Here is a 57,671-nt window from a genome sequence, read left to right as displayed (position 1 = left end):
AACACCAGTGGCACGGGCAACAATGCACAGGATCTGCAGAACCAGTTCCTGACCATGCTGGTGACGCAGTTAAAGAACCAGGATCCTACGAATCCTATGGATAACAGCCAGCTCACCACGCAGCTGGCACAGATCAATACCCTGAGCGGCATTGAAAAACTGAATACCACGCTGGGATCGATCTCCGGCCAGATCAACACCAGCCAGTCACTGCAGAGCTCCACGCTGATTGGGCATGGCGTAATGGTCAATGGCGGACAGATTCTGGTCGGCAAAGGCACCACGACGCCATTTGGCGTTGAACTGGCCTCTGCCTCAACCGGCGCAACCGCCACCATTACAGATGCCAATGGCTCGGTAATCAACACCGTCGATCTGGGCGCGCTGAGCGCGGGCGTGCACACCTTCTCGTGGGACGGCAAGCTCACCGATGGCTCCGTTGCGCCAGATGGTAAATACAGCGTTGCGATTGCCGCAAGCAATGGCAACACACAACTGGTGGCACAACCGCTTAACTACGCCTACGTCAATGGGGTGAGTACAGCGAACAACACCACAAAACTGGATCTCGGCACCATGGGCTCCGCCACCCTTGACGACGTACGTCAGATTCTCTGATTAACCTGTAGACAGGAAACAAACACATGTCATTTTCCCAAGCGGTCAGCGGCCTTGGTGCTGCTTCAAGTAACCTTGATGTCATCGGTAACAACATTGCTAACTCCGCCACTGCGGGCTTTAAATCGAGCACCATCGCGTTTGCCGATATGTTTGCCGGTTCTAACGTCGGCCTCGGCACCAAAGTCGCTGCGGTAATCCAGAACTTTAACGATGGCGCGACCACCACCACCAGCCGTGGCCTGGACGTTGCGCTGAGCGGTAACGGTTTCTTCCGTATGACCGACAGCAGCGGCGGCGTCTTCTATTCACGCAATGGCCAGTTAACGCTGGATGCCAACCGTAACCTGGTCAACACCCAGGGTCTGAACGTGACCGGCTATCCGACCAGCGGTTCACCGGCTACCATCCAGGCAGGTGCTAACCCGGTTGCACTGCGTATTCCTACTGAGCAGATGCCCGCCCGCGCGACTACCACCGCCGGTCTGGTTGCCAACCTGAACTCAACGGATACCACGCCATCCGTGCCTACCTTCTCGACGGCGAACGCAGACAGCTACAACAAGAAAACCACGGCCACCGTGTTTGACTCGCAGGGTAATGACCACGCGCTCGACATGTATTTCGCGAAAGACACCGCCAGCAACAGCTGGACCGTGCGCACCATTGATGCCAATACCGGCCTTTCAGCGGGCGATTTCAGAATGGCGTTTGACACCAGCGGTAAGCTGACCAGCGTCTCTAAACTGAATGCAAACGGTACGGTAGCGAGCACCACCACCGATGGCACGGTTGGCCTGACGTTGAACGTGGGCGGTGCCAATGGCGCGGTCGCCAATCAGCCCATCACTATGAGCATGCTGGGCAGCCTGCAGCAGAACACTGGCGCCACCAACTTTGGCAGCCCGACCCAGGATGGTTATGCCCCTGGCGATCTGACCAGCTACGCGATTAATAATGATGGCACCATCACTGGCAGCTACTCAAACCAGAAAACCCAGTTGCTGGGTCAGATCGTCCTGTCGAGCTTCTCGAACCCGGAAGGTCTACAGTCGAAAGGCGATAACGTCTGGCAGGCGTCAAGCGCATCCGGTCAGGCAGCCATTGGTCTGGCTAACACCGGCACCTTTGGTTCACTGACCGCCGGCGCACTGGAATCTTCCAACGTCGACATGAGTAAAGAGCTGGTGAACATGATCGTGGCGCAGCGTAACTATCAGGCGAATGCGCAGACCATCAAAACTCAGGACCAGATTCTCAACACGCTGGTTAACTTACGTTAATTCGCTAACAGGATTGCCATATGGATCACGCGATATATACCGCGATGGGCGCGGCCAGCCAGACGCTGGATCAGCAGGCGGTGACCGCCAGCAACCTCGCCAACGCCTCTACACCGGGTTTTCGTGCGCAGCTGAATGCGCTGCGCGCAGTGCCGGTGAGCGGCTGGTCGCTGCCGACCCGTACGCTGGTCGCCGCCTCTACACCCGGCGCCGACATGAGTCAGGGCGCGATGGATTACACCGAGCGTCCGCTCGATGTGGCGGTGCAGCAGGATGGCTGGCTGGCGGTACGCACCGCTGACGGCAGCGAAGCCTACACGCGTAACGGCAATATGCAAATCAGTCCGACCGGTACGCTGACGGTTCAGGGCAATCCTGTGATGGGCGATGGCGGTCCGATTGTGATCCCGCAGGGCACTGAAATCACCATTGCTGCTGACGGTTCGATCACCGGGCTGAATGCCGGTGATTCCCCGAACGCCACGGTCCAGCTGGGCAAGCTGAAGCTGGTCAGGGCAACCGGGCAGGAGCTGCAGCGCAGTGATGACGGCATGTTCCGTCCTACTGCGTCGACGCAGGCGACCCGCGGAGCCGCGTTACAGGCGGATCCCACCATGCAGGTTATGCCTGGCGTACTGGAAGGCAGCAACGTCAAACCGGTAGAAACCATGGTCGATATGATCGCCAACGCCCGACGTTTTGAGATGCAGATGAAAGTCATCACCAACGTCGACGAAAATGAACAAAAAGCCAACCAGCTCCTGAGCATGGGCTGAGGCACGAGGATAACAACATGATTCGTTCTTTATGGATCGCTAAGACCGGTCTTGATGCGCAGCAGATGAACATGGACGTCATTGCCAACAACCTGGCAAACGTCAGCACCAACGGCTTTAAGCGTTCACGTGCCGTGTTCGAAGACCTGATGTACCAGACCATGCGCCAGCCGGGCACCCAGTCATCAGAACAGACGACGCTGCCATCGGGTTTGCAGATTGGTACCGGTGTCCGTCCGGTGACGACGGAGCGTCTGCATACTCAGGGCAACCTGTCGCAGACCAGCAACTCGAAAGATATCGCCATTAATGGCCAGGGTTATTTCCAGATTCAGATGCCGGATGGCACCTCGGCTTATACCCGTGACGGCGCGTTTCAGGTTGATCAGAACGGCCAGCTGGTGACCAACTCCGGCTTCCCGGTGCAGCCAGGCATTACCATTCCCGCTAACGCCACCAGCATTACGGTGTCGCGTGACGGTGTGGTCAGCGTGACGCAGCAGGGTCAGGCTCAGGCCGCGCAGGTTGGTCAGTTAACCCTGAGCACCTTTATGAATGATGCCGGTCTCGATAGCGTGGGTGAAAACCTCTACAAAGAAACACAGGCATCGGGCGCACCGACAGACAGCACCCCAGGCCAGAACGGCGCGGGTCTGCTCTATCAGGGCTACACCGAAACCTCAAACGTTAACGTAGCGGAAGAGCTGGTCACCATGATCCAGACGCAGCGTGCCTACGAAATCAACAGCAAGGCGATCAGCACTTCCGATCAGATGCTGGCGAAATTAACGCAGCTTTAATCCCGAACAGGGCCAGCCCGTGCTGGCCTGAATGACAGACATTAATAAGGTCGTGACACCGTGGCGAAGCAACAGATTCTCAAGCCTGGACATTGGTTAGTCGCCTCGTTGCTGCTAACTCTTAACGGATGTGCTCTGGTCCCGCGTACCCCGCTGGTCGAAGGTGCAACCACAGCGCAACCTATGCCGTCCGCGCCACCGGTGGTCAACGGCTCCATATTCCAGGGCGTCGCGCCGCTTAACTACGGCTATCAGCCGCTGTTTGAAGATCGTCGTCCGCGTAACATCGGCGATACCCTGACCATTACGCTGCAGGAAAACGTCAGCGCCAGCAAAAGCTCCTCGGCCAGTGCCAGCCGCGATGGCAGCAACAGCCTGGGTATAACCGGGGTGCCGACAGGCCTCGCCGGTCTGGTCGGTGCAGGTGGCGAAAAAGCCAATCTCAGCGCCGAAGGCAAAAACGATTTCGCAGGTAAAGGCGGCGCATCTGCCAATAATACCTTTACCGGCACCATTACCGTCACCGTGGACCAGGTATTGTCAAACGGCAACCTACACGTGGTGGGCGAAAAACAGATCGCCATTAATCAGGGCACGGAGTTCATTCGCTTCTCGGGCGTGGTCAATCCGCGCACCATCAGCGCCAGTAACGCCGTGTTATCTACCGCTGTCGCCGATGCACGTATTGAGTACGTCGGAAATGGTTATATCAATGAGGCGCAGACCATGGGCTGGTTCCAGCGTTTCTTCCTGAACATCTCGCCGATGTAAGAGGTTTCAATGAAAAAGTTAACGCTGTTACGCGCCGGGCTGGCGCTGCTGCTGGGCGTCAGTCTGCTGGCCAAAGCCGATTTGATTCGTGATTTAACCACCGTACAGGGCGTGCGTGACAACCAGCTGCTGGGCTACGGCCTGGTGGTGGGTCTGGATGGCACGGGTGACCAGACCACCCAGACGCCATTTACTACGCAGACAGTGAGCAACATGCTGTCACAGCTGGGTATTACCGTGCCTGCCGGCACCAACATGCAGCTGAAAAACGTGGCGGCCGTCATGGTCACCGCCAAACTGCCTTCGTTTGCCCGTCAGGGACAGACGCTGGATGTGGTGGTCTCCTCGCTGGGTAACGCCAAAAGCCTGCGTGGTGGCACGCTGTTAATGACGCCGATGAAAGGGGTTGATAACCAGGTTTACGCGCTGGCGCAGGGTAATATTCTTGTCGGCGGTGCCGGTGCATCAGCAGGCGGCAGCAGTGTTCAGGTTAACCAGCTGAACGGTGGACGTATCACCGGCGGGGCAACCGTAGAGCGTGAACTGCAGAGCAACTTTGGTACGCAGAACACCATCAACCTGCAGCTTAACAGCGAAGATTTCTCAATGGCACAGCGTATTGCTGATGCAATCAACGCCCGTGGCGGTTACGGCGCGGCACAGCCGCTGGATGCCCGTACTGTGCAGATCCGCGTGTCACCTAATAATGGTGCGCAGGTGCGCCTGCTGGCTGAGATCCAGAACATTAATGTGTCGATTCCGGTAGAAGATGCCAAAGTGATCATCAACTCCCGTACCGGCTCAGTCGTTATGAACCGTGAAGTGACGCTGAATCAGTGTGCGGTAGCCCAGGGCAACCTGTCGGTGACGGTTAACCAGCAACAGAACGTGAGTCAGCCTGATACACCGTTGGCCGGTGGTCAGACGGTCGCGACGACGCAGACGCAGATCGATCTGCGCCAGACCGGCGGTGCGCTGCAACGTGTTAACGCCAGCGCCAACCTGAATAACGTGGTGCGTGCACTGAATGCGCTGGGTGCGTCACCAATCGAACTGATGTCGATTCTGCAGTCGATGCAGAGTGCCGGCTGTCTGCGTGCCAAACTGGAAATTATCTGATGGCTGACATGCAATCTCTGACAAGTTCGGCTTTTGACAGCCGCTCCCTGAATGAACTGAAACGCCAGGCCAGCAACGATCCGAAAGCACATGCGTTGCAGGTCGCGCGTCAGGTCGAAGGGATGTTTGTACAAATGATGCTGAAGAGTATGCGCGAGGCGTTGCCGCAGGACGGGATTATGGGCAACGAACAGACCAAACTTTTCACCTCAATGTATGATCAGCAGATTGCACAGGAGATGGGTAAGCGCGGCCTTGGCCTGGCGGAAACCATCGTCAAACAGATGCAGCCTGCCACCGCGCCGGATGAAAAAGCCGGTACGGTGCCGATGAAGCTGGATAACAGCTTTATTCTCAGCACCAGCGGGGCAAAACCCATGGCCGCGGAGCAGCTGGAGCAGATTGTGCGTAAGGCGATGCCGCGTCTGCCGCCGGTTGCGTCACCCACAGGCCTGCCCAGCGACAGCCGCGAGTTCATCGCTCAGCTGACGCAACCGGCGCAGGCTGCCAGTCAGCAGAGTGGCATTCCGCATCACCTGATTCTGGCGCAGGCTGCGCTGGAGTCGGGCTGGGGCCAGCGTCAGATCCTGACCCGCGACGGCAAACCGAGCTACAACGTGTTCGGGATTAAAGCCAGCGGCGACTGGAAAGGTGACACCACCGATATCATGACTACCGAATATGAGCAGGGTGAAGCGAAGAAAGTCCGTGCCAGCTTCCGTGTTTATAACTCCTACTTCGAGGCGCTGACAGACTACGTCAAACTTCTCACCAAAAACCCACGCTATGCGGCGGTGACCAATGCCACATCTGCAGAGCAGGGCGCGCAGGCATTACAGGCGGCAGGATATGCCACCGATCCGAAATATGCGCAAAAGCTGGTGGGAATGATTCAGCAATTCAAAAGTATGGGCGACAAAGTCGTCAAAGCGTACAGCCAGGATATGGGTGACCTGTTCTGATCATTGCGCCTCAAGTTTCACTTAAGCAAGCCGATAACATCCCTATAGCCAGATGCGTTTTCGCCTGCTGGCGCCCACTTTGATGTCTGCCAGCCCGGTTAACGGGGAACGTAAGGAACCGAGATGTCCAGCATAATTAACTCCGCGATGAGCGGACTGAGTGCCGCGCAGGCCGCTCTGAGCACCACCAGTAACAATATTTCCAATTACACCGTGGCTGGCTATTCACGTCAGACCACGGTCCTGGCGCAGGCAAACAGTACCCTGCAGGGCAACAGCTATTATGGTAACGGCGTGAATATCACCGGTGTACAACGTGAATATGATGCATTTATTGCCACGCAGTTACGCGGTTCCAGCGCGAACTACAGCGCGGTAAGCACCCAGCACAGCCAGATTTCAAACATTGACGATCTGCTGTCGACTTCGACGACCAGCCTGTCAACCTCGCTGCAGGGCTTCTTTACTAACCTGCAGAACGTGGTCAGCAATGCCAACGATCCGTCAGCACGTCAGTCAATGCTCAGCAATGCACAGGGTCTGGTCAGCCAGTTCCAGACCTCGGCGCAATACCTGAACAATATGCAGAACAGCGTCAATGCAGACGTCGGTTCCAGCATCAAGCAGGTCAACACCATTACCAGCCAGATCGCCGATCTGAACAAGCAGATTGGCAAACTGAGTACCGCTAACGGTGCCGCTCCTAACGATCTGCTTGATAAGCGTGATCAGCTGGTGAATACCCTGAATAACGTAGTTGGCGTCACAGTGTCGCAGCAGGATGGCGGCTACACGGTCTCCATGGCGAATGGCCTGACGCTGGTAAACGGCGACAAATCTCACGATCTGGTGGCGATGCCTTCCAGCAGCGATCCGACACGCACTACTATCGGCTATGTCGATAAACAGGCGGGCAACGTCGAGATTCCGGAAAAGCTGATCACCACCGGCTCGCTGGGCGGTCTGCTGGCATTCCGTAGTCAGGATTTGGATCTGGCGCAGAACCAGCTGGGTCAGTTAGCAGCTGCGTTTACGACCAGCTTTAACGATGTTCACAAGCAGGGCTTCGACAGTAACGGCGATCAGGGTGTTGATTTCTTTAATATCGGCAGCCCGCTGGTGGTAAGCAACAGTAAAAACAGCACCGCCGCCTCCGTTACCGCTGAATGGACCGATACCAGTGCGCTGAAAGCGACCAACTATAACGTCAGCTTTGATGGCACTAACTGGAGCGCCACGCGTGCCTCTGACAGCACCGCTGTGACCATTGCACAGGTTAAAGACGCCAGCGGCAAAACCACGCTGAGCTTTGATGGCCTGAAGCTGACCGTTCCCGGCACGCCTGCACCGGCTGCTAAAGACAGTTTTCTGGTGAAGCCGGTCCAGAACGTGATCAACGACATGTCCGTCGCGATCACCAATGAATCTCAGGTGGCCGCAGCAGGTGCCGTTGGCGGTGAAAGTGATAACCGTAATGCGCAAAAACTGCTGAGTCTGCAGGATGCGAAGCTGGTCGGTGGCAACGCCACGCTGTCGCAGGCTTACGCGGCTATCGTCAGTACCGTGGGTAACAAAACCAGTTCACTGCAGACCACCAGCGATACACAGAAAAGCGTGGTCAGTCAGCTGACCCAACGTCAGCAATCGGTCTCAGGCGTAAACCTTGATGAGGAGTACGCCAACCTGACTAAATATCAGCAATATTATATGGCTAATGCGCAGGTGCTGCAGACCGCCAGCACCGTGTTTAATGCATTGATCAATATTCGCTAAGGGCAGGAGATAACATGCGAATCAGTACAAATATGATTTTTGAGCAGCAGGTGCGTGGCATCACTGACTCACAGGCCTCCTGGCTGAAAGTGGGCGAGCAGCTCTCCAGCGGCCGCCGCGTAACTAACCCTTCGGACGATCCCATTGCGGCGTCACGCGCTGTGGTGTTGACCCAGACTCAGCAGCAGGGTAAACAGTTTGCGCTGGCGCGGACGTTTGCCGAACAGGGTTTGTCACTGGAAGATAATACGCTGAAAGGCGTAACCAATGGGATCATTGCGGCGCAGGGACTGATCGTTAACGGTTCAACCGGAACGCTGAGCGACGATGACCGTGGTTCGATTGCCACTCAGCTGGAGGGCATTCGCGCCCAGTTGCTGAACCAGGCAAACAGCAAAGATGCCAATGGACGCTATATTTTTGCCGGTTATAAAACCGACAGCGCGCCGTTTGTTGATACGGCAGGCACCGGCGTCAGCTACACAGGCGGTAACGAGGCAATCACCCAGAAGGTCGACACCAGTCGTACCATGACCGTGGCGCATACCGGTGACAGCATCTTTATGTCGATCACCGGCAATGCCACCAAAGAGCCGGATGGCAGCGCCAGCGAAACCAATGTGTTTACGATGCTGGACAGTGCCATTGCGGCACTGAAGGTGCCGCAGGATAACGCAGACGCCGCAACCAAACAGACCTTCCAGGATGCGATGGATAAAACTAACCGTGGTCTGGGTAATGCGCTGAATAATGTTTCAAAAGTGGTTTCTGAAATTGGTACTCAGCTTGGCGAGATTGATACGCTGAATGCCCAGGGCGATGACCGCAGTGTGATCTATAACTCGCAGATGAGTGACCTGGTTAACGTAGATTTAACCGAGGCGGCGTCCAGCTATACCATGCAGCAGACAGCCCTTCAGGCGTCGTACAAGACCTTTACTGATATGTCCAAGATGTCACTGTTCCAGATGAATTCGTAGTCTGACCTGAAATTTTAGGCGTACTTTAACCGGATGCGCTTACTTTTCCCCACTCTCCCGATAAAGGAGGGTGGGATTTTTTTTGCCTGCGATTCGGCTGCTGGCGGGCGGGAACATTAGCTTTTAAACCAGGTTCTGTGACAGCGGAAAATAATTCGCATGGTTATCCTGCTTTCACGTATTCACCGCACGGACTCCGGAATCACCCACCACAGCCCAATGGCCCAATAGCCCAACAGCCCAACAGCCCAACAGCCCAACAGCCTACCTGCCGAAATGCCGGAGTAAACCTTCGTTGTTGCCTGAAGAGACCCCTGCAGAGACTGTTTATCCGTAATCCGGCTGGCGGGCAGAATTGCAGCCATAAAAAAACCCCGGCTTCAAGGCCGGGGTTCGGTTCACAACAGCTTATGTGTTACGGCTTGGTTGCCGGTGCAGTGGCCTGATGGGTGGCGCTATGCGCTCCTGCAGAACCGCGACCGTCGAACTCATACGGTGCACGCACCCAATCACTGTGCGGAGCCGGTTCTGACTGCCAGACTGGCGCAGGCGCTTTGGTCATTGGCGAAGAAGCAAAATGCTTCCAGCGTGTACCGTCGTTCGGTACAGCTGCAGCTGCTGGCACAGATGCGTCGGCAGGCAATGACACTGCAGGTTCGGTCGCCTTCACAGGTTCCGCCGGCGCGATATCACGTGCAGCAACCGGAGCATGAGGTTCACGAACCGGTGCTGTTTCAGCCTCTGCTGCGACTGGTGCATTCAGCACTTCTTCAACCTCGGCTGCGATCTCTTCACTGACATCAGTGGCTGACTGCTCAGTAACGTCCGCAGGCTGTTCAACCTCTGATGATTGTGAAACCTCTGCAGGCTGTACCGTCTCAACAGCAGGTGTCATAACCGGCGCTTCAGTGATGGGTTCAGCAGGCACGGCTTCAGCCGCGACAGCGTCTGCTTTCACTTCATCGGCAGCCGGAACCACAGAAGGCTGTTCGTCAACCGGGGCGTCAATAGCACGGGTATCATCAGTGTTGACGACCGGCACTGGCGTTTCTGCCTGCGGCTCAGCATGCTGCACTGGCGCGTCCTGCACACCCGATTCCACAGCGGCAGCCACGGGCAGTGCATGGGTAGCCACTGCTGTTTCTTCCGCGCTGTACGCGGGTGTCTGGTGTGTCACATTCTGCACCTGCTCTTCGCTGGCCTGGCTCACCGGATAGCGAATCCAGACTTTACCAGAGGCCATCTCGGGAGACGCTGCTGCTGCGGCCAGAGGCATGGCTGACTGCGTCGGGTAACGCTCATCACGGTAACGACGACGACGCTGTCCGCTCACACGCAGATGGCGTGGCGAACGACGTGAGCGACGTGGCATATTGGCGTTATCACGGTTGTCGCTGTCATCCTGTTCGTCACTCTGCTGCGCCTGGAACTCAGGCTGCGGCTGTGCAACTTCAGCTGGCTGAGGCTGACGCACTTCGGCAGGCTGGACAAAGTCGCTGGCTTCGGCTGGCATAGGTTGACGATTATCATCAACACGCACCTTCTGGTTCAGCTGACGCGGCTTACGACGCGGCATAACCTGTACGCGCTCATCATCCTGCACCTCGGTCGCGTCCAGGGCTTCTGCGACCACTGCTGGCTGCTCAGCTACTTTGGCGGCTTCTTCACCGGCGCGTTTCTCTTCCTGACGACGACGCTGACGTTCAGCGCGCTGTTCACGGCGCTGTTGCTGCTGCTCATCACGCTGCTGGCGCGCTTCTTCGCTCAGTGCCGGACGCTCTTCGCGTACTTCACCTGACTGAGACTCACGCTTGTTGCGGCGGTTGTTATTATTGCCCTCGCGCGGCTCACGATTTTCACGTGGCTCGCGGCTTTCGCGCGGTTCACGGCTCTCACGCGGTTCACGACTTTCGCGAGGCTCACGGCCCTCACGCGACTGTGCGTTATCCCCGTTACGCGGCGTACGCTCACGACGATTGTTATTGCGACGGTTGTTATTGTTGCTGCGTCGTTCGCCACGACCGTTGTTGTTTTCCTGCTCACCTTCAGGCGCTTTTTGCGGTTCAGCAACCTCAGCGGTCACAGGTTTAGCAGCAGGCGCTTCTTCGCTGGCAAACATTTTTTTCAGGCCGCCAAGCAGACGCCCGAAGAAACCGGTGCTGGCCGTCGCAGGTGCAGCCACCGCAGGTTTAGCTTTTGCCGCTGGCTGAGCTTCAGCACGCTGCGCTTCCGGCTCAACTTCTACCGGAGCCGGCGGTGCATCAGGCATCACAAACGCGGCCAGAGCAGGCTGCTCAGGACGACGACGCTCTGCATGCTCTTCTTCCGACGGCATCGCCATTTCGGCTTCGTGCAGCTTCGGCAGATGATAGCTCAGGGTCTGGGTCTCTTCGCCTTTACGTACGCGCAGCACGGAGTAGTGCGGGGTCTGCATCTTGTCATCAGGAACGATGATTGCCCGCACGCCGCCCTGGCGTTTTTCAATCGCGTTGACCGCTTCACGTTTTTCGTTCAGCAGGTAGGAGGCAACCTGAACCGGAACAATAGCGTGAACTTCTTTGGTGTTGTCTTTCAGTGCTTCTTCTTCAATCAGACGCAGAATCGACAAAGCAAGTGACTCGTTATCACGGATGGTGCCGGTGCCGCTACAGCGTGGGCAAACGTGATGACTGGATTCACCTAATGATGGGCTCAGGCGCTGACGGGACATCTCCAGCAGGCCGAAACGCGAAATGTGGCTGATCTGAATACGGGCGCGGTCCTGACGAACAGCTTCGCGAAGACGGTTTTCAACTGCGCGCTGATGGCGTACCGGCGTCATATCGATATAGTCGATAACGATCAGGCCGCCCAGGTCACGCAGGCGCAGCTGACGGGCGATCTCGTCAGCGGCTTCAAGGTTAGTGTTGAACGCCGTCTCTTCGATGTCACCGCCGCGCGTTGCGCGTGCTGAGTTGATATCGATCGCGGTCAGCGCTTCAGTGCTGTCGATGACAATCGAGCCACCGGAAGGCAGGCGGACTTCACGCTGGAAAGCGGATTCGATTTGCGACTCAATCTGATAATGGCTGAACAGCGGGATTTCACCGGTGTAGAGCTTAATTTTGCTGCTGAAGTCCGGACGGCCCAGCGCAGCAATATGCTGACGCGCCAGTTCCAGAACCTTTGGATTATCGATAAGAATTTCACCGATGTCCTGACGCAGATAGTCGCGGAAAGCGCGGACAATCACGTTACTCTCCTGATGGATCAGGAACGGAGCAGGACGGTTTTCAGCGGCTTTCTTGATCGCTTCCCAATGCTTAAGACGGAAGCTTAAATCCCACTGCAGCGATTCGGCCGATTTGCCTACGCCGGCGGTGCGGACAATCAGTCCCATGCCTTCCGGCAGGTCAAGCGCCGACAGCGCTTCTTTTAATTCGGTACGGTCGTCACCTTCGATGCGGCGAGAGATACCGCCTGCACGTGGGTTATTCGGCATCAGGACCAGGTAGCTGCCCGCCAGAGAGATAAAGGTGGTCAGCGCAGCGCCTTTGTTGCCGCGTTCTTCTTTATCAATCTGAACAATAACTTCCTGGCCTTCACGCAGTACGTCTTTAATATTCGGACGACCATGCGCGTTATAGCTGGAGGGGAAGTATTCGCGGGAGATTTCTTTTAACGGGAGGAAACCGTGACGCTCTGCGCCGTAATCGACAAACGCAGCTTCAAGGCTGGGTTCAATGCGCGTGATTTTACCTTTGTAGATGTTGGCTTTTTTCTGTTCGTGTCCAGGACTTTCAATATCCAGATCGTACAGACGCTGACCGTCAACCAGGGCAACGCGCAACTCCTCCTGCTGAGTTGCGTTTATTAACATTCTTTTCATCGTGACTTACTCGTTATTCTTTCATGAGTGATTACAGCTGCGGGCATAATTACCCTGGACGAGTATCAACCGATGGCCCCGTGACTTAGTGCAATGTCGTCAACCTCACGGCTGTCGACCGCGCGAGGGGCGCAAATAACGTCGGTGGCCTGTTTTTCATAAGGGAAAACAGCACCAGATAGTGGAAATGCCTGAGAGAATAAAGAAAACCCGTGCATCCCATACTGCTGTCCAGGCCGCAACCCGCAGCCCGCTAAGTGCCTGATTTCGCATTACGTCTTACGCCATTGCTGCGTGTCTGCTCAATCCGGCAAAATGACAATTTCGCTCGGTTTCTGCCCTGAAATGCATCAGTTAGGAAACTCAGGCATTATTCCATTGCTAACCTTCATATAGCAAGGCGACTTTAGCCAGCTTGTGAAGTTTCTTTACATTTAACGCGTTAATGTGTCCGACAATGCAGCGCTTTGCTGAAAAAGCCAGCAGAGAGGCGACTTGTCGTCACACCAACTCCTGAGTTAAGCACAGAAAAAGGGGTGGCGCTATCAGGGGACACTATTTAGAATCGCCGCCATGAAAACAGAGAATCCCGGCGTACATTTTGTCGCCATCACGGCTGAAAATGCCGGACAACGCATTGATAACTTTTTGCGCACCCAGCTTAAGGGTGTGCCAAAGAGCATGATTTATCGCATCGTACGCAAAGGCGAGGTGCGGGTGAATAAAAAGCGCGTTAAGCCAGAGTACAAGCTGGAGGAGGGCGATGAGGTACGCATTCCGCCTGTTCGGGTAGCGGAACGCGATGAAGACGCTGTTTCCCCTAAACTGGCGAAGGTTGCCTCACTGGCTGATGCCATCCTGTTTGAGGATGAGTCGCTGCTGGTAATGAATAAGCCTTCCGGTACCGCCGTGCATGGGGGCAGCGGACTTAGCTTTGGCGTCATTGAAGGGTTACGCGCCCTGCGACCTGAAGCGCGCTTTCTGGAATTAGTTCATCGCCTCGATCGCGATACCTCAGGTATTCTGCTGGTTGCTAAAAAGCGCTCGGCGCTGCGTTCTCTGCATGAGCAACTGCGTGAAAAGGGCATGCAGAAAGATTACCTGGCTCTGGTGCGCGGTAACTGGCCCTCACATCTGAAGGTGGTTCAGGCACCGCTGCTGAAAAACATCCTGCAGAGCGGAGAGCGTGTTGTGCGCGTCAGCAGTGAAGGCAAGGCGTCGGAAACCCGCTTTAAAGTGGAAGAGCGGTTCGACTTTGCCACCCTGGTAAAAGCGAGTCCGGTCACCGGACGCACACATCAGATTCGCGTTCATACACTGCATGCAGGGCATCCCATCGCCTTTGACGATCGTTACGGCGAACGTGACTTTGACAGTCAGCTGGCCTCAACCGGATTAAAACGGCTGTTCCTGCACGCAGCGGCGCTGACCTTTACCCATCCTGGCACGGGCGAAGTAATGCGGGTCGAAGCGCCACTCGATGACGGGCTGAAGCAATGCCTGAATAAACTGCGTCAGATGAAGGCGTAACGGCTCTCCGGTATCAGTCCGTTAAAGGATTGATACCGGCCTGCTGCAACATCTCATTCAGCGCAATCAGCGGCAGCCCAATCAGCGTATTGGGATCGCGGCCCTCCAGTCGATCAAACAGACAAATTCCCAGTCCTTCACTTTTAAAACTGCCGGCACACTGCAGCGGCTGTTCTTTTTCCACGTATCCAGCGATTTCGGCGTCGGTTAAGGTGCGGAAATGCACCACAAAGGGCTCACAGCACTGCAGCAGTCTGCCACTGGCCGGATGAAAAAGGGCCAGACCGGTATAGAAGGTAATGGCTTTACCGCTGGCGGCATGCAGTTGCGCGCATGCATTCTCCGCCGTGTGAGGCTTTCCGGTGATCCTGCCATCCAGCACGCAGACCTGATCCGAGCCGATGATCCAGTGGCTGGGCCAGGTTTTTGCCAGCGCCTGCGCTTTTGCCACGGCCAGGCGTGTTACCAGCGCTTCGGCGGTTTCACCTGGCACGGGGGACTCATCAACCTCCGGCGCGGCGGTCATAAATGGCAAGCCAAGCTTATGCAGTAAAGCCTGCCGGAAGGGCGACGTTGAAGCTAAAAGAATCGATGGTGTCATTTTTTTTCAATAGTGATAGCGAATTGGTGGCAGTCATTTTAAACTGTGCGCCGCACTGGATGCGAATAGTGGTTGAAAGATGCTGTTTAACGGCCTTTTTCTTTGACTCTATGACATTACAAAGTTAATATGCGCGCCCTATGCAAAAGGTAAAATTACCCCTAACGCTGGACCCTGTCCGCACCGCTCAGAAGCGCCTTGATTATCAGGGTGTCTACACATCTGTACAGGTGGAGCGTGTGGCTGAGTCGGTCGTTAGTGTGGACAGTGATGTGGATTGTGCCATGTCGTTTGCGGTTGATAACCAGCGTCTGGCGGTACTGACGGGTACTGCTGAAGTACAGGTGACGTTGCGTTGTCAGCGCTGCAACCAGACCTTTCCCCATCACGTAAAAGTGAGTTACTGCTTCAGCCCTGTCTCTTCTGAAGAGCAGGCCGAAGCATTACCGGAAGCGTACGAGCCGGTCGATGTCAACGAGTTTGGTGAGATCGATTTGCTGGCGGTTGTCGAGGATGAACTGATTCTCGCGCTGCCGGTCGTTCCGGTGCACGATTCTGAACACTGTGAAGTGTCCGAGGCGGACATGGTCTTTGGTAAACTGCCTGCAGAGGCGGAGAAACCAAATCCATTTGCCGTATTAGCCAGTTTAAAGCGTAAGTAATAGGAGTAAGGTCCATGGCCGTACAACAGAATAAACCCACCCGTTCTAAGCGTGGTATGCGTCGTTCGCACGATGCGCTGACCACTGCTGCTCTGTCAGTAGATAAAGTTTCTGGCGAAACTCATCTGCGTCACCACATCACTGCGGATGGTTACTACCGCGGTCGCAAGGTTATCGTTAAGTAAGTTTCTTGCTTAGCAAGGCGATACCTTGACACGTTTGACCCTGGCGATTGATGCCATGGGCGGGGACTTCGGTCCCTGCGTGACAGTGCCTGCAGCATTGCAGGCACTGGCCTCTCATTCGGAACTTTTCCTTCTTCTGGTCGGCAATCCCGACACCCTCATGCCATTGCTTGCCAAAGCGGATTCCTCCCTGACGGGGCGTTTGCAGGTTATCCCTGCCGAATCGGTTATTGCAAGTGATGCGCGGCCTGCTCAGGCCATCCGGAACAGTCGCGGCAGTTCAATGCGTGTCGCGCTGGAGATGGTCAAAGAGGGACGTGCACAGGCCTGTATCAGCGCCGGTAATACCGGTGCACTGATGGGGCTATCAACACTCTTATTAAAACCGCTGGACGGTATCAAACGCCCGGCGCTGATGTCCGTTTTACCGCACCAGCAGCAGGGTAAAACGGTGGTACTGGATTTGGGCGCGAATGTTGACTCAGACAGTGCCATGCTGGTGCAGTTTGCTGTGATGGGGTCGGTAATGGCTGAGCATGTGCTTGGTATTTCACGGCCCCGTGTCGCGTTGCTCAATATTGGTCATGAAGAGACTAAAGGGCTGGAAACTATTCGCGATGCCGCAGTAGTACTGCGAGAATCACCGCAAATCAACTATATTGGTTACCTCGAAGGCAATGACCTGCTTACCGGTAAAACGGATGTGATGGTCTGTGACGGTTTTGTCGGAAACGTCACGCTGAAGACAATGGAAGGCGTGGTAAGAATGTTTCTTTCTCTGCTGAAGTCATCAGGGGAAGGTAAAAAACGGTCATGGTGGCTGACGTTGCTGGGACGCTTAATCCAGAAACGCCTGGCGAAGCGCTTCGGGCAACTCAACCCTGACCAGTACAATGGCGCTTGTCTGTTAGGATTGCGCGGAACAGTGATCAAGAGTCACGGCGCAGCAAATCAACACGCTTTCGCCGTGGCGATAGAACAGGCAGAGCAGGCGGTGAGGCAGCAAATTCCCGAGCGAATTGCTGCGCGCCTTGATGCTGTATTAGCCAGGAGTGACAAAGCCTAGATGTATACCAAAATTATCGGTACGGGCAGTTATCTGCCCAGCCAGGTTCGCACCAATGCCGATCTGGAAAAAATGGTGGAGACGTCGGACGAGTGGATTGTGACCCGTACGGGCATCCGTGAGCGCCGCATTGCTGCGCCTGACGAAACCGTCGCCACAATGGGATTCAGTGCGGCGCAACGCGCCCTTGAAATGGCCGGCGTTGACGCGAACGAGATTGGGCTGATTATTGTCGCCACAACCTCTTCCAGCCACGCCTTCCCAAGCTCCGCCTGCATGATCCAGCAAATGCTGGAGATCAAAGACTGTGCGGCATTTGACCTTGCTGCCGCCTGTGCAGGTTTTACCTATGCGCTGAGCGTGGCCGATCAATACATTAAAAATGGCGCGGTTAAACACGCTCTGGTGATTGGTGCTGATGTTCTGGCGCGCGCGCTGGATCCTGAAGATCGCGGTACCATCATCCTGTTCGGTGATGGTGCCGGTGCGGTCGTGCTGGGTCAGAGCGAAGAGCAGGGGATTATCTCAACTCATCTTCATGCTGATGGTCGCTATGCCCAGTTGCTGACGCTGCCTTATCAGGATCGCGCTCATCAGGATCAGCCTGCTTATGTCACAATGGCAGGCAACGAAGTCTTCAAAGTCGCGGTTACCGAGCTGGCTCACATCGTTGACGAAACGCTTCAGGCCAATAATCTCGATCGCGAAATGCTGGACTGGCTGGTGCCGCATCAGGCTAATCTGCGCATCATCAGTGCCACCGCGAAAAAACTCGGTATGACCATGGATAAAGTGGTCGTTACACTGGATCGTCACGGCAATACCTCTGCCGCATCGGTGCCAAGCGCACTGGATGAAGCGGTTCGTGATGGCCGCATCAAACCCGGACACCTTATTTTGCTGGAAGCCTTTGGTGGTGGATTCACCTGGGGTTCTGCGCTGGTTCGCTTTTGATTGACAGGAACGAAAGATGACGCAAATTGCATTTGTTTTTCCAGGTCAGGGTTCACAGACCGTGGGCATGCTGACTGAATTAGCCGCGACCTATCCGCTGGTTGAAGAGACCTTTCGTGAAGCCTCGGACGCGCTGGGATATGATCTGTGGCAGTTAGTGAGTCAGGGTCCGGCTGAAGAGCTGAATAAAACCTGGCAGACTCAGCCTGCATTGCTTGCCGCCTCGGTGGCTATCTATCGTGTCTGGCAGCAGCAGGGCGGTCAACAGCCAGTCCTGATGGCCGGTCACAGCCTGGGTGAATACTCTGCGCTGGTTTGCGCCGGTGTGCTCAGCTTTGCTGATGCCGTGAAGCTGGTTGAGCTGCGCGGCAAACTGATGCAGGAAGCCGTGCCAGAAGGTACTGGCGCGATGCAGGCGATTATTGGCCTGGATGACGCAGCTATTCGCAAAGCCTGCGAGGAGAGCGCGCAGGGACAGGTGGTTTCACCGGTTAACTTCAATTCGCCGGGCCAGGTGGTCATTGCGGGTAACAAAGAAGCCGTTGAGCGTGCAGGTGCTGCCTGTAAAGCCGCAGGCGCTAAACGTGCCCTGCCACTGCCCGTCAGCGTGCCTTCCCACTGCGCACTGATGAAGCCCGCAGCGGATAAACTGGCGGTCGCGCTGGAAAACATTACGTTTGCTGCGCCTGCGGTGCCAGTGATTAATAACGTCGATGTGAAAGCAGAAACCGATGCTGCGGCAATCCGGCATGCGCTGGTTCGTCAGCTTTACAGCCCGGTTCGCTGGACTGAGAGTGTGGAAGCGATGGCAGAACAGGGCGTTACGCAACTCCTGGAGATGGGTCCAGGTAAAGTCCTGACCGGTCTGACGAAACGTATTGTCGATAGTCTGACAGCGGCTGCCGTTAACGATACAGCATCCCTGACAGCTGCACTCGGTAAGGAATAAGAGGAAAATCATGAGCTTTGAAGGTAAAGTTGCGCTGGTTACCGGCGCGAGTCGCGGCATTGGTCGTGCGATTGCAGAAACCCTGGCGGCACGTGGTGCTAAAGTTGTGGGTACTGCAACCAGCCAGAATGGCGCCGACGCCATCAGTGCTTACCTTGGCGACAAGGGTAAAGGCCTGTTACTGAATGTGACAGATGCTGACTCCATCAGCAGCGTTTTAGAGAATATTCGCGCGGAATTTGGCGAAGTGGATATTTTAGTCAATAATGCAGGCATTACGCGTGATAATCTCCTCATGCGCATGAAGGACGATGAGTGGGAGGATATCTTAGATACTAACCTCACATCGGTATTCCGCCTTTCTAAGGCGGTCCTGCGTGCCATGATGAAAAAGCGCGTGGGCCGTATCATCACCATTGGTTCCGTTGTTGGAACCATGGGTAATGCGGGCCAGGCAAACTACGCGGCAGCTAAAGCGGGTTTGATTGGTTTTAGCAAATCACTGGCGCGCGAAATCGCGTCACGTGGCATTACCGTCAACGTCGTGGCTCCAGGCTTTATTGAGACTGACATGACGCGGGCACTGAACGAAGATCAACGTTCCGGTATTTTGGCGGAAGTCCCTGCGGGTCGCTTAGGCGATGCACAGGAAATCGCCAATGCTGTCGCATTTTTAGCCTCTGACGAAGCAGCCTACATCACAGGTGAAACGCTGCACGTCAATGGCGGAATGTACATGGTCTGATAAATCACGAAATCATTTGCTTTATTTGCGGTTAAAACCGCAAAATAACGCAAAATCGTGGTTCGACCAGCCGGGATTTTGTTGCATCTTTTTCACCATTTTATACACTACGAAAACCATCGCGAAAGCGAGTTTTGATAGGAAATTAAATAGTATGAGCGATATCGAACAACGCGTTAAGAAAATCATCAGTGAGCAGCTGGGTGTGAAAGAGGAAGAAGTCACCAACTCTGCATCTTTCGTAGAAGACCTGGGTGCCGATTCTCTTGATACCGTTGAGCTGGTGATGGCTCTGGAAGAAGAGTTTGATACTGAGATTCCAGACGAAGAAGCTGAGAAAATCACTACCGTTCAGGCAGCGATCGACTATATCAATAGCCATAAAGGCTAATGAATATCTTCAGGCGGTCGCTCGACCGCCTGATTTTTTTGTTTGTCCCACATAGTTCCCTATTTCCCCTCCCTGGAGGACGAACGTGTCTAAGCGTCGTGTAGTTGTGACTGGTCTTGGCATGTTGTCTCCTGTCGGCAATACCGTAGAGTCTACCTGGAGTGCTCTCCTTGCCGGTCAGAGCGGCATTACCCTGATCGACCATTTTGATACCAGTGCTTATGCAACGCGTTTTGCAGGTCTGGTAAGAGGTTTTAATTGTGATGACTACATCTCGCGCAAAGATCAGCGCAAGATGGATGCCTTCATCCAGTACGGCATTGTAGCCGGTATGCAGGCCATGCAGGACAGTGGTCTGGTTGTCACCGACGAAAATGCAGGCCGTGTTGGCGCGGCAATTGGCTCCGGCATCGGTGGTTTAGGTCTGATTGAAGAGAATCATACTTCACTGGTCAACGGCGGTCCGCGCAAAATCAGCCCATTCTTTGTGCCTTCAACCATCGTTAACATGGTGGCGGGGCATCTCAGCATCATGTATGGCCTGAAAGGTCCAAGCATCTCTATCGCGACAGCCTGTACCTCTGGTGTGCACAACATCGGTCATGCTGCACGTATCATCGCTTATAACGATGCTGACGTGATGCTGGCGGGTGGCGCAGAGAAAGCCAGTACGCCATTAGGCGTGGGTGGTTTTGGTGCAGCACGTGCCCTCTCAACCCGAAACGAAAACCCGCAAGCGGCCAGCCGCCCGTGGGATAAAGATCGCGACGGTTTTGTGCTGGGTGACGGTGCCGGCATTGTGGTACTCGAAGAGTACGAGCATGCGAAGAAGCGTGGCGCAAAAATCTACGCTGAAATTGTAGGTTTTGGTATGAGCAGCGATGCCTACCACATGACTTCACCACCAGAAGATGGTTCAGGTGCCGCGGCGGCCATGATCAATGCGCTGCGCGATGCCCAAATGACGCCAGAGCAGATTGGCTATGTCAACGCGCACGGTACCTCCACGCCAGCGGGTGATAAAGCGGAAGCGCAGGCGGTGAAATCGGTCTTCGGGGCAGCGGCCAGCAGTGTGATGGTCAGCTCAACCAAATCAATGACCGGGCACTTGCTGGGTGCCGCAGGCGCTGTTGAAGCGATTTACTCGATTCTGGCACTGCGCGACCAGGCTGTTCCTCCGACTATCAATCTCGACAATCCGGATGAGGGCTGCGATCTTGACTTCGTACCTCACACCGCGCGTCAGGTTTCTGGTCTGGAATACACGCTGTGTAACTCTTTCGGATTCGGCGGAACCAACGGTTCATTGATTTTCCGTAAAGTGTAATCGTTGCTGATTGCTAAAAAGGCCCGCGATGCGGGCCTTTTTTTATCCTGCAAAATGCGGTGAAATCAGAGGTCACGCTCAGGAGAGAACGATGTGGATTAACGGGTTCAGACAATCGACAGTGGCCGCCAGCGACCGCGCACTGCAGTTCGGCGATGGCTGTTTTACTACCGCCGCCGTGCGTCAGGGTAAAATTGTGATGCTGGAAAGCCATATTCAGCGCCTTAAAGAGGGCTGTGAGCGGTTATGGATCGCTGGCGTCGACTGGCATCAGCTTGAGACCGAGATGAAGCAGGCCGCTTATGAACAAACCCAGGCGGTGCTGAAAGTGATTATCAGCGCGGGCAGCGGCGGGCGGGGTTACAGCCGTCGCGGCTGTGGTGAACCTGTGCGAATCGTCTCTCTGACCGCCTGGCCACAACACTACACCGATATACAGCAGCGTGGTGCCCGACTCCGGCTTAGTCCGATTCGTCTGGCGCGAAACCCGCAATTTGCCGGTATCAAGCACCTGAACCGCGTGGAGCAGGTGATGATCCGGGCTCATCTTGACCAGACAGACGCCGACGAGGCGCTGGTGCTTGACACTGAAGGTTGGGTGGTGGAATGCTGTGCGGCCAATTTATTCTGGCGTCAGGGCACGCAGATTTTCACGCCCGATCTCTCGGCATCGGGTGTCGATGGCATTATGCGGCGGAGTCTTATGGCGCAACTTGCTGCAGCAGGTCAGGCTTGCCAGATAGTGAAAAGCGAACCGGCGCAACTGCTGGCCGCCGATGAAGTGGTGATATGTAACGCGCTGATGCCGGTTCTGCCGGTCCGACAGATAGAAGCGGTGCAGTTTACTGAGCGCTCGCTGTTTAAGCAGCTGCTGGCAAGCTGTGAACAAATAATGGATGCATCATGATTCGAAGTAAAAAGATTCTCGTCAGCCTGCTGGCAATCGTCGTTCTCGCAGCGGTGCTGAGTTACTGGCAGGTTAAGCAGATTGCTGCCACCCCATTGACGCTGAAACAGGAAACGATTTATACGCTGCCTGCCGGCACGGGGCGGGTTGCGCTTGAAGCGCAGCTGGAAGAGCAGAAAATTATTCCCCACAGTATCTGGTTTGGTGCGCTGCTGCGTCTGGAGCCGGAACTGGCGACCTTTAAGGCGGGCACTTATCGCCTTGAGCCAACCATGACCGTACGCTCGCTGTTACAGCTGCTGGCCAGCGGCAAAGAGGCGCAATTCCCGGTGCGGTTCGTCGAAGGTCAGCGGCTCAAAGAGTGGCTGAGTGAACTGCGTAAAGCGCCCTACATCCGGCACACCCTGAAAGACGATCAGTTCGCCACCCTGGCCAGCGCACTCAAGGTGGAGCCTGAACAACTGGAAGGCAACTTCTTCCCGGATACCTATCTCTACACGGCGAACACCACCGATATGGCGCTGTTGCAGCGGGCGCATGATCGGATGAAAAAGACCATTGATGCGGTGTGGCAGGGACGGGCGGACAATCTGCCCTATAAAACGCCACAGGATATGGTGACGATGGCCTCCATCATTGAGAAAGAGACCGGTGTCAGCGAAGAGCGCGCACGTGTCGCCTCGGTGTTTATTAATCGCCTGCGCACGGGAATGCGGTTGCAGACCGATCCCACCGTCATCTATGGCATGGGTGACAGTTATAACGGCACGCTGACCCGCAAAGATCTTGAAACCGCCAGCGCGTACAATACTTACACGATTAACGGGCTGCCGCCTGGCCCGATTGCCATGCCGGGCAAAGCGTCCCTTCAGGCAGCAGCGCATCCTGAAAAAACGAACTACCTCTACTTCGTTGCAGACGGGAAGGGTGGACATACGTTCACCACCAACCTTGCCAGCCATAACAAAGCGGTGCAGATTTACCGGCAGACACTGAAGGAAAAAAATGAACAGTAAGTTTATCGTCATTGAAGGCCTGGAAGGCGCCGGAAAGACCACTGCGCGTGATGCTATTGTTGCCACGCTGCGCGCCCGGGGCATCAACGATCTGGTCTTTACCCGTGAACCGGGCGGCACGCCGCTGGCAGAACAGCTGCGGACACTGGTCAAGCAGGGGATTGAGGGTGAGCAGGTTACGGATAAAGCAGAGCTGCTGATGCTCTATGCAGCGCGCGTTCAGCTGGTGGAGACCGTCATCAAACCTGCGCTGGCTCGCGGTGCCTGGGTGATTGGCGATCGACACGATCTCTCTTCTCAGGCTTACCAGGGCGGCGGTCGGGGACTCGACAGTGAACTGATGCAGACGCTGCGTGATGCTGTCTTAGGCGATTTCCGTCCCGACCTGACGCTCTATCTGGATGTGACACCTGATATTGGTCTCCAGCGTGCCCGTGCACGTGGCGAGCTGGATCGTATTGAGCAGGAGTCATTGCGCTTCTTTGAGCGCACCCGCGCGCGCTATCTGACGCTGGCAGCAGACGATCCCACCATTCTTACCATTGATGCCACTCAGTCGCTGGAAGAAGTGACCGCGTCACTTAAAGCGACGCTGGATAGCTGGCTGGCGGAGCAGGCATGATGAACTGGTATCCGTGGCTGAATCAGCCTTACCGTCAGGTGATCAGTCAGCACCAGGAAAATCGCGCGCACCATGCGCTGATGATCCAGGCGATGGCGGGCATGGGCGATGAGGCACTGGTCTGGGGAATGAGCCGCTGGCTGATGTGCCAGCAGCGGGATGGCCTGAAAAGTTGCGGAGAGTGCCACGGTTGTCAGCTGATGCAGGCCAACACCCATCCTGACTGGTATCGGCTTGAGGCAGAGAAGGGCAAAAGTACCCTGGGCATTGATGCGGTGCGTCAGGTGACGGAAAAGATGTATCACTTTGGTCAGCAGGGCGGCGCGAAAGTGGTCTGGCTGCCAGATGCTGCGCAGCTTTCGGAAGCCGCAGCTAACGCACTGCTGAAAACCCTTGAAGAGCCGCCTGCCAACAGCTGGTTCTTCCTCAGCAGCCGTGACCCCTCACGCCTTTTGGCCACGCTGCGCAGCCGCTGCATGACGCTTCATCTGACACCGCCGGACGAAGGACAAAGTCTGCTTTGGCTGAAGAAGCAATCCTCCCACGATGAACAGATGCTGCTGGCGGCGTTGCGCCTGGGCGCGGGCGCACCCGGTGCGGCACTGAGCCTGCTGGAGACCGGACCGTGGCAAGCCCGTCAGAAGCTCTGTGATGCGCTGCCCGCTGCGTTACAGCAGGACATCCTGCAACTGCTGCCTGCACTGAACGCGGACGACGCGGCCGCACGCATCGGCTGGCTGCTCTCGTTATTGCTGGATGCCATGAAATGGCAGCAAAATGCGGGACAATGGCTGAGTAATATTGATCGCCAGGATGTGGTGCAGCTCCTGGCCGGTTACTTTTCCGCCAGTGCGCTCAACAGCAGCACCCAGGCATGGATGCGCTGTCGTGAGCAGTTACTGCATGTGGCGTCAGTCAATCGCGAATTATTGCTGACCGATCAGCTCCTGAGCTGGGCGGACCTACAGAAGCCCACGCTGGTCGGCTAAACCTACCTGAGAGTAATTATGTTTATTGTTGATTCCCATTGCCATCTTGATGGCCTGGATTATGAAAAGCACCACCGTGACCTTGATGATGTGATCGCTAAAGCAGCAGCGCGTGATGTGAAATTTATGCTGGCTATTGCCACCACGCTGCCGGGTTTTCACACCCTGAAAAGTCTGGTTGGCGATCGAAAAAACATTGCGCTCTCCTGCGGCGTGCATCCGCTGAATCAGGAAGAGGCCTATGACGTTGAGGAGTTTCGCCGGCTCTCTGCCGATCCTCAGGTCGTGGCTCTGGGTGAAACCGGGCTGGATTATCACTATCAGCCAGAGACCAAAGATCAGCAGCAGCGCTCATTCCGGGAACATATCCGTACCGGCATCGCGCTGAATAAACCGATTATTGTTCATACCCGGGATGCACGCGAAGATACGCTGGCGATTTTGCGTGAAGAGCAGGTCGAGCGTTGTGGCGGCGTGCTGCATTGCTTCACCGAGGATCAGCCCACCGCCGCAAAGCTGCTGGATATGGGCTTTTACATCTCATTTTCCGGTATTGTCACCTTCCGCAATGCTGAACAGTTACGCGAAGCTGCGCGTTATGTGCCGCTGGACAGGATGCTGGTGGAAACGGATTCACCTTATCTGGCACCCGTGCCGTATCGCGGTAAAGAGAATCAGCCCGCTTATACGCGCGATGTTGCCGAATATCTGGCCGTATTAAAAGGCGTGGATATGGAAACGCTGGCCGCTGCCACCACTCAAAACTTTTCAACGCTGTTTCATATCCCCATGAGTAAGCTGGGCGGATAACCGTCTTTTATTTCACTCTCTGTAATTAATCTGCAACCTGCTTATATGACCCTGTCTATTCAGCCAGGGTCAGCTTTTTATCGTCGATTACTCGTGCGGATCAGTCAGAAATTTCGTAAAGTGCGCGGCTCTGTTTGTTGAAACGTGATAGCCGTCAAAGTAACAATTCGGGATTTATTTTACCCTTCGTAATAAATCAAAAGGCGGTCACCGCCAGCCCGGCAAAGAATCCTCCCTCTTTGCCACGCGCTCTGCGCAAATATGCACTCATACTCAGGAGCTTCACGCTATGTTCAAAAATGCTTTTGCCAACCTTCAAAAGGTCGGTAAATCGCTGATGCTGCCGGTATCGGTTCTGCCGATTGCCGGTATTTTGTTAGGGGTCGGTTCAGCCAATTTCAGCTGGTTACCAGCAGTGGTTTCCCATGTAATGGCAGAAGCGGGTGGATCGGTGTTCGCCAACATGCCACTGATTTTTGCTATCGGCGTGGCGCTGGGCTTTACTAACAACGACGGCGTTTCGGCACTGGCCGCCGTTGTCGCGTATGGCATCATGGTGAAAACCATGGCGGTCGTTGCACCGCTGGTGCTGCATCTGCCAGCGGCAGAGATCGAGGCGAAACACCTCGCCGATACCGGGGTGCTGGGCGGTATCATCGCCGGTTCCATCGCCGCTTACATGTTCAACCGCTTCTACCGCATCAAGCTGCCAGAATATCTGGGCTTCTTTGCCGGTAAACGCTTTGTGCCGATTATCTCTGGCCTGGCGGCGATTGTGCTGGGTGTGCTGCTCTCCTTTATCTGGCCACCCGTCGGTGCTGCGATTCAGGAGTTCTCACAGTGGGCGGCCTATCAGAACCCGGTTGTTGCCTTTGGTATCTACGGCGTTGTTGAGCGCGCGCTGGTGCCATTTGGTCTGCATCACATCTGGAACGTACCTTTCCAGATGCAGATTGGTGAATATACCAATGCGGCAGGTCAGGTATTCCACGGCGACATCCCACGTTACATGGCAGGTGACCCGACCGCAGGTAAACTCTCAGGTGGCTTCCTGTTCAAAATGTACGGTCTGCCAGCGGCCGCGATTGCTATCTGGCATTCAGCGAAACCTGAAAACCGTGCCAAAGTTGGCGGCATCATGATCTCTGCTGCGCTGACCTCATTCCTGACCGGTATCACCGAACCGATTGAATTCTCATTCATGTTCGTGGCGCCGATTCTGTATGTGATCCATGCGCTGCTGGCAGGTCTGGCCTTCCCAATCTGTATCCTGCTCGGAATGCGTGATGGCACCAGCTTCTCACACGGTCTGATCGACTTCATCGTGCTGAGCGGCAACAGCAGCAAAATCTGGTTGTTCCCGATTATCGGCATCATCTACGGCCTGGTTTACTACACCGTATTCCGCGTTCTGATTGCGAAACTGGATCTGAAAACGCCTGGCCGTGAAGAGAGCAGCAGCAGCGAGCAGTCTACCGCGACCGGAACGGAGATGGCGGGCAAACTGGTAGCTGCGTTTGGTGGTAAAGAGAACATCACCAACCTGGATGCCTGTATCACCCGTTTACGTGTCAGCGTTGCTGATGTAGCGAAAGTGGATCAGTCTGAACTGAAAAACCTCGGCGCTCGTGGCGTGGTGGTTGCGGGTTCCGGTGTACAGGCAATTTTCGGAACCAAATCCGATAACCTGAAAACCGATATGGATGATTACATCCGCAGCATGTAATCATTAAGAGATGAAAAAGCCCCGCTAAGCGGGGCTTTTTTTTGGCCAGGACTCAGAGGTAAACACGCAGATACTCAGTCAGACAGAGCAGGGCCATCGCCTGACCGTACGGCATGGAGGTCAGAGGAACCGTGCGGTAATAGTCCAGGTCACTGCCCATTGCAGTACCAAAAGAGACCTGCATCAGCTCACCATCTTCATCAATATTGGCAATTACGCCGCGCAGCGCTTTTTCTGCCACCTCACGATACGCAGCGGGCAGATAACGCTTGCGCACCGCTTTCAGGATGCCATAGGCAAACCCGGCGGTGGCAGACGCTTCCGGATAGCTGTGCGGATCATCGAGCAGGGTGTGCCACAATCCGCTGCTGTGCTGACAGGCCTTCAACGCGTTGACCTGGCTCTCCAGCACCTGCTGCAGAAAGCGACGGGTCGCGTGATGTTCAGGCCAGTTCATCATCTCCAGGAAGTCGGGAATGACAATCGTCACCCAGCTGTTGCCGCGCGCCCAGCGCGCATTGGCGAAGTTATGGCGGCCATCAAAGTTCCAGCCGTGAAACCATAAGCCGGTTTCGCGATCCATCAGATACTGGGTATGCAGCAGAAACTGATAGCTCGCTTCTTCAACCCACTCATCGCGCTTCAGCAACTGACCAATTTTAGCCAGCGCCATTACGCTCATCATCAGCGTATCGTCCCAGAGCTGCTGGGTGTTCTCATTGTTGTAGACAATATGCTGCAGGCCGCCCTGTTCAGTACGCGGCATTTCATACATGACCCATTCTGCCCAGCGCTCCAGCACCGGCACCCAGGCCGGGTTTCTGGTCTCTTCGTAACGATAAGCCAGCGTCAGAAAGGGGCACACGGTATTCACGTTTTTGGTCGGCGTGCCTTCCGCCAGACGCTGCGTAAACCACCTGTCAATGATGGCCAGCGTCTGCGCGTCACCGGTCTGCTGATAGTAGTGCAGCATGCCGTACAGGCCGATGCCGTGTGTCCATTCCCAGCCCGCCCAGCCTTTAGTATCAATCACCCGGCCATCGTCCAGCCGTAATAAAAATTCGCCTGTTTCATCCGTGATATTGACCAGATTCTGAGTCAGTTTCTGAATCAGCTGAACCAGTTCGCTGCGTGGCAGCAGATACTCAGGCTGGCACAATAACTTGCTGTGTTTAACGGGAAATACAGTCATGGTCTATTCCTGTCGTTTTAAGGTGGTGTTTAAAGAAGGGGTTAATACGGGATGTGCGGTAAGTTTTTGCGGCGCGGGCTTGTTGCGATTAAGGAAGCCAATGTTGTTATTACCCCACAGATTCTCGTAAGGCATGCCTGCCAGCGTTTCGACAATGCTCCGTGCTTCCGGGGTGAGACTTTCCGGCACGATACGGCCTGCCTCGCGCATCTTCAGCGTCTCCTGGCGCAGCACGGTGTGCGTCTGCAAATTCAGTTTAAAACGCAGTGAGACAATAAAGCCGCAGGTCAGCACGGCCACCGTGCCGATGCTGAGAATCGCCAGAATAGTGTGGCTGACGCCCGGCGCCTGCGTGGCCTGGCCAGATACAAAGCCGGAGAGCTGCAGCACGATGCCCACCAGCATGACGGCACCCGCCTGGGACGCTTTACGCGTCAGGGTCATGATGCCGGCAAATATCCCTTCACGGCGCTGACCGGTGATCACCTCATCCACATCGGCGATATAGGTGTAGGTGTTCCACGGCACATAGTTGATGCCGCCACGCCCCAGGCCTGCGACGGCAGAGATCACCAGCAGCAGAGACATGTTGTCGTTCATTCCGGTATACCAAAGACCGGCATAGGAGAGCGCGGCGAGGCCAAAGAGTATGGCGACCAGACGATAGGCAGGGGCCGGTCCCATACGGATACAGAGCGGGATCATCACCATCACAGCAATAAACTGCAAGACTGCCATTGTGCCCATCAGGCTGGAGGCAACCTGTGCACTCTGCATCAGCACAAACACCACGTACCATGTAAAGACGGCGTTAAACACATCCTGAGCAATATAGCCGCCGAGATACATGCCAAGGTGTTGCCGGAAGATACGGATACGTAAGGTTGAGGCCAGTTCGACATAGAGCCGTTTAAGACTCTGCATCAGCGTCAGCTGCTGCTTTTCCTGCTCCGCACGGCGTGATTCGGCAGAAAAGTCATCGGGGTGACGTTCCCAGGTAAAGCACCACACCAGCGTCAGTACCAGCGCGCAAATTACTGAGAACACCAGGCTGGCATAGAAAAAGGAGAGGGGATTTTCTTTGCCCAGCATGCTCAGCAAAATACCGGGTAAGAATGCGGCCAGTATCGCTGATAATTGTGCCAGACCAATTCGCGCCCCGGAAAAGCGGGTCTTCTGTTTAAAGTCGTCGGTCATTTCCGGCACCAGCGTTTCATAAGGCACCAGAATCATGGTGTAGACGATATCAAACAGCAGGTAAGTGCAGAGATACCACCAGAAACTCATGTCGCTAACCCACATCAGGCTATAACTGAAGACACAGGGTATGCCGAGCAGGATAAAGAATTTCCGGCGGCCAAAACGTTTGCCCAGCCAGGTTGAACCGAAGTTGTCGGTAAGGAAGCCCATCAGCGGGCTGACCACGGCGTCCAGCACGCGAGCGGCGGCGAAAATCAGCGTGGCCTGAATGGGGGTTAATCCACAAAAGGTCGTGTAAAAATAGAGTAACCAGGCGGCAGTCAGCGCCGTTGTGCCTGCTCCGAGAAAATCGCCAGATCCATAGGCCAGATAGTGGCCAGGACCAATTTTACGTGAGCGCATGTGTGAGGCTCCTTAATGTTATGGGGCAATTTGACCGGGTGACGCCAGACATCTCCCCCGGACTGATTAGCAAAGTAGAGCTGACGCGGCGGTTAAACCTTCGCAATCTGGCAACCAAAAGCGTTGAAGTGGCAATCAGGCAAAGAAAAGGGGGGCATAATTCTAATTTATAAAACAGCGTTTCATTTTTATGTGATGGCGGCTGCTTTATGGGTATTCATACTGGGGTTTCAGGCAGGGGAGTGAGGGGGTGCTGCAAAGGCACGCGAACAATGCAAGAAAAGTGGTACTGAGGTTGAAAGAAAACAAATTTCTCCCGCATACTGATTGATTACGACTCAGGCTAAAGGAATTGCACCATGGCTGAAGAAACTATTTTTAGTAAAATTATCCGCCGCGAAATCCCCGCTGATGTGGTTTACCAGGACGAGCTGGTCACGGCCTTCCGTGATATTTCGCCTAAAGCACCGACGCATATTTTAATCGTGCCGAATGTGCTGATCCCCACGGTCAACGAGGTGGAAGCCGCGCACGAGCACGCGCTGGGACGCATGTTTACCACCGCGGCGAAAATCGCCCGCCAGGAAGGTATCGACCAAAATGGTTATCGTCTGATTGTGAACTGCAATCAACATGGTGGTCAGGAGGTTTATCACATTCATATGCATCTGCTGGGCGGCGAACCGCTGGGTCCGATGCTCTCTAACTGATAACGGAAACGTGCTATGCGATCCTGGCTGACTGGCCTGCCGATCCTGCTCTGCCTGACGGCTTGCAGCAGTGATAAACCGATGATCAATACGTCACAGTCACTGGTGATGGAGTCCTCTGTGCTGTCGGCAGGGATTATTACCGATGAGCCGACGCTGGATGAGAACGATGGACTCAAACGTGCCACCAGCGTGCTCTATAATCAGCGCGAAACACCGGTCGTTGTGCACTACCGTTATTACTGGTATGACGACAAAGGGCTGGAAATCACCCCGCAGGAACCGGCGCAGACCGTCACCGTTCCGGCGCAGGGCAGCATAGTCGCCGCCTCGCAAATGGGTAACCTGACTGCCAGTAAGGTTCGTCTTTATCTCTATCTTTAAGGATTTTCATCGTGATACGCAGTTTTAATCGTACCGGAACGCTTCTGATGGCGCTCATTCTGACCGGCTGTGTTGTGAAACAGCAGCAGCAGCCTGCACCGGTTGAACCGACCCAGCCCGCTGAGCCAACCCAGCCCGTTCCGCAACCTGAACCGGTGCCGCAACCTCAGCCTGTGCCGCAGCCGCCAAAACTGGTGACTATCAACTGGGATGCCACCGTGCAGCCGCTGGTGGCGCAGATGTTACAGGCCGCCAGCGCCGAGCCTGGCAGCGTGCTGCTGGTCGATCGGATCAAAAACAGCACCAATGGCTCGCTGCAAAGCGACAAAGCCACGGCAGCAATCCAGAATGCGCTGAATAATAACGGTAAATTCACCCTCGTCTCTGCAGATCAACTGGCACAGGCCAAGCAGACGCTGGGATTATCGCCGGATGACAGCCTGAACTCGCGCAGTAAAGCCATTGGCCTGGCGCGCAACCTCAACGCACAGTATGTGCTCTACAGTAACGCACGTGGCGATGTTAAAACACCGACCCTGCAGATGCAGCTGATGCTGGTTCAGACCGGCGAGATCATCTGGTCCGGCAACGGCATTGCTCAGAATTAATCCGGCATTCCAGCGGATCATTGAACAGGTCACGGGCGAACCAGACAAAGCATTGATTATGCCGCTGGCCGGTCTGACCGGACACAGCCAGAAGATTGTCAGCCCGTCCGGCACCTTTATCGTTCGGGCGACACCGCAACCGGCTATTCCCTTTGTGGACCGGCAGCGAGAATTCCGACTGTTACGAAAGTTGAGAACCACGGGGCTGGCGCCGCAGCCCGTAGCGTCACATCCTCAGGGAATTATCCTGACCTGGTGCGCGGGCGAGGCGCTGGATGCACAACGCTTCGGCGAGCAACGTCCGCAGATCGTGGCCCTTCTGAAGCAACTGCACCAGCAGCCGCTGACCGGCTATCAACTGTCGATGTTATCGCTACTGTGGGATTACTGGCAGCTTACACCTCAGCGGCATCATCGCTGGCTGCGAGCGCTCAGACGCCTGACGCAGCAGGGTGAGCCCCGGCCGCTGAGGCTTGCACCGCTGCACATGGATCTGCATGCCGGCAATGTCATACAAGGTCCCGAAGGCCTGCGTCTGATTGACTGGGAATATGCCGCCGATGGCGACGTGGCGCTGGAACTGGCGGCCGTCTGTGCCAGCGATCCGCAGCACGATGCCGACTGGCTGGCAGAGTATGCAGCGGCGATGCAGCTGCCGCTTCCCGCGCTGGTGCAGCAGGTCAGACGCTGGCAACCCTGGCTGCGTTTGCTGATGGCCAGCTGGTATCAGCTGCGTGCCAGTCAGAGTGAAAACGAAACATTACACCAGCTGGCCCGACAGAGCTGGGAACAGATTTAATCGCGTTATGCAGCTGCATAACGCCACAGGATTCAGGTTATGAGAACACATTTACCCGGCCCGCTGATGCTTGACGTTGAGGGCTATGAACTGGATGGCGAAGAGCGCGACATCCTGAAGCACCCGCTGGTCGGCGGCTTAATTTTATTTGCCCGAAATTATCACGACCCGGCTCAGCTGGCAGAGCTGGTGCGGCAGATCCGCGCGGCCTCTCACTCCCGGCTGGTGGTTGCGGTGGACCAGGAGGGCGGTCGCGTTCAGCGTTTCCGTGACGGCTTTACTCAACTGCCCGCGATGCAATCCTTCGCCGCGCTTCACGATGCAGACACCGCAGGTGAGATGGCGCAGCAGGCGGGCTGGCAGATGGCGGCCGAAATGATCGCGATGGATATCGATATCAGCTTTGCGCCGGTGCTCGACATTGGTCATATCAGCGCTGCCATCGGCGACCGCTCTTTCCACGCCAATCCGGCCATTGCTCTTGCTGTTGCCCGCCGCTTTATTGCGGGGATGCACGAGGCGGGCATGAAGACCACAGGTAAACATTTCCCGGGGCATGGTGCGGTCAGCGCCGATTCGCATAAAGAGACGCCACGGGATCCGCGCGACGAAAAAACGCTCCGTGAGCATGACATGGCGATCTTCAGCAAGCTGATCACCGAGCAGGCGCTGGATGCCATCATGCCTGCTCACGTCATCTACACCGACGTTGATCCGCTGCCCGCCAGCGGCTCGCCATACTGGCTGAAAACCGTGTTGCGCGAGCAACTGGGCTTTAATGGCGTGATTTTCTCCGACGATTTGTCGATGGAGGGCGCCGCCGTGATGGGAAGCTATTCTGAGCGGGCGCAGCAGTCCCTTTCTGCCGGTTGCGACATGATTCTGGTCTGCAATCAGCGCCAGGGAGCCATCAGTGTGCTGGATAACCTGATCCCGGTCGGGTCAGAGCGCGTGACGCAGCTGTATCATCAGGGCAGGTTTACCCGCGGTGAGCTGCAGGCTACGCATCGCTGGAAATCCAATGCCCAGCAACTGAGTGCGCTTCAGGAACGCTGGCTGGCTCACAAGGCGTCGTGGTAAGCAGTGACTGCCCGGCGCTATCTCAACCCTGAGGATTATTATGATCATTTATCTGCACGGTTTTGATTCCAACAGTCCGGGCAATCACGAAAAGGTGCTGCAACTGCAATTTATCGATCCTGACGTCAGGTTGATCAGTTACAGCACCCGCCATCCTAAACATGATATGCAGTTTCTGCTGAAAGAGACCGATAAGATGCTGACGCTGTCCGACGATGACCGCCCTCTGATTTGCGGTGTCGGGCTGGGCGGCTTCTGGTCAGAGCGCATCGGGTTTTTGTGCGGCATCCGCCAGGCGATCTTCAATCCCAACCTCTTTCCGCAGGAGAATATGGAAGGGAAGATTGACCGTCCCGAGGAGTATCAGGACATCGCCACCAAATGCGTCAGCGATTTTCGCGAGCGCAATCGTGACCGCTGTCTGACCTTCCTCTCCCGTCATGATGAGGCGCTGGACAGCCAGCGCATCGCCGACCAGCTGCATCCGTTTTATGACATCGTCTGGGATGAGACAGAAGGGCACAAATTCAAAAACATATCCCCACACCTTCAGCGGATAAAATCTTTTAAAACATCAGGTTAAACATGTCAGGCACCGCAAGGTGCCTGTTTTCGTTACGTAATTATCTGAGTTTTATTTCTCCGCTTTGATGTATATCAATATTCTTATGTTCTCCTCTTCCCGCCATGCTATTCTGGCCGCAGATTGCGATTTTAACTTCGCCAACCCTATGTTTCTTAAGGTTTAATTTAACCTTTGGTTAACTTTTGGTTCACAATTTGAGGGGGTCTTTGTTGACTACGTCTGTTAAGAGAATTGTTATTGTCGGCGGGGGAGCGGGCGGCCTGGAAATGGCGACGCAATTGGGCCATAAACTGGGTCGTAAAAAGAAAGCCGAAATTATCCTGGTTGATCGTAACCATAGCCATTTGTGGAAGCCGCTGCTGCACGAAGTGGCCACGGGTTCGATGGATGAAGGCATTGACGCACTGAGCTATCTGGCCCATGCCCGCAACCACGGTTTTGAGTTCCAGTTGGGTTCGCTCACCGATATCGATCGCAGCCGCAAAGTGATCCGCCTGGCCGAAGTGCTGAACGCACAGGGCGAAGTGCTGGTGCCACAGCGTGAAGTGGCCTACGACCAGCTGGTCATGGCGCTGGGCAGCACCTCCAATGATTTCGGAACGCCGGGTGTCAAAGATCACTGCATCTTCCTGGATAATCCACATCAGGCGCGTCGTTTCCACAACGAAATGCTCAACCTGTTCCTGAAATTCTCTGCCAGCGAAGGCAAGGTCGAGAAAGTGAACATCGCTATCGTGGGCGGCGGCGCAACAGGCGTTGAGCTGTCAGCGGAGCTGCACAACGCGGTGAAACAGCTGCACAGCTACGGCTTCAAAGGCCTCGGACGCGAAGCGCTGAACGTGACGCTGGTGGAGGCGGGCGAACGTATTCTGCCTGCACTCCCACCGCGCATCTCTGCTGCTGCGCACCAGGAGCTGACCAAACTGGGCGTGCGCGTTCTGACGCAGACCATGGTCACCAGCGCTGAGCGTAATGGCCTGAATACCAAAGGCGGCGAGTTTATCGAAGCCGACCTGATGGTCTGGGCAGCAGGGATCAAAGCGCCTGACTTCCTGAAAGAGATTGGCGGACTGGAAACCAACCGTATCAACCAGCTGGTGGTGAAAGAGACCTTGCAGACCACGCTGGACGATGACATTTACGCCATTGGCGACTGTGCCTCCTGCGCCCTGCCGGGCGGCGGTTTTGTTCCGCCACGTGCCCAGTCGGCGCACCAGATGGCCTCACGCGCGATGGAAAACATCCTGGCGCAGCGTCACGGTAAACCGCTGAAAGCCTATGTCTATAAAGACCATGGCTCGCTGGTGTCGCTTTCCCGCTTCAGTACGGTCGGCAGCCTGATGGGTAACCTGATGCGTGGCTCGATGATGGTGGAAGGGCGTATTGCACGCTTTGTCTACATCTCACTCTACCGTATGCACCAGGTCGCGCTGCACGGCTACTTTAAAACTGGCCTGATGATGCTGGTGGGCAGCATTAACCGGGTGATCCGTCCCCGGCTTAAGCTGCACTAAGCAAGCGTAATCAGTCTGGTCAAGGCTAAGCCTCCTCGATATTGAGGGGGCTTTTTTTTTGCGCCAGACTGGTGGGGAGTCGCGGCTGGCGGACAGCCGTGCAACGGTTTATTCGTCGCGCTGGAGCCCCGTTCAGTCAGCTATGCCGCGCGAACCCTGAGGCGTCAGCGTGAATGGGATATCACCAGTCTGACTGGTTTACAGCCGCTTATTGTTCCTGCGAATCGGCTCACTGTATCGAATCTGACAGGGTTCATGTGTCAATATGATCAGGGCGTAGCGCCAATATTGGTCATCTCTTAATGTATTGAATTTGAAGTGATTAAAGTAAATTCTGGTGTCGATTACTTCTGGCTTACATCTCATCAGAACTCTCCTAAAAACTGGCCCTGATAGCAAAGTGACCAATTTCCTCCATTTATCTGATGTTGCATTTTCGGTCCATCTGTAAAACTTCATCTCAACAAACACGGCGCGTCGCGCACGCCGGTTATACCTCAGTTAACGAGGATGCTTTAACAGCAGGATTGCGCGGTAACACTTTTCAGGAGGAACTTCCTGTGAATAAATCAATGTTAGCGGGTATCGGTATTGGTGTGGCAGCAGCGCTGGGTGTTGCAGCCGTAGCAGGCATGAATGTGTTTGATCGCGGTCCTCAATACGCTCAGGTACTCTCTGCAACACCAATCAAAGAGAGCATCAAACAGCCACGTCAGGAGTGCCGGAACGTCACACTGACCCACCGTCGGGCCGTACAGGATGAAAACCGTCTTGCTGGCTCTGTATTAGGTGCAGTGGCAGGTGGGGTGCTGGGTCACCAGTTTGGTGGCGGTCGCGGCAGGGATGTGGCGACAGTAGCGGGTGCGGTAGCGGGCGGTTATGCCGGTAATCAGGTCCAGGGTGGACTGCAGGATCGGGATACCTACACCACAACCGAACAGCGCTGCAAAACAGTTTATGATAAACAAGAGAAAAAACTGGGATATGACGTGACCTATAAAATAGGCGATCAGCAGGGTAAAATCCGCATGGAAAATGACCCCGGCACGCGTATTCCTCTGGATCGCAATGGTCAGCTGGTTCTCAACGGCGACCAGGCGTAATTGGGCAAAGCTTTGCTGCACTCGCGGCCACACAGCACGACGTAATAGTGAAATAATGAAAAAGGCGCATCGTATGATGCGCCTTTTTTTATCGCCATTTCCCGCGCTTTACCGATTAGCTCAGTAGCGCGCGGGCAGAGGTGTTACGCCTGATGCTCAGCCAGTTGTGAAACAAAGCCCTGCACCCACTCCATGCGAATCTTTCTTTCCGACAGCTCGCGGGTAAACCGCAGGCGTGTCGGGCCATCCAGCTTCCACTGCTGTGGCTCTTTCTGCAACAGGCCGATCAGCCATGCTGGATCCACATTGTTCTTCGGCGCAAAATCGAAATAACCGCCTTTGTCGCTGGCTTCGATCTTACGCAGACCGACAGCACGGGCCTTCAGACGGATAATCGCCACGTCCAGCAGATTTCGGGCTGGATCGGGCAGCAGGCCAAATCGGTCGATCATCTCCACTTTCAGCTCCTGTAATTCCTCTTCAACCTCTGCACTGGCGATGCGCTTATAGAGCGAAAGACGGGTGCTGACATCCGGGATAAACGTCTCTGGCAGCAGGGCGGGCATCCGCAGCTCTACCTCTGTCTGATTACTGGTGAGATCTTCCAGTGACGGCTCGCGACCCGCTTTTAGCGCGTCGACCGCATTCTCCAGCAGTTCCATATAGAGTGTGAAGCCCAGCGTCTCCATCTGTCCGCTCTGCTCATCACCCAGTAGCTCGCCGGCACCGCGAATCTCCAGGTCGTGCGTAGCCAGCGCAAAACCGGCTCCCAGATCTTCCAGAGAGGCGATCGCTTCCAGTCGCTTATGTGCATCGGCGGTCATCGATTTTGGATGCGGCGTTAACAGCCAGGCATAAGCCTGATGATGCGAACGGCCAACGCGACCACGCAGCTGATGCAGCTGTGCCAGACCAAAGTGATCGGCCCGCTCAATGATGATGGTATTGGCAGTCGGAATGTCGATACCGGTTTCGATAATGGTGGTACAGACCAGCACGTTAAAACGCTGATGATGGAAATCGTTCATCACCCGTTCCAGATCGCGCTCACGCATCTGGCCATGACCAATCGCCACACGCGCTTCCGGCACCAGTTCGCTGAGACGCTGCGCCGCTTTCTCAATATTTTCAACGTCGTTGTAAAGATAGTAGACCTGTCCGCCACGCAGAACTTCACGCAGGATCGCTTCACGGATCACCAGATCGTCAAATTCACGCACAAAGGTTTTTACCGCTAAACGGCGGGCAGGCGGTGTGGCGATAATCGAGAGATCGCGCATGCCGCTCATGGCCATATTCAGCGTACGCGGGATCGGCGTGGCGGTCAGGGTCAGAATGTCCACATCGGCACGCATCGCCTTGATGCGCTCTTTGTGACGCACTCCGAAGCGGTGCTCTTCATCAACAATCAGCAGGCCGAGATCGTGCCATTTGAGATCGCTCATCAGCAGCTTATGGGTGCCGATTAAAATGTCAATCTTGCCGTCACTGGCCTGTTCCAGCACCTGTGCCTGCTCTTTGGCGGTACGGAAACGGGAGAGCATCTCAATGCGGACCGGCCAGTTGGCGAAGCGATCGCGGAAGTTATCGTAGTGCTGCTGTGCCAGCAGGGTGGTCGGCACCAGCACGGCCACCTGTTTATGGTTCTCAATCGCCAGAAACGCCGCGCGCATTGCCACTTCGGTTTTACCGAAGCCGACGTCGCCGCACACCAGGCGGTCCATGGCCAGCGGCTGGCACATATCACTCAGCACCGCATTGATTGCCTGCGCCTGGTCCGGTGTGGTTTCAAAGGGGAAGCTTTCGCAGAACAGCTGATACTGTTCACGATTATGCTTAAAGGCAAAGCCGGATTTGGCGGCGCGCTGGGCATAGATATCCAGCAGTTCCGCCGCCACATCACGCACTTTCTCAGCCGCTTTCTGCCGGGCGCGTGACCAGGCATCGCTGCCCAGTTTATGCAGTGGGGCGTTATCGTCCGCGCCACCCGCGTAGCGACTGATCAGGTGCAGCGACGAAACCGGCACATAGAGTTTGGCGTCATTGGCGTAAGAGAGCATCAGGTATTCTGCCTGAATACCACCCGCTTCCAGCGTCGTCAGGCCGATATAACGACCGACACCGTGCTCCAGATGCACCACCGGCTGGCCGGGGCTCAGCTCCGCCAGGTTACGGATCAGAATGTCCGGATTGATAGTGCGACGGGTATCCTGACGGCGACGGCTGACGCGTTCGCCCAGCAGATCGCTTTCGCAAATCAGTGCCCGGTTACCCTGGGTATCAATGAAACCGCGCTCGCTGGCGCCAATCATCAGACTGAAACGATCGTCGACAGTTTCATCGAAACGATGTACCGGCTGAGGGCGCAGTTTAATCCGGGCCAGCAGTTCCTGCAGGGTCTCGCGGCGGCCTTCGCTTTCAACCGAGAAGACGACAGCACCGCTGAAGGTTTCAATAAACTGACGCAGATGGTCGAGCGGCGCTTTCGCCTGCGCCTGAACGGCAAGGTCGGGCAGCGGGGTGTAACCGAGATTGGTATTCGCCGCTTTGTCGGGCAGCACTTCATTGGTCATCTGAATGCGTGGCCAGGCTTTCAACTCACCCATCAGGGCATCTGGACGCAGCCACAGGGTAACCGGCTCCAGCAGCGGACGCATCGGGTCAACGCGGCGGTTCTCATAACGCGCCTCAGCATCCTGCCAGAAGCGGCGGGCGCTGCCTTCCAGATCGCCACAGTTCACAATCAGGGTGTTATCAGGCAGATAGCTGAACAGGCTGGGTAACGGCTGTTCAAAAAAGAGCGGCTGCCAGTATTCGATGCCCGCAGGCAGCGTGCCTTTACTTACCTGCTGATAGACATGCTCCGACTCGCGGCGCACATCAAAAATTTCGCGCCAGCGGCTGCGAAACAGCTCAATAGCCGCTTTGTCGCTGGGAAACTCATGGGCCGGCAGCAGGTTAATTTCCGTGACGGCTTCCAGCGTGCGCTGACTGTCGACGTCGAACAGGCGCAGGCTGTCGATCTCATCATCGAAAAAGTCGATGCGATAAGGCTGATCGCTGCCCATCGGGAACAGGTCGAGCAGGGCGCCGCGCGTGGCGTATTCACCGTGCTCCATCACCTGATCGACATGGCGATAACCGGCCTGCTCAAGCTGGTCGCGAAGCCGGTCGCGTGACAGTTTTTGTCCCTGCTTCATCACCAGCGCATGGCCATGCAGGAAACTGTGCGGGCAGACGCGCTGCATCAGGGTGTTGACCGGCATGATCAGCATACCGCGCTGCATCACCGGCAGCTGGTAGAGTGTCGACAGGCGCGCGGAGATAATATCCTGATGCGGCGAGAAGCTGTCGTAGGGGAGTGTCTCCCAGTCAGCGAGGTGCGTCACCGGCAGATCGGTAAACTGACGGATCTCATCCAGCAGACGCAGGGCGGTTTGGGTATCGGGGGTAATCATCAATACCGGACCCGCATGGTGTTCGGTAATGCTGGCACACTCCACCGCGTGCGCTGCGCCTATAATCTGGCCAAGCTGACGGTGGTCGCCGGATTTAACGGGCAGGGTATAACGAGTCTGTTCGGGCATGGGATCTCGGGGTTGCTCCATTTTTCCAGGACGTAATCATTCCATATTATGTCAGGGGGATCACCTTTGCGGCACAATTTTCCTGCCGCTCCGCGCTGAATCCAGGGATTGGTCAGCCATTACCTGGCGTCAGCGGTAATGCAGCGGATAGAGAGAGAATAGACGGAGTCTGGCGAGGCAACATAAAAAACCGCCGTCGCTATGCAGCGACGGGGTTAAGCGGGCATTTTATTTTATGGATTGCTGTGTGTAATGCATGCGTGGGCGGTCGATATTTGCCCAGGATAGTTCCTGCTCAGGATGGTAGCTGAGGTTGCCGTCGTCCCACTTTACGTAGTAGCCGGCGGGTGCGTTTCCCTGCTCAAAGACATTGATAATTTCGCCTCTGATCTCCCCGGATTTATGTTTGACGATACTGCCTTTGGGAAATTTCAACATGGTCGCTACCTCTACCGCTGTGCGATAAATTCACCCCTTATCCTGTTACTGATTATAGTCTACACCCCATCTGCGCTGAATAATCAGCCAATAAGCGGCGGCTTTATCGGCTATTCCGCGGCTTTGGGGCAAGAGATGACGCATCCGGATGCAACTTTGCTGCCGACTCAGAGGGTTAGAGGTTTCATAAAGCCAGCCGCTCCTTTATCATCCCACTACCTATTTTCAGGCAACGGCTTACTGGATTCCATGTATCAACCTGTCGCGCTATTTATCGGTCTGCGTTACATGCGCGGACGAGCATCGGATCGCTTCGGTCGCTTTGTCTCCTGGCTCTCAACGATTGGCATTACGCTTGGCGTGCTGGCGATGGTCACCGTGTTATCGGTGATGAACGGTTTTGAGCGTGAACTCGAAGGCAATATTCTTGGGCTGATGCCGCAGGCGCTGATTACCAGCGACAAAGGCAGTCTCAATCCCCAACAGCAACCCGCCGCCTCGCTGAATCTGCAGGGCGTTAACCGCATCGCGCCGCTGACCACCGCCAATGTGGTGCTGCAAAGCCCGCGCAGCGTCTCCGTTGGCGTAATGCTGGGCATTAATCCGGATGAAAAAGATCCGCTGACGCCGTTCCTGGTGAATACCCAGCAGAGCGTGCTGCAGCCCGGACAGTACAATGTCATTCTCGGCGAACAGCTGGCATCACAACTTGGCGTAAAACGTGGCGATCAGCTGCGTTTGATGGTGCCGTCTGTCAGCCAGTTCACGCCAATGGGGCGGGTGCCGAGTCAGCGTCTGTTTACGGTAGCGGGCACCTATGCTGCCAATAGCGAAGTCGACGGGTATCAGATTCTGGTCAATCTGCAGGATGCGTCGCGCGTCATGCGTTATCCGGCCGGGAATATTACTGGCTGGCGACTGTGGCTGGATAAACCGCTATCAGTCGACAGTCTGAGTCAGCAGACATTGCCTGCGGGCCTTATCTGGAAAGACTGGCGTGAGCGCAAAGGCGATCTTTTCCAGGCCGTGCGCATGGAGAAAAACATGATGGGCCTGCTGCTGAGCCTGATCATCGCCGTCGCAGCCTTTAACATCATCACGTCATTAGGCCTGCTGATCATGGAGAAGCAGGGCGAAGTGGCGATCCTCCAGACCCAGGGCCTGACACGCCGGCAAATCGTGGCGGTGTTTATGGTTCAGGGTGCCAGCGCCGGGATTATCGGCACGCTGCTCGGCACGCTGCTCGGCGTCCTGCTCGCCAGCCAGCTCAACAACTTAATGCCGGTAATTGGCCTGTTCCTTGATGGGGCCGCGTTGCCGGTTGATATTAATGTGTGGCAGGTGGTCACTATCGCCCTCAGCGCGATGATTGTGGCGCTGTTGTCTACGCTCTATCCTTCGTGGCGCGCTGCCGCCGTTCAACCTGCTGAGGCTTTACGTTATGAGTAACACTCCTTTGTTGCAGTGCCGCGACCTGTGCAAACGCTATCAGGAAGGCAGCGTGCAGACCGATGTGCTGCGCAATGTGGCTTTCAGCCTCCAGCCCGGTGAACTGACGGCTATCGTTGGCAGCTCAGGCTCCGGTAAAAGTACGCTGCTGCACCTGCTGGGCGGTCTGGATGCGCCGACCTCGGGTGACGTGGTGTTTGATGGTCAGTCACTGAATGCCATGTCCTCATCAGCCAAAGCCGAACTGCGTAACCGCGAGCTGGGCTTTATCTATCAGTTCCACCATCTGTTGCCGGACTTCAGTGCGCTGGAGAACGTGGCGATGCCACTGCTCATTGGCAAAACTGCGAAAGCGGAAGCGCAGGATCGCGCCCGTGAGATGCTGGCGGCAGTCGGTCTGGACCATCGCGCCACGCACCGGCCTTCTGAACTGTCAGGCGGCGAACGCCAGCGCGTGGCGATTGCCCGTGCGCTGGTCAACCGTCCTCGTCTGGTGATGGCGGATGAGCCAACCGGCAACCTGGATGCGCGCAACGCTGACGCTATTTTTGAACTGCTGGGCGAACTGAACGTGCGTCAGGGCACCGCGTTTCTGGTGGTCACGCACGATCTGATGCTGGCAAAACGCATGACGCGACAGATGGAGATGCGTGACGGTCAGTTAAGCGAGCAGCTTACTATGGCAGGAGCGCTGTAATGGGCTCGTCGTTATCCCTGTTGCTGGGCCTGCGCTTTAGCCGCGGCCGCCGTCGTGGCGGCATGGTCTCGCTGATTTCGGTGATCTCTACTATCGGGATTGCGCTGGGCGTGGCGGTGCTGATTATCGGTCTGAGCGCCATGAACGGTTTTGAGCGTGAGCTGAACAATCGCATTCTGGCGGTGGTGCCGCACGGTGAGATCGAGGCGGTCAATCAGCCGTTTCAGCACTGGCAGTCGATGATTGCCCCGATTGAAAAGGTGCCCGGCATTGCAGCGGCAGCGCCCTACGTGAACTTCACTGGCCTGATTGAGAGCGGTGCCCGGCTGGAAGCGCTGCAGGTTAAAGGCGTTGATCCCGCACAAGAGCCGCGTCTTAGCGCACTGCCACAGTTTGTCGCCAATAACGCCTGGTCCACTTTTGCCGCCGGTAAGCAGCAAATCATTCTGGGCGGCGGCATCGCGAAATCGCTGAATGTGAAGCAGGGCGACTGGATCACCATTATGATCCCCAATAACGATGGTGATAACAAACTGCTGCAGCCAAAACGTATCCGGCTTCAGGTCAGCGGTATCCTGCAATTGAGCGGCATGCTCGATCACAGTCTGGCGCTGGTGCCGCTGGCCGATGCGCAGCACTATCTGGAGATGGGTGACAGCGTGTCGGGCATCGCCCTGAAGATGACCGACCCCTTCCAGGCGGTCAAACTGGTGCGCGATGCGGGTGAGGCGACCCGCTCTTACGTCTACATCAAGAGCTGGATTGGCACTTACGGCTATATGTATCGCGACATTCAGATGATCCGCGCGATCATGTATCTGGCGATGGTGCTGGTGATTGGCGTTGCCTGTTTTAACATCGTTTCCACGCTGGTAATGGCGGTAAAAGACAAAAGCAGTGACATTGCAGTGCTGCGCACACTCGGCGCTAAAGATCGGCTAATCCGCGCCATCTTTATCTGGTACGGTTTGCTGGCGGGTCTGCTGGGCAGCGTCAGTGGCGTGGTCGTGGGCGTGCTGGTGGCGCTGAACCTGACCTCGCTGGTGCGCGGACTGGAGTCGATTACCGGCCATCATCTGCTGGCGGGGGATATTTACTTCATTGATTTCCTGCCGTCGGAATTGCACTGGATTGATGTGTTCTCAGTACTGATTACGGCGATTCTGCTGAGCCTGCTGGCGAGCTGGTATCCCGCCAGACGTGCCAGCCGCATTGACCCGGCTCGGGTATTAAGCGGTCAGTGAAAAAATGCGGCGCGAGAGGTTTTCGCGCCGCATCTGTTTAAGACCTTTGCTGTTGGGTTGTGCCCTCAGCAACCGTTACTATCGGGTGATGTTGACCCGGAATCTGTTTAGAGCGGCTCACCGCAGCCGCTACGCCAGGAGATTTTATGCGTACACCACGTCGCCGCATACGACTTGCCCGCCTGAAGAAAACCCGGAGAAAAGTGCATCAGCGCTTTCGCCAGCGCATTTTTGAGCGCGATCGTCAGGCCGAACTTGCCGCCCATCCTCAGCCGCATGTTGTGGTGCTGACCGGCGCAGGCATTTCAGCGGAGTCCGGCATCCGGACCTTCCGCGCGGCTGACGGCCTGTGGGAAGAGCACCACGTGGAAGATGTTGCAACGCCTGAAGGCTTCAGGCGCGATCCTGCGCTGGTGCAGCGCTTCTATAATGCGCGCCGCCAGCAGTTACAGGAGGCGGAGATTCAGCCCAATGCCGCTCATCTGGCGCTGGCAGAACTGGAGCAGGTGTTAGGCGACAATTTCCTGCTGGTCACGCAAAACATCGACAATCTGCATGAGCGAGCCGGAAACAGTCGGGTGCTGCACATGCACGGTGAGCTGTTAAAAGTGCGCTGTGTCACCAGCGGTCAGGTGATTGAGTGGACCGGTGATATCACGCCGGACGATCGCTGCACCTGTTGCCAGTTCCCCTCTGCACTGCGGCCGCATGTGGTGTGGTTTGGCGAAATGCCGCTGGGCATGGAGCAGATTTATCAGGCGCTGGAACAGGCGGACTACTTTATTGCTATCGGCACTTCAGGCCACGTTTATCCGGCCGCAGGTTTTGTCCATGAAGCCAAAATCCAGGGCGCGCATACCGTTGAGCTGAATCTGGAACCGAGCCAGGTGGGCAACGAATTTGCCGAGCGGCACTATGGTCTGGCGAGCGAAGTGGTGCCGGAGTTTGTGCATAAGCTGCTGCGCGGGCTTTATAAGTAAGCGGGGCGGCTATAACCGCACCCGAGGTTACAGGCAAAATCTGGCCCGATTAGCGGTGAGATCCAGCCTGCACCGGGAACACGGTCAGATCGGAAAGCCGCAAAACCGTCATCCATAACTGCCTGGCCCGCACGATGACGCACCTCATCCCTGAGGTGCGCCCGTAAACAGGCCGACGCTTACGTTATTCAAAACGCGCCCGGATTTTTGTCCCAGCCACGGGACGCTTTTCTCCTCTGACCCTGTAACCGTTGTGTTGAGTCTGCACGCTGCGGTGATTTTCTCGCCGGGTCAAACCGCCTCTTTGTTATTAACATTGCGAGGTTTACTGCAACAATCTTGTAATAAGGCGTTTATTTCGGGCTTATTGCTTTCCCAAAGGTTATCGACAGCGCTAACCTGTCTCCAGATGATTTTACGCAACGTTATAACCGCCGGGTCTGTGAATAATATCGGACGGCACTTTTAAAGGATGGGCTATGGAACAGTTACTTGAGCGCTTTTTAAGTTATGTGGCAGTTGAGACGCAGGCTAAGCCGCAGGCTCGTCAGGTCCCCAGCAGTGAAGGGCAGTGGACGCTGGCGCGTCAGCTTCAGGAAGAGCTGCTGGCGCTGGGTTTTGTCGATGTCACCCTAAGCGATCACTGCTGCGTCATGGGCACATTGCCCGCCAATGTCGACTGGCCGACGCCGGTCATCGGTTTTATCTCGCACATGGATACATCGCCTGACTTTACGGCAAAACATGTGAACCCTCAGATTATCGAAAATTATCGCGGCGGAGACATTGCCCTGGGTAATGGCAATGAGATTCTCTCGCCGGTTATGTTCCCGGTGTTACACAAGCTGATTGGACACACGCTCATTACCACCGATGGCAAAACCTTGCTGGGAGCGGACGACAAAGCGGGTATCGCCGAGATCATGACGGCGATGGCGCACCTGGCAAACAGCGACACGCCGCACGGTGCGATCCGCGTCGCCTTTACGCCCGATGAAGAGATTGGTCGTGGCACCTCACATTTTGATGTGGACGCGTTCGCGGCTGACTGGGCCTACACCATTGATGGCAGCGATCTGGGCGAGTTCGAGTATGAGAACTTCAATGCCGCCTCCGCCACCGTCAAAATTGTCGGTAATAACGTGCACCCGGGCTCCGCAAAAGGCGTGATGGTCAATGCGCTGGAGCTGGCAAATCAGTTCCATGCTGCCGTTCCGGCCAGTGAAAAACCGCAATATACCGACGGCTATGAGGGCTTCTATCATCTGCATCAGATCAAAGGCAGTGTAGAACACGCTGAGATGCTCTATATCATTCGTGACTTCGAAACAGAGAGTTTTGAACAGCGTAAACAGACGCTGCTGCAGATTGCAGCGGAGATTAACAAAACGTTGCACCCGGACTGCTCCGTCACGGTTGAGATCACTAACAGCTATCGCAACATGCGTGAAAAGGTCGAGCCGTTCCCGCACATTATCGACCTGGCTTTACAGGCGATGCGTGACTGTGACATTGAACCGGTGGTGAAACCGATTCGCGGTGGTACAGATGGCTCGTCACTGTCGTGGAAAGGGTTGCCTTGCCCGAATATTTTTACCGGCGGCTATAACTATCACGGCAAGCATGAATTCGCCTCGCTGAATATCATGGCGAAGTCGGTGGAAGTGATTGTGCGTCTGTCAGAGCTGGCAGCGCAGAAGAAGAGTTAAATAAAAAGGCTCTCTGCCACAAGGGTCAGAGAGCCTGATTCAGCAGCAGCGCCCGATAGCGCTGTGTTGATTATTCGTCGTCGCCAAAGAACCAGTAACCGGCATTCACCAGACCGGCGATCTGCGCCAGTACGGCGGGATCATCCAGCGCATCACCCAGATCGTCGAGTGTGATGCGATAGTGATTCGCCAGCACTGCCATCACATCGGGGCGTGAACACTCAACCCGCTCGCCGTTGATATAAACCGCGTCGCCAAGGGTCAGAACACGCAGGCCACCTAACCGACTCAGGGTATCACCCTGTTGCAGCGCATCATAAATTTCGTCAGGCTGATAAGGCGGTTCCGGCGGCGCGACGTCGAGTTCGTGACGCGACTGCGAAATAAATTCGCCAAACCACTGCTCAAAATGCTCTGGCTGATTGACCACATCCAGCATCAGCTGACGAACGCCTTCAATCTCCTGCGGCAGGATCTGTGATGGACAGTCGCGAGAAGGCACATCCGGATCGCTAAAGCGCAGGCTGCCCAGCTCATTGGCCAGCGCGTAATCAGCAAAGCCGCTAATTAACTCCCGGCCGCTTGGAGCGCGGAAACCCACGGAGTAGTTCAGGGCGTTTTCCAGTGAGTAACCTTCGTGCGGGAATCCTGGCGGGATGTAGAGAATATCGCCCGGCTCCATTTCTTCATCAATGATGGCATCGAACGGTTCAACCTGCAGCAGATCCGGGTGCGGGCAGTGCTGCTTCATCGGCACTTTCTCACCAACGCGCCAGCGACGGCGACCGGTACCCTGAATGATAAATACATCATACTGATCGAAATGCGGGCCGACACCGCCGCCAGGCACGGCAAAAGATACCATCAGGTCATCGACGCGCCAGTCAGGCAGGAAACGGAAAGGGCGCATCAGCGCGGCAGAAGGCTCATGCCAGTGATTGACCGCCTGGACCAGCAGCGACCAGTTGTTCTCTCCCAGATGATCGTAGCTCTCGAACGGGCCGTGGCTGACCTGCCATTTGCCATCCTGATGACTGACGAGGCGGCTGTCCACCTCGTTTTCCATCGCCAGACCAGCAAGTTCATCCGGTGAAAGAGGATCGACAAAGTTTTTAAAACCACGCTTCAGCACTACCGGGCGTTTCTGCCAGTAGCGCTGAATAAAATCGGGCCAGTTAATATCGAGCTGATAGTCCATAAAAGGGTTCCGCTTAGGGCTGTAAATGCCAGCAAGTATAACAGCCCTGAGGGTTTTCTACTCGCGGCGATGTTCGACTTCCTGGCGCTGAAAGACTACTTCCATGCGTGTTCCGCCAAGTGCGCTGCTGGAGGCAATCACGTTGCCTTCATACTGCTCCAGAATGTCGCGCACCACCGCCAGACCCAGCCCCTGACCGGGACGCAGGGTATCGGCGCGCTGACCCCGGACGAAGACTAAATCACGCTTGCTTTCAGGAATGCCCGGACCATCATCGTCGATATAGAGATGCAGTGCATTTTCGCTCTGATAAGCGCTGACTTCGATAAACTCCAGGCAGTACTTGCAGGCGTTATCCAGCACGTTGCCCAGCACTTCCATAAAATCATTCTGGTCGCCCACAAAGGTCAGCTCCGGGGATATATCCAGCGAAATCGCCACACCCTTGCGCTGATAGACTTTATTCAGTGCCGAACAGAGGCTGTCGAGCAAACCGGACACGGAATGGATGTCGCGCTGCAAGGGGTTGTGGTCGGCCTGCATACTGGCGCGATGCAGATAATATCCGACCTGCTGCGAGATACGGCTGATCTGCTCCAGCATGACCGGCTCAGCCTGCTCTATTGTCAGCTCTTTGCCGTTTCGCAGCGACCGCAGGGTGCTCTGTAAGACGGCCAGCGGGGTTTTCAGGCTGTGGGTCAGATCCGAAAGCGTGGTGCGATAGCGGGTATAACGCTGCCGCTCATTCGTCAGTAACAGATTGAGGTTGCGCACCAGACTGCGCAGCTCCTGCGGTGGATTATCCGCCAGATTCTCGCGCTGACTGGTCTCCAGTTCACGCACCTGCTGTGTCAGCGCGCCAATCGGTCGCAGACTCCAGTGCGCCGCCAGCCACAACAGCGGAATAATCAGTATCAGGTTGGCCGCCAGCACATAGCTGAACCATGACCAGACCACATCAGAATGCTGCAGCTCCTGCGGGATCGAATCGACGACCACGATGGTGAGCGCAGGGAGATTGGTGGTGGCATCGTAACGGTTAACGGCAACTGAGTGGGTAAAGGTGTCGTTGCTGTCCGTGTCCCAGTCGTTGAGCCGCTGCTTAGCATTCACGTTATTGCCCATCGCCACCATGCTGGTGCGGTTGCTGGTATCAATCTCGTAAAAGTCGGGCTTCAGCAGCCATTCACGACGGATTTTTTTGCGGATCTCAGGCACATCGCGTTGCTGCCACAGCAGCTTACCGTGCTCATCGTAAATGAACACCAGTGTCGGGAAATTGAGTGTCATCCGTTCCGGCTGGGCGATGGTGAGCGTGTTGTCATGCCATTGCGCCAGCGTAAAGAACAGATTGCTCTCGCCGCGCATGACGCGGTAGGTGTTTTTATCGAAACTCACCACATAGCCAATCACGGCGACCATGCCGTAAGAGAGCGAGAGGAAGAGAACTATTGCTGCAGACGCCAGCAGAAAGCGGGCGCGCAGCGAGATAGGGCGATAACGGTTAAACCAGGACATGGTCAGAGATCAAAGCGGTAACCCTGGCCACGGACAGTGGCGATGACGTCGGTTGGGTGCAACGCCAGAATTTTTTTGCGCAGACGCCCCATCAGAACATCGATGGTGTGGCTTTCACGCAGTTCAGCGTCAGGATAAAGCTGCAGCATCAGCGAGTCTTTACTGACCACTTTGCCCGCGTTACGGATCAGCGTCTCGACAATGGTGTATTCAAAGGCGGTAAGCTTCACCGGCTCTTCATTGACCGTGAGTTCACGGCGCGAGAGATCCACCTGAAACGGTGCCATATCGATGATCTGCGACGCATGCCCACTGTTACGGCGCATCAGCGCCTGCAGACGTGCCGCGACCTCTTCAATGTGAAACGGCTTGGTGACGTAGTCATCCGCTCCGGCTTCCAGCGCTTCCACTTTCGCCTGCCAGCCTTCGCGGGCGGTTAGCACCAGAATCGGCTGACGCACGGCATCACTGCGCCAGCGGCGAATCAGCGACATGCCATCTTCATCCGGCAGGCCGAGATCGACCAGTGCGATATCGGGCAGATGTTCGCGAAGAAAATAGTCGGCTTCTTTGGCGTCTTCGGCGGCATCGACCTGATGGCCCATGTCACGTAACTGGACGGCGAGATGATGGCGCAGCAGGGCATTGTCTTCAACAACCAGAACACGCATAGAAATTCCTTACACTCTGTTTGAGTCAACCTGCAGAAAGTATACGCGAAATGTATTAAACAAGATGTTAACGCAGACCGGACGGGGCCGGTCTGCGGCGGGTATTATTTCAGATCGTCAACCATCTGAATAGCGCGGCCAATATAGTTTGCTGGCGTCATCTGCTTAAGACGGACTTTTTCTTCTTCTGGCAACGCCAGACTGTCGATAAACGCCTGCATACCAGCGGCATCCACGCGTTTACCACGCGTCAGCTCTTTCAACTTCTCATAAGGTTTTTCAATACCGTAACGGCGCATCACCGTCTGAATCGGTTCTGCCAGCACTTCCCAGTTGTGGTCCAGCTCATCCAGCAGGCGGTCACGGTTCACTTCCAGCTTCGAGATGCCTTTCAGGGTGGCCTGATAGGCGATCAGCGCATAACCGACGCCCACGCCGAGGTTACGCAGCACGGTGGAGTCGGTCAGATCGCGCTGCCAGCGTGAAACCGGCAGCTTGCTGGCCAGATGCTGCATGACAGCATTCGCGAGACCCAGATTGCCTTCCGAGTTTTCGAAGTCGATCGGGTTTACTTTATGCGGCATGGTGGATGAGCCGATCTCGCCCGCAATGGTTTTCTGTTTGAAATGGTTCAGCGCCACATAGCCCCAGATATCGCGATCGAAATCGATCAGGATGGTGTTAAAGCGGGCGATACAGTCGAACATCTCAGCGATATAGTCGTGCGGCTCAATCTGCGTGGTGTAGGGGTTCCACGTGATCCCCAGCGAGGTGACAAAGTTCTCGCTCAGTTCATGCCAGTCCACTTCCGGATAGGCGGCAATGTGGGCATTGTAGTTACCGACCGCGCCGTTGATTTTGCCCAGCACCTCGATCTGCTTCAGCTGACGTAACTGACGCTCCAGACGGTAAGCCACGTTAGCCATCTCTTTACCCATGGTCGACGGCGTGGCTGGCTGGCCGTGGGTGCGGGAGAGCAGCGGGATATCACGGTATTCGCTGGCAAGGCCTTTGACAGCGCTGATCAGCTGCTGCCAGTAGGGCAGGATGACGTCACAACGGGCGGTTTCCAGCATCAGCGCGTGCGACAGATTGTTAATATCTTCTGAAGTGCAGGCGAAGTGGATAAATTCAGAAACGGCGTGCAGGGCAGGCAGATCGGCGACTTTCTCTTTCAGGAAATACTCTACCGCTTTCACATCGTGGTTAGTGGTGCGCTCGATAGCTTTAATGCGTGCCGCATCATCTTCAGAAAAACCGGCGACAATCGCATCAAGGAAAGCGTTTGCGTCGGCATCAAATGCAGGAACTTCCTTGATCTCTGCGGTCCCGGCCAGTTTTTGTAACCAGCGAACTTCAACCTCAACGCGGAATTTCAGCAAACCGTATTCGCTGAAAATCGCACGCAGCGGGCTGACTTTATCGCCGTAACGACCATCGACAGGTGAAACGGCGGTCAGAGAGGATAATTCCATCAGTGCAACTCCTGAATCATTTAGCGTGTTTTGCCGCACCGACTTAGTAAGTCAGTGGCAGCCGGGATAAGAGGGTTTTTGCTTCACGCAGCAAACGCTGACGCGAGAACATCAGTTGCAGTCGGCCACCACCGACCTGCTGCCACAAGACAGCCGCACGGATACCTGCTAACAGCGTGGCGCGCACTTTACTCTGCACCTGCGTATTCTGCAGCACCGCAGGCGAACCGGTAACCTGAATACGTGGGCCAAGCGGGCTGATCACATCTACATAGATGGCCGCCATCGCGCTCAGTATGGTGTCGGACTCAAGTTCATAATGCGCCAGCTGGCGATCCAGCTGTGTAATGCGCTGTGCCAGTGTGGCCATGGCGGATTTACTGGCGCTAAGCTTGCGCTCCAGCACCATCATGCTCAGGGTATAACGCGTCAGTTCTGCGCCTGCGCCCTGGCGACTGCTGCTGTTCAGCACCGCCATCAGGGTTTCGAGCCCGAGGCGCAGGTTGGCTTCATTGTTACCAAACACCGCCAGCGTGGAGCCAGGATTAAGGTCCAGCACGCTGCGCAGCGACACGGTCAGTGCCTCTGGCTGGCAGTGACCCTGCTGAGCCAGCTGCTGCACCAGATGGGCGGACTGACAGATGCCCGCCAGCGCCAGCGTAATTTCCTGATAATTTTTCGCCACGGTTACTCCTGTTTACGCGTCATCAACGCGGGCTGTTCCCGCTTACTCCGCCACTAACGGCAGGCGCTGTTCGATAATACCGCCACCGAGGCAAACGTCACCAAGGTAAAACACCGCAGACTGACCCGGCGTGACCGCAGCGACGGGTTCATCGAAACGCACTTCAATGCGATCGTCGCCGTGTGGAATAATCTCACAGGGAATATCGGTCTGACGATAGCGGGTTTTCACGGTGCAGCGAAGCGGGGCGGTAATCGGCTGGCGATCAACCCAGTGCAACTGCTGTGCAATCAGGCCTACGGACATCAGCCGCGGATGATCGCCGCCCTGGGCGACAATCAGGCGGTTACGTGCCACATCTTTGTCGACAACATACCAGGGATCATCTTTGCTCTCTTTCAGGCCGCCAATCCCCAGGCCTTTGCGCTGTCCCAGAGTATGGTACATCAGCCCCTGATGTTCACCGACAATCTGGCCTTCCGTGGTTTCAATCTCGCCAGGCTGAGCGGGGAGATAGCGCGCCAGGAAGTCGCGGAATTTGCGTTCGCCGATAAAGCAGATGCCGGTAGAATCTTTCTTCTTCGCGGTGATCAGGTCCAGCTGTTCGGCAATGCGGCGCACTTCCGGTTTTTCCAGCTCGCCGACCGGGAACAGACTCTGGGCGATCTGCTGGTGGCTCAGCGTATAGAGGAAATAGCTCTGGTCTTTGTTGCCATCCAGACCGCGTAACAGCTGGCTCTGGCCGTCCACGTCATGGCGGCGCACGTAGTGACCTGTGGCGATGAAATCTGCGCCCAGGTCCTCTGCGGCGAACTCCAGGAACGCTTTGAATTTGATCTCTTTGTTGCAGAGAATATCGGGGTTAGGCGTGCGGCCCGCTTTGTACTCTTCGAGGAAATGCTCAAAGACGTTATCCCAGTATTCAGCCGCAAAGTTAACTTTGTGCAGCTTCATACCCAGCTTGTCGCAGACCGCTTGCGCATCCGCCAGATCGTCCGCGGCGGTACAATACTCCTCGCCATCGTCCTCCTCCCAGTTCTTCATGAACAGGCCTTCAACCTGGTAACCCTGCTGCTGCAGTAACCAGGCGGAAACGGAAGAATCGACGCCGCCGGACATACCGACGATCACTTTTTTCTGGCTGTTGTCAGACATGACACGCTCGCATTACGATAAAAAAACAGGCGGCGCATTCTATCATGCAGAAGGCAGGCGCGCACCCTCGTGAAACGGCCACTGGAACGGGCTGACAAGATGTAGCGGGTAGCGCGTGCCCTGTTGCCACAGCCGTACGCTTTCCGCAACCAGCGGCGAACGCAGGTTGGAGGCAGTGAGAATCTGCGCTGGCGGCAGCCACCAGCAACAATCGATGTCGCTGTCCTGCGGCTGGGTTGGTGCTTTCTCCGCCAGATCGACGCCAAATAAAAAACGCACAAAAGGCGTACTGTCGGGCGCGATCCACTGGTTTATTCCGATGAAATAGTGCATCGAAGCGGCGATGCCGGTCTCTTCATAGAGTTCACGTTCGGCAGCTTCCAGCAGCGTTTCATCCGCTTCGAGATGTCCGGCTGGCTGGTTCCAGGTGGCACGACCGTTAATCGTCTCTTCTACCACCAGCAGTTCACCTTCAGCCTGAACCAGACAGGCGACAGTAACATGAGGTTTAAACATCTCTTCTCCGCAATTGTTAACCTGAGGTTATAAAAGATAGAAGCTCAAGGTGCAATATTGCTGAGTTCGCGCCATGCACCGGGAGCCAGATCGTCGAGTGAATACTGTCCCATCGCGTAGCGAATTAACCGTAAGGTGGGGAAACCAATATGGGCTGTCATCCGGCGTACCTGACGATTACGGCCTTCATACAGTGTGACTTTCAGCCACTGCGTCGGGATATTTTTACGTTCGCGGATCGGCGGCTGACGTGGCCAAAGCCACTGAGGCTCAGGCACTTTCTCTATGCCAGCGGGCAGGGTCATGCCATCTTTAAGATTAACCCCATCCCGCAGCGGCTGCAGATCCGCCTCCTGTGGCTCGCCTTCTACCTGCACATAATAGACCTTGCCGGTCCGTTTACCAGGCTGCGTCAGCGCGGCCTGCAGCGCGCCGTCGTTGGTCAGCACCATCAAACCTTCACTGTCGCGATCGAGGCGGCCTGCGGCATAGACTTCTGCGACGCTGACAAAATCTTTCAGGGTGCGGCGACCTGCTTCATCGGTGAATTGTGGCAGCACGTCGAACGGTTTGTTAAACAAAATCACACGGCGCGGCATCGCAGGGCGAGCAGGGGGGCGTCGCGCATCACGCGTCGGGCGGCTGAATCGTTTATCCTGGTGAATTCGTTGAGTTGTTTTTCGCATGGGCTTTGCAGTCAGAGACAATCGGCGCATTATAACGTGAAATTGCGGTGATTGGCGTGGCCGAAATATTCAAGTAGTATTGACGCGCATCTTACAAATCATTAACAAACGCCCAGGAGAGGTTAATGGAAAGCAAAGTAGTTGTTCCGGCGGAAGGTCAGAAAATCACCCTGAATCAGGGCAAGCTTACCGTGCCAAACAATCCAGTCATTCCTTACATTGAGGGTGACGGTATCGGTGTTGATGTTTCCCCGGTCATGCTGAAAGTCGTCGACGCGGCGGTGAAGAAAGCCTACAACGGCGAGCGTAAAATCTCCTGGATGGAGATTTACACCGGTGAGAAGTCAGTTGAACTCTACGGCCAGGACGTCTGGCTGCCACAGGAAACGCTCGACTTAATCAAAGAATATCGCGTGGCCATCAAAGGCCCACTGACCACCCCGGTCGGCGGCGGTATTCGTTCACTGAACGTGGCACTGCGTCAGGAGCTTGACCTCTACGTCTGCCTGCGTCCTGTACGTTACTACAAAGGCACGCCAAGCCCGGTTAAACGCCCTGAAGAGACCGACATGGTGATCTTCCGTGAAAACTCCGAAGATATCTATGCGGGTATCGAGTGGAAAGCGGGCTCTGCCGAAGCGGACAAAGTGATCAAGTTCCTGCGCGAAGAGATGGGCGTGAAGAAAATTCGCTTCCCTGAGCAGTGCGGTATCGGCGTTAAGCCGTGTTCAGAAGCGGGTACCAAACGTCTGGTACGCGCGGCAGTAGAATACACCATCACCAACGATCGTGATTCACTGACCCTGGTTCACAAAGGCAACATCATGAAGTTCACCGAAGGCTCTTTCAAAGACTGGGGATACCAGTTAGTGAAAGAAGAGTTCGGCGGCGAACTGATCGACGGCGGCCCGTGGATGAAGTTTAAGAACCCGAACACCGGCAAAGAGATCATCGTTAAAGATGTGATTGCTGATGCGTTCCTGCAACAGATCCTGCTGCGTCCGGCAGAATATGATGTTATCGCCTGTATGAACCTGAACGGTGACTACATCTCTGACGCCCTGGCGGCGCAGGTTGGCGGTATCGGTATCGCCCCAGGCGCGAACATCGGTGACGAATGTGCACTGTTCGAAGCAACCCACGGTACAGCACCTAAGTATGCTGGTCAGGATAAAGTGAACCCAGGTTCAGTCATTCTGTCAGCGGAAATGATGCTGCGTCACATGGAGTGGTTCGAAGCGGCTGACCTGATTGTTAAAGGTGTTGAAGGCGCTATCGCTAACAAGACCGTGACTTACGATTTCGAACGCCTGATGGATGGCGCTAAGCTGCTGAAATGTTCAGAGTTTGGTGACGCGATCATCGAAAATATGTAATGTCTGCCTGAGCCAGCATAGCGTTCAACGCTGTGCTGGTTTTTTTGTTTCTGCTTTCACCCCTCGCGCTTTCTTCCGCATCATTTTTAGTCATAACAGATTCAGCAGACGCACGCTTTAAAGACGCAGAAAACCCACCGGCATTTATTGCTTTCGCACCGCATGCTGCAGGTGTCTTTTCAGGTAAGTGTGTGGATGAATCATTTATCGCTGCGTATCACGGTAATATTTCTATACGTTCCTCTGCCTGATTACACGGTAAAAGAAACACCGCGATCGTCAATCTTCCCTCCAGCATCATCTGAATAATGATTAATGAAATAGCGTACTCAGAGAAAAGTTTTCAGAACGTTAAATAGTTAATGACGCTGAATATCTTTCGCCTTTTTTCTGCTCAGGTTTTGCCGGCGTTATAAGTGGGTAATTAATTCATAGTCATGAAGTCATGTCTGAAAAAATTCATTGCGTGTTTGTTGGCATTGAGTTTTGAAGTGTTATTTACTTTTTCAATCAACAGTCCGGCTAATGAATCAGTCAGAGAACGGGATTTTAAAATGGCCAATGTCTTTCCAGAATATCGTGACTATTGAACCAACCTCAATCTGCGCTGACTAATTTGCTGACTTGTGCCGTTACGTTAACGCGTTCAGAACGTTGAATGGGCAAGTCTTACTTTAATTCAGCCAGTACGGCGTAGCCTGTGCGCAGAGGATGTCAGATATGCGGGTTTTAATTATTTGTCGGGATAATATTGGCGACACGTTACTGACCACGCCGCTCATTAGTGCGCTGGCGCAATCTGGCCAGCATCAGGTCGATGTGCTGACCAACAATTACGCTGCGCCCGTGTTGCAGCATAATCCCGATATCCGGCAGCTCTTCTTTTACACCAAGCTGCATCACCGCGAGGCAGGGCAGAGCCGGCTGGCTTGTGTTTTACAGCGACTGAAGCTGATGCTGACCCTGAAAAAGCAACGTTATGACGCTGTGATTCTGGCAAAAAGCCGCTGGGATCAGCACGGTATGAAGTGGGTTAAAACGGTGCGGCCCACCAGAGTGATTGCTTTAGGTGAACAGTCGCATCCGCTAATTACCGATCTGTTGCCCCCGCCGGGCAAGTCTCCGTGTCATATCAGCGAAACCCTGTTCAGTCTGGGGCGGCCCTTCAGTCTCAGCGCCATAGCGCCGGGCAAACTGACGCTGTTGCCGGATACGGCAATTGCCGCCAGCCTGCGTGATACCTGTGCGATTGATTCCACTGTGCCGGTCTATGCCTTAC

Annotated in this window: 53 protein-coding genes (2 of these 53 running past the window's edge); 39 read left to right on the top strand and 14 right to left on the bottom strand. The window is 55.4% G+C overall.

Features of this window, described 5'->3' with window-relative positions; translation table 11 throughout:
• The 9 genes from flgD to flgL all read left to right on the top strand — a co-directional run.
• Positions 1–618, top strand: partial view of a flagellar hook assembly protein FlgD gene (gene flgD, locus IAI47_RS12155; protein WP_003849885.1) — the 3' portion only. Its footprint begins 57 nt before the window's first position; 618 of the gene's 675 nt are visible here — the last part of the coding sequence; its start codon lies off the left edge, out of view; its stop codon occupies positions 616–618.
• A gap of 26 nt (positions 619–644) precedes the next feature.
• Positions 645–1,901: a flagellar hook protein FlgE gene (gene flgE, locus IAI47_RS12150; RefSeq protein WP_187961138.1), complete on the top strand. Its 1,257-nt coding sequence runs from the start codon at positions 645–647 to the stop codon at positions 1,899–1,901.
• A 20-nt stretch (positions 1,902–1,921) separates the two neighbouring features.
• Positions 1,922–2,677, top strand: coding sequence for a flagellar basal body rod protein FlgF (locus tag IAI47_RS12145; RefSeq protein ID WP_008925926.1), 756 nt, complete (start codon positions 1,922–1,924; stop codon positions 2,675–2,677).
• 17 nt (positions 2,678–2,694) lie between these two features.
• A complete protein-coding gene (gene flgG, locus IAI47_RS12140) occupies positions 2,695–3,477 on the top strand; it encodes a flagellar basal-body rod protein FlgG (protein WP_003849881.1) in 783 nt (260 codons plus the stop codon).
• A 60-nt stretch (positions 3,478–3,537) separates the two neighbouring features.
• Entirely contained in the window at positions 3,538–4,248 is a 711-nt protein-coding gene (locus IAI47_RS12135; RefSeq protein WP_008925927.1) for a flagellar basal body L-ring protein FlgH, read from the top strand.
• Between the two features lie 9 nt (positions 4,249–4,257).
• Positions 4,258–5,367 carry a flagellar basal body P-ring protein FlgI gene (locus tag IAI47_RS12130; RefSeq protein WP_003849879.1) on the top strand — a complete coding sequence of 370 codons (1,110 nt, stop codon included), beginning with the start codon at positions 4,258–4,260 and terminating at the stop codon, positions 5,365–5,367.
• Positions 5,367–6,329: a flagellar assembly peptidoglycan hydrolase FlgJ gene (flgJ, locus tag IAI47_RS12125; protein WP_003849878.1), complete on the top strand. Its 963-nt coding sequence runs from the start codon at positions 5,367–5,369 to the stop codon at positions 6,327–6,329. Before IAI47_RS12130 ends, flgJ begins: the two co-directional genes overlap by 1 nt.
• 123 nt (positions 6,330–6,452) lie before the next feature.
• Positions 6,453–8,102: a flagellar hook-associated protein FlgK gene (gene flgK / locus IAI47_RS12120; RefSeq protein WP_008925928.1), complete on the top strand. Its 1,650-nt coding sequence runs from the start codon at positions 6,453–6,455 to the stop codon at positions 8,100–8,102.
• A 14-nt stretch (positions 8,103–8,116) separates the two neighbouring features.
• Complete coding sequence (gene flgL, locus IAI47_RS12115; RefSeq protein WP_003849876.1) at positions 8,117–9,082, top strand: flagellar hook-associated protein FlgL; 966 nt, start codon at positions 8,117–8,119, stop codon at positions 9,080–9,082.
• 415 nt (positions 9,083–9,497) lie between these two features.
• Here the strand turns inward: flgL and rne are convergent, their stop codons facing one another.
• Entirely contained in the window at positions 9,498–12,950 is a 3,453-nt protein-coding gene (rne, locus tag IAI47_RS12110) for a ribonuclease E (RefSeq protein ID WP_008925929.1), read from the bottom strand.
• Between the two features lie 573 nt (positions 12,951–13,523).
• Here rne and rluC point away from each other — a divergent pair.
• Positions 13,524–14,480, top strand: coding sequence for a 23S rRNA pseudouridine(955/2504/2580) synthase RluC (gene rluC / locus IAI47_RS12105; RefSeq protein WP_003849873.1), 957 nt, complete (start codon positions 13,524–13,526; stop codon positions 14,478–14,480).
• 13 nt (positions 14,481–14,493) lie between these two features.
• Here the strand turns inward: rluC and IAI47_RS12100 are convergent, their stop codons facing one another.
• Positions 14,494–15,081: a nucleoside triphosphate pyrophosphatase gene (locus tag IAI47_RS12100; protein ID WP_008925930.1), complete on the bottom strand. Its 588-nt coding sequence runs from the start codon at positions 15,079–15,081 to the stop codon at positions 14,494–14,496.
• A 140-nt stretch (positions 15,082–15,221) separates the two neighbouring features.
• On the opposite strand from IAI47_RS12100, the gene yceD reads away from it, so the two are divergent.
• The 14 genes from yceD to ptsG all read left to right on the top strand — a co-directional run bounded on the left by yceD (position 15,222) and on the right by ptsG (position 27,430).
• Positions 15,222–15,743, top strand: coding sequence for a 23S rRNA accumulation protein YceD (gene yceD, locus IAI47_RS12095; RefSeq protein WP_008925931.1), 522 nt, complete (start codon positions 15,222–15,224; stop codon positions 15,741–15,743).
• A gap of 14 nt (positions 15,744–15,757) precedes the next feature.
• The gene (gene rpmF, locus IAI47_RS12090) at positions 15,758–15,928 is read left to right on the top strand and encodes a 50S ribosomal protein L32 (protein WP_003849870.1); all 171 of its coding nucleotides are present in this window, start codon (positions 15,758–15,760) and stop codon (positions 15,926–15,928) included.
• A gap of 25 nt (positions 15,929–15,953) precedes the next feature.
• Positions 15,954–16,994 carry a phosphate acyltransferase PlsX gene (gene plsX / locus IAI47_RS12085; protein WP_003849869.1) on the top strand — a complete coding sequence of 347 codons (1,041 nt, stop codon included), beginning with the start codon at positions 15,954–15,956 and terminating at the stop codon, positions 16,992–16,994.
• Positions 16,995–17,948: a beta-ketoacyl-ACP synthase III gene (locus tag IAI47_RS12080; protein ID WP_003849868.1), complete on the top strand. Its 954-nt coding sequence runs from the start codon at positions 16,995–16,997 to the stop codon at positions 17,946–17,948.
• 16 nt (positions 17,949–17,964) lie between these two features.
• A complete protein-coding gene (gene fabD, locus IAI47_RS12075; protein WP_003849867.1) occupies positions 17,965–18,897 on the top strand; it encodes an ACP S-malonyltransferase in 933 nt (310 codons plus the stop codon).
• Between the two features lie 10 nt (positions 18,898–18,907).
• Positions 18,908–19,642 carry a 3-oxoacyl-ACP reductase FabG gene (gene fabG, locus IAI47_RS12070; RefSeq protein WP_003849866.1) on the top strand — a complete coding sequence of 245 codons (735 nt, stop codon included), beginning with the start codon at positions 18,908–18,910 and terminating at the stop codon, positions 19,640–19,642.
• A gap of 154 nt (positions 19,643–19,796) precedes the next feature.
• Positions 19,797–20,033 carry an acyl carrier protein gene (gene acpP, locus IAI47_RS12065; RefSeq protein WP_003849865.1) on the top strand — a complete coding sequence of 79 codons (237 nt, stop codon included), beginning with the start codon at positions 19,797–19,799 and terminating at the stop codon, positions 20,031–20,033.
• 85 nt (positions 20,034–20,118) lie between these two features.
• On the top strand, positions 20,119–21,360 hold the full coding sequence (gene fabF, locus IAI47_RS12060; protein WP_008925932.1) for a beta-ketoacyl-ACP synthase II: 1,242 nt from the start codon (positions 20,119–20,121) through the stop codon (positions 21,358–21,360).
• Positions 21,361–21,451: 91 nt separating this feature from the next.
• Positions 21,452–22,267 (top strand): aminodeoxychorismate lyase, encoded by an 816-nt coding sequence (pabC, locus tag IAI47_RS12055; protein ID WP_008925933.1) that lies wholly within the window; start codon positions 21,452–21,454, stop codon positions 22,265–22,267.
• Entirely contained in the window at positions 22,264–23,283 is a 1,020-nt protein-coding gene (yceG, locus tag IAI47_RS12050; RefSeq protein WP_008925934.1) for a cell division protein YceG, read from the top strand. Before pabC ends, yceG begins: the two co-directional genes overlap by 4 nt.
• Positions 23,273–23,905 carry a dTMP kinase gene (tmk, locus tag IAI47_RS12045; RefSeq protein WP_003849860.1) on the top strand — a complete coding sequence of 211 codons (633 nt, stop codon included), beginning with the start codon at positions 23,273–23,275 and terminating at the stop codon, positions 23,903–23,905. The genes yceG and tmk overlap by 11 nt, the downstream gene beginning before the upstream one ends.
• Entirely contained in the window at positions 23,905–24,894 is a 990-nt protein-coding gene (gene holB / locus IAI47_RS12040) for a DNA polymerase III subunit delta' (protein WP_033743184.1), read from the top strand. Before tmk ends, holB begins: the two co-directional genes overlap by 1 nt.
• A gap of 18 nt (positions 24,895–24,912) precedes the next feature.
• Positions 24,913–25,704: a metal-dependent hydrolase gene (locus IAI47_RS12035; RefSeq protein ID WP_003849858.1), complete on the top strand. Its 792-nt coding sequence runs from the start codon at positions 24,913–24,915 to the stop codon at positions 25,702–25,704.
• Between the two features lie 289 nt (positions 25,705–25,993).
• Positions 25,994–27,430: a PTS glucose transporter subunit IIBC gene (ptsG, locus tag IAI47_RS12030; protein ID WP_003849857.1), complete on the top strand. Its 1,437-nt coding sequence runs from the start codon at positions 25,994–25,996 to the stop codon at positions 27,428–27,430.
• Between the two features lie 52 nt (positions 27,431–27,482).
• Here ptsG and IAI47_RS12025 read toward each other — a convergent pair whose 3' ends face one another.
• Positions 27,483–28,622: a glycoside hydrolase family 105 protein gene (locus IAI47_RS12025; protein ID WP_008925936.1), complete on the bottom strand. Its 1,140-nt coding sequence runs from the start codon at positions 28,620–28,622 to the stop codon at positions 27,483–27,485.
• Positions 28,623–28,625: 3 nt separating this feature from the next.
• Positions 28,626–30,224: an MFS transporter gene (locus IAI47_RS12020; RefSeq protein ID WP_008925937.1), complete on the bottom strand. Its 1,599-nt coding sequence runs from the start codon at positions 30,222–30,224 to the stop codon at positions 28,626–28,628.
• 359 nt (positions 30,225–30,583) lie between these two features.
• Here IAI47_RS12020 and hinT point away from each other — a divergent pair, with 359 nt between their 5' ends.
• From hinT to IAI47_RS11980, 8 genes are all read left to right on the top strand, one after another.
• A complete protein-coding gene (gene hinT / locus IAI47_RS12015) occupies positions 30,584–30,934 on the top strand; it encodes a purine nucleoside phosphoramidase (RefSeq protein ID WP_003849854.1) in 351 nt (116 codons plus the stop codon).
• A 15-nt stretch (positions 30,935–30,949) separates the two neighbouring features.
• A complete protein-coding gene (locus IAI47_RS12010; protein ID WP_003849853.1) occupies positions 30,950–31,318 on the top strand; it encodes a YcfL family protein in 369 nt (122 codons plus the stop codon).
• Positions 31,319–31,329: 11 nt separating this feature from the next.
• Positions 31,330–31,926 (top strand): penicillin-binding protein activator LpoB, encoded by a 597-nt coding sequence (gene lpoB / locus IAI47_RS12005; protein WP_003849852.1) that lies wholly within the window; start codon positions 31,330–31,332, stop codon positions 31,924–31,926.
• 16 nt (positions 31,927–31,942) lie between these two features.
• Positions 31,943–32,725, top strand: a complete 783-nt coding sequence (gene thiK / locus IAI47_RS12000) for a thiamine kinase (protein WP_050540849.1) — start codon at positions 31,943–31,945, stop codon at positions 32,723–32,725.
• A 39-nt stretch (positions 32,726–32,764) separates the two neighbouring features.
• Entirely contained in the window at positions 32,765–33,805 is a 1,041-nt protein-coding gene (gene nagZ, locus IAI47_RS11995; RefSeq protein WP_008925939.1) for a beta-N-acetylhexosaminidase, read from the top strand.
• A gap of 40 nt (positions 33,806–33,845) precedes the next feature.
• Positions 33,846–34,388: an alpha/beta hydrolase YcfP gene (gene ycfP, locus IAI47_RS11990; protein ID WP_003849849.1), complete on the top strand. Its 543-nt coding sequence runs from the start codon at positions 33,846–33,848 to the stop codon at positions 34,386–34,388.
• Between the two features lie 212 nt (positions 34,389–34,600).
• On the top strand, positions 34,601–35,905 hold the full coding sequence (locus tag IAI47_RS11985; protein WP_003849848.1) for an NAD(P)/FAD-dependent oxidoreductase: 1,305 nt from the start codon (positions 34,601–34,603) through the stop codon (positions 35,903–35,905).
• A 560-nt stretch (positions 35,906–36,465) separates the two neighbouring features.
• On the top strand, positions 36,466–37,008 hold the full coding sequence (locus IAI47_RS11980; RefSeq protein WP_003849847.1) for a glycine zipper 2TM domain-containing protein: 543 nt from the start codon (positions 36,466–36,468) through the stop codon (positions 37,006–37,008).
• A 143-nt stretch (positions 37,009–37,151) separates the two neighbouring features.
• Here the strand turns inward: IAI47_RS11980 and mfd are convergent, their stop codons facing one another.
• Positions 37,152–40,595 (bottom strand): transcription-repair coupling factor, encoded by a 3,444-nt coding sequence (gene mfd, locus IAI47_RS11975; RefSeq protein WP_003849846.1) that lies wholly within the window; start codon positions 40,593–40,595, stop codon positions 37,152–37,154.
• Positions 40,596–40,823: 228 nt separating this feature from the next.
• On the bottom strand, positions 40,824–41,033 hold the full coding sequence (locus tag IAI47_RS11970; protein ID WP_003849845.1) for a hypothetical protein: 210 nt from the start codon (positions 41,031–41,033) through the stop codon (positions 40,824–40,826).
• A gap of 249 nt (positions 41,034–41,282) precedes the next feature.
• Here IAI47_RS11970 and lolC point away from each other — a divergent pair, with 249 nt between their 5' ends.
• From lolC to pepT, 5 genes are all read left to right on the top strand, one after another.
• Positions 41,283–42,482, top strand: a complete 1,200-nt coding sequence (gene lolC, locus IAI47_RS11965) for a lipoprotein-releasing ABC transporter permease subunit LolC (protein ID WP_033743171.1) — start codon at positions 41,283–41,285, stop codon at positions 42,480–42,482.
• Positions 42,475–43,179, top strand: coding sequence for a lipoprotein-releasing ABC transporter ATP-binding protein LolD (gene lolD / locus IAI47_RS11960; RefSeq protein WP_003849843.1), 705 nt, complete (start codon positions 42,475–42,477; stop codon positions 43,177–43,179). The genes lolC and lolD overlap by 8 nt, the downstream gene beginning before the upstream one ends.
• Positions 43,179–44,423, top strand: a complete 1,245-nt coding sequence (gene lolE / locus IAI47_RS11955) for a lipoprotein-releasing ABC transporter permease subunit LolE (RefSeq protein WP_003849842.1) — start codon at positions 43,179–43,181, stop codon at positions 44,421–44,423. Before lolD ends, lolE begins: the two co-directional genes overlap by 1 nt.
• A 146-nt stretch (positions 44,424–44,569) precedes the next feature.
• A complete protein-coding gene (gene cobB, locus IAI47_RS11950; RefSeq protein WP_003849841.1) occupies positions 44,570–45,403 on the top strand; it encodes a Sir2 family NAD+-dependent deacetylase in 834 nt (277 codons plus the stop codon).
• 479 nt (positions 45,404–45,882) lie between these two features.
• A complete protein-coding gene (pepT, locus tag IAI47_RS11945) occupies positions 45,883–47,112 on the top strand; it encodes a peptidase T (RefSeq protein ID WP_008925943.1) in 1,230 nt (409 codons plus the stop codon).
• Positions 47,113–47,182: 70 nt separating this feature from the next.
• Here the strand turns inward: pepT and IAI47_RS11940 are convergent, their stop codons facing one another.
• From IAI47_RS11940 to rluE, 8 genes are all read right to left on the bottom strand, one after another.
• Entirely contained in the window at positions 47,183–48,310 is a 1,128-nt protein-coding gene (locus IAI47_RS11940; protein ID WP_008925944.1) for a cupin domain-containing protein, read from the bottom strand.
• Positions 48,311–48,367: 57 nt separating this feature from the next.
• Positions 48,368–49,828, bottom strand: a complete 1,461-nt coding sequence (gene phoQ / locus IAI47_RS11935) for a two-component system sensor histidine kinase PhoQ (protein WP_003849837.1) — start codon at positions 49,826–49,828, stop codon at positions 48,368–48,370.
• 2 nt (positions 49,829–49,830) lie between these two features.
• Positions 49,831–50,499 carry a two-component system response regulator PhoP gene (gene phoP, locus IAI47_RS11930; protein ID WP_003849836.1) on the bottom strand — a complete coding sequence of 223 codons (669 nt, stop codon included), beginning with the start codon at positions 50,497–50,499 and terminating at the stop codon, positions 49,831–49,833.
• Between the two features lie 104 nt (positions 50,500–50,603).
• The gene (purB, locus tag IAI47_RS11925) at positions 50,604–51,974 is read right to left on the bottom strand and encodes an adenylosuccinate lyase (protein WP_008925945.1); all 1,371 of its coding nucleotides are present in this window, start codon (positions 51,972–51,974) and stop codon (positions 50,604–50,606) included.
• Positions 51,975–52,017: 43 nt separating this feature from the next.
• Complete coding sequence (gene hflD, locus IAI47_RS11920) at positions 52,018–52,659, bottom strand: high frequency lysogenization protein HflD (protein ID WP_008925946.1); 642 nt, start codon at positions 52,657–52,659, stop codon at positions 52,018–52,020.
• A 42-nt stretch (positions 52,660–52,701) separates the two neighbouring features.
• On the bottom strand, positions 52,702–53,814 hold the full coding sequence (mnmA, locus tag IAI47_RS11915) for a tRNA 2-thiouridine(34) synthase MnmA (protein ID WP_003849832.1): 1,113 nt from the start codon (positions 53,812–53,814) through the stop codon (positions 52,702–52,704).
• Positions 53,815–53,856: 42 nt separating this feature from the next.
• On the bottom strand, positions 53,857–54,330 hold the full coding sequence (locus IAI47_RS11910) for an NUDIX domain-containing protein (RefSeq protein ID WP_003849831.1): 474 nt from the start codon (positions 54,328–54,330) through the stop codon (positions 53,857–53,859).
• Between the two features lie 44 nt (positions 54,331–54,374).
• Positions 54,375–55,037 (bottom strand): 23S rRNA pseudouridine(2457) synthase RluE, encoded by a 663-nt coding sequence (gene rluE, locus IAI47_RS11905; RefSeq protein ID WP_219848843.1) that lies wholly within the window; start codon positions 55,035–55,037, stop codon positions 54,375–54,377.
• Positions 55,038–55,141: 104 nt separating this feature from the next.
• Between rluE and icd the strand changes: the two genes are divergently transcribed.
• Entirely contained in the window at positions 55,142–56,392 is a 1,251-nt protein-coding gene (icd, locus tag IAI47_RS11900; RefSeq protein ID WP_008925947.1) for an NADP-dependent isocitrate dehydrogenase, read from the top strand.
• A gap of 720 nt (positions 56,393–57,112) precedes the next feature.
• Positions 57,113–57,671, top strand: partial view of a glycosyltransferase family 9 protein gene (locus IAI47_RS11895; RefSeq protein WP_008925948.1) — the 5' portion only. The gene runs 452 nt beyond the window's last position; the window shows 559 of its 1,011 coding nt (coding positions 1–559); the start codon lies at positions 57,113–57,115; the stop codon falls past the right edge of the window.

The sequence above is a fragment of the Pantoea sp. MT58 genome, assembly GCF_014495885.1.
Taxonomy (GTDB): Bacteria; Pseudomonadota; Gammaproteobacteria; order Enterobacterales; family Enterobacteriaceae; genus Pantoea; species Pantoea eucalypti.
The sequence above is the reverse complement of the archived record's forward strand: the minus strand, read 5'-3'. Positions and strand labels throughout refer to the sequence as shown.

Coding starts and splice junctions, on each gene's coding strand:
- yceD (WP_008925931.1), top strand. CDS start 15,222: ATGCAAAAGGTAAAATTACCCCTAACGCTGGACCCTGTCCGCACCGCT.
- lolE (WP_003849842.1), top strand. CDS start 43,179: ATGGGCTCGTCGTTATCCCTGTTGCTGGGCCTGCGCTTTAGCCGCGGC.
- acpP (WP_003849865.1), top strand. CDS start 19,797: ATGAGCGATATCGAACAACGCGTTAAGAAAATCATCAGTGAGCAGCTG.
- ycfP (WP_003849849.1), top strand. CDS start 33,846: ATGATCATTTATCTGCACGGTTTTGATTCCAACAGTCCGGGCAATCAC.
- lolD (WP_003849843.1), top strand. CDS start 42,475: ATGAGTAACACTCCTTTGTTGCAGTGCCGCGACCTGTGCAAACGCTAT.
- purB (WP_008925945.1), bottom strand. CDS start 51,974: ATGGAATTATCCTCTCTGACCGCCGTTTCACCTGTCGATGGTCGTTAC.
- IAI47_RS12020 (WP_008925937.1), bottom strand. CDS start 30,224: ATGCGCTCACGTAAAATTGGTCCTGGCCACTATCTGGCCTATGGATCT.
- pabC (WP_008925933.1), top strand. CDS start 21,452: ATGTGGATTAACGGGTTCAGACAATCGACAGTGGCCGCCAGCGACCGC.
- fabG (WP_003849866.1), top strand. CDS start 18,908: ATGAGCTTTGAAGGTAAAGTTGCGCTGGTTACCGGCGCGAGTCGCGGC.
- IAI47_RS11940 (WP_008925944.1), bottom strand. CDS start 48,310: ATGGACTATCAGCTCGATATTAACTGGCCCGATTTTATTCAGCGCTAC.
- rluC (WP_003849873.1), top strand. CDS start 13,524: ATGAAAACAGAGAATCCCGGCGTACATTTTGTCGCCATCACGGCTGAA.
- lolC (WP_033743171.1), top strand. CDS start 41,283: ATGTATCAACCTGTCGCGCTATTTATCGGTCTGCGTTACATGCGCGGA.
- flgL (WP_003849876.1), top strand. CDS start 8,117: ATGCGAATCAGTACAAATATGATTTTTGAGCAGCAGGTGCGTGGCATC.
- pepT (WP_008925943.1), top strand. CDS start 45,883: ATGGAACAGTTACTTGAGCGCTTTTTAAGTTATGTGGCAGTTGAGACG.
- IAI47_RS11970 (WP_003849845.1), bottom strand. CDS start 41,033: ATGTTGAAATTTCCCAAAGGCAGTATCGTCAAACATAAATCCGGGGAG.
- cobB (WP_003849841.1), top strand. CDS start 44,570: ATGCGTACACCACGTCGCCGCATACGACTTGCCCGCCTGAAGAAAACC.
- flgE (WP_187961138.1), top strand. CDS start 645: ATGTCATTTTCCCAAGCGGTCAGCGGCCTTGGTGCTGCTTCAAGTAAC.
- IAI47_RS12010 (WP_003849853.1), top strand. CDS start 30,950: ATGCGATCCTGGCTGACTGGCCTGCCGATCCTGCTCTGCCTGACGGCT.
- flgG (WP_003849881.1), top strand. CDS start 2,695: ATGATTCGTTCTTTATGGATCGCTAAGACCGGTCTTGATGCGCAGCAG.
- mnmA (WP_003849832.1), bottom strand. CDS start 53,814: ATGTCTGACAACAGCCAGAAAAAAGTGATCGTCGGTATGTCCGGCGGC.
- phoQ (WP_003849837.1), bottom strand. CDS start 49,828: ATGTCCTGGTTTAACCGTTATCGCCCTATCTCGCTGCGCGCCCGCTTT.
- ptsG (WP_003849857.1), top strand. CDS start 25,994: ATGTTCAAAAATGCTTTTGCCAACCTTCAAAAGGTCGGTAAATCGCTG.
- yceG (WP_008925934.1), top strand. CDS start 22,264: ATGATTCGAAGTAAAAAGATTCTCGTCAGCCTGCTGGCAATCGTCGTT.
- IAI47_RS12130 (WP_003849879.1), top strand. CDS start 4,258: ATGAAAAAGTTAACGCTGTTACGCGCCGGGCTGGCGCTGCTGCTGGGC.
- flgJ (WP_003849878.1), top strand. CDS start 5,367: ATGGCTGACATGCAATCTCTGACAAGTTCGGCTTTTGACAGCCGCTCC.
- rne (WP_008925929.1), bottom strand. CDS start 12,950: ATGAAAAGAATGTTAATAAACGCAACTCAGCAGGAGGAGTTGCGCGTT.
- holB (WP_033743184.1), top strand. CDS start 23,905: ATGAACTGGTATCCGTGGCTGAATCAGCCTTACCGTCAGGTGATCAGT.
- IAI47_RS12100 (WP_008925930.1), bottom strand. CDS start 15,081: ATGACACCATCGATTCTTTTAGCTTCAACGTCGCCCTTCCGGCAGGCT.
- nagZ (WP_008925939.1), top strand. CDS start 32,765: ATGAGAACACATTTACCCGGCCCGCTGATGCTTGACGTTGAGGGCTAT.
- IAI47_RS12145 (WP_008925926.1), top strand. CDS start 1,922: ATGGATCACGCGATATATACCGCGATGGGCGCGGCCAGCCAGACGCTG.
- IAI47_RS12025 (WP_008925936.1), bottom strand. CDS start 28,622: ATGACTGTATTTCCCGTTAAACACAGCAAGTTATTGTGCCAGCCTGAG.
- IAI47_RS11910 (WP_003849831.1), bottom strand. CDS start 54,330: ATGTTTAAACCTCATGTTACTGTCGCCTGTCTGGTTCAGGCTGAAGGT.
- rpmF (WP_003849870.1), top strand. CDS start 15,758: ATGGCCGTACAACAGAATAAACCCACCCGTTCTAAGCGTGGTATGCGT.
- IAI47_RS12080 (WP_003849868.1), top strand. CDS start 16,995: ATGTATACCAAAATTATCGGTACGGGCAGTTATCTGCCCAGCCAGGTT.
- mfd (WP_003849846.1), bottom strand. CDS start 40,595: ATGCCCGAACAGACTCGTTATACCCTGCCCGTTAAATCCGGCGACCAC.
- fabD (WP_003849867.1), top strand. CDS start 17,965: ATGACGCAAATTGCATTTGTTTTTCCAGGTCAGGGTTCACAGACCGTG.
- tmk (WP_003849860.1), top strand. CDS start 23,273: ATGAACAGTAAGTTTATCGTCATTGAAGGCCTGGAAGGCGCCGGAAAG.
- phoP (WP_003849836.1), bottom strand. CDS start 50,499: ATGCGTGTTCTGGTTGTTGAAGACAATGCCCTGCTGCGCCATCATCTC.
- flgK (WP_008925928.1), top strand. CDS start 6,453: ATGTCCAGCATAATTAACTCCGCGATGAGCGGACTGAGTGCCGCGCAG.
- IAI47_RS12035 (WP_003849858.1), top strand. CDS start 24,913: ATGTTTATTGTTGATTCCCATTGCCATCTTGATGGCCTGGATTATGAA.
- icd (WP_008925947.1), top strand. CDS start 55,142: ATGGAAAGCAAAGTAGTTGTTCCGGCGGAAGGTCAGAAAATCACCCTG.
- hinT (WP_003849854.1), top strand. CDS start 30,584: ATGGCTGAAGAAACTATTTTTAGTAAAATTATCCGCCGCGAAATCCCC.